Genomic DNA, 57,671 nt, shown 5'->3' with positions numbered 1-57,671 from the left:
ATTCCTCATGATTTTCGATAATACCATTGTGCACCACCACGATATTTTCAGATGAGACATGTGGGTGAGCATTCATTTCACTTGGCGAACCATGAGTTGCCCAGCGGGTATGCGCAATACCGGTACCGCCAACAACAGCACTGTCTTTTATCGCATCAGCTAACGCTTGTACTTTACCAAGACGACGTACACGGCTGAGCTGGTTATCGCTATCGATTACGGCAATACCTGCAGAATCATAACCACGGTATTCAAGGCGTTTTAAGCCTTCAACCAGTATTTCTGCTACATCACGCTGTGCTACTGCACCTACAATCCCACACATAAAATTATCCTTAAATTATACTGGCGCAAATAACATTGACGCCTTTAGCTATTAACGCATTCTTGATTTCAGTGCTAAGGTCACTGTCCGTAATCAAGATATGTATTTTTTGCCACGGCAGTTCCAAATTTGGAATGCGACGGCCAAATTTTTCAGATTCCACCATAACGATGACTTCTCTGGCAACTTCAGCCATGGTTTTACTCAAACCAATTAGCTCGTTGAACGTGGTGGTTCCTCGCTCAATATCGATACCATCAGCACCGATAAATAATTGATCAAAATCGTATGATTTCAGCACTTGTTCAGCGACTTGCCCTTGGAACGACTCAGACGTTGGATCCCAAGTTCCGCCAGTCATCAGTAAGGTTGGTTCACTCTCTAATTCATTTAATTTAGAAGCAACTGCTAAAGAGTTAGTCATCGCCACTAAACCTTTTTTATCACTTAAGTGATTCACCATGGCAGATGTGGTTCTGCCACTGTCTATAACGATACGGTAATGATCTTTTATTAGCTTTGCCGCCGCTTGGCCGATCGCTTCCATTTGCTGAGACAAGTTATCAGTCGGTTGTTCAACTATCTCTTTTGGTAATGAAATAGCACCACCATAGCGCCTAAGAAGTAAGCCGCTATTTTCAAGTGCCGCCAAATCCTTTCGAATCGTAACTTCTGAAGTTTTAAATCGCTTAGCCATGGCATCAACACTGACTTCACCGTGTTGATTTAATTCACTAAGAATAATATGGCGACGCTGTTGCGTGTTTCTTTTAGACATAAATAACCACTAAAGTTTCGAATCGAAAGAATTATAGTTTCAAAAGAAACAAAGTCAAATACTCTCCTAGTTACGCAAACTTTAATTAAAGTGTCTATAGTTGTATCAAAACCTGTTGGTGTTATAGGTACTAATAAAGGTAACCATATGAATTTTAATAGCATAAGAGTGAAATATACCGCGACGTTTTGTGCAATTGCCTTGTTCTTTATCGTACAAGTTCTAATGAGTATTTCTCTGGTTTCTAAAACCAAATCAGGTATGGAGTTATTTGGTGAAACTTTTAATCCAGCAATTTCGGCAGTAATTAACGCTGATCGCGATTTATATCAAGCAAGAGTTGCTGAGTTGCAAGCACTTTATCCTGACGTAAACCCAGAGGGCATTGCTGCGGCCAAAGTTGATCTTGATGAAAATGCCCAACAAGCATTAGATCGCATGAATAAATACAAGCAACTGCTAAAAGCTTACCCTGATATTTTACAGAACCTTAGTGGCTTTGATAGTGCCTATAAAAACTGGCTAGATGAGGTAAACAAAGTTTTCACGCTAGTAGCTTCAGGTAAGATTAACCAAGCGAAAACAGTCAGTGACACCACATCATTACAACGATTTGACGAATTACGAGATTTTTATGACAAAGCGGGAGAAATGGCTGATAAAAAAAGCGCTCACACCAGTGAAGTCACGTTAGATGAAGTAAGCAGCAGCCAGTTTATTTTATTAATCATCAGTATAGTGGTTGTTGGCGCAACCTTGGTTTCTGGCATTATTGCTCCTAAAGCAATGGCTGATGCGCTTGAGCGGCTTTCTGAGAAAATTAGAGATCTTAATTCGGGTGACGGTGACTTAACGAAACGAATAGCTTCTACTCGTAAAGATGAAATAGGTGATGTTGCCCATGAGTTTGATGAATTTATTCAAGGCTTAGCTGACTTAATTCGGTCAATTGCCGAACAATCTACCCAAGTTATTGCAGGCGTAAGTAATTTACATACAGGCGCTCACCAAATAAAAGACACCAGCATGCACCAAGCAGACTCTGTTGAAACAATCGCTACCGCAGTTAATGAAATGTCTTACGCAATCAAAGAAGTTGCTCAGAACGCGCAATTAACCGCTGATGAAGTCAACCATGTTAACGAACTAACCCGAGAAGGAAGTCAGATAACTTCGGAAGCGGTTAACGAAATTCAAAGCCTTTCACAAACGGTTAATCAAGCGACTGAAGTTATCTTAAGGTTGTCAGAAAACTCCAGCAATATTGCCTCAGTGCTTGATGTTATTCGCGGTATTGCTGAGCAAACGAATTTACTGGCATTAAATGCTGCGATTGAGGCAGCGCGCGCTGGCGAACAAGGCCGAGGCTTCGCTGTAGTGGCTGATGAAGTTAGAACCTTAGCCGCTCGTACTCAACAATCTACCGAAGATATTCAAAAAATGATTGAGACATTACAAAAAGGGGTAGATGAAGCAGTTTCTGCTATTAATTTAGGTAACAGCGCCACTCAATCTAGTGTCGAGCTTTCCCAGCAAACACTAGAAGCGTTCGATAAAATATCTAGTGCTTCTAGTCGGGTTATCGATGCTTCAGCGCAAACTGCCACCGCGACAGAAGAGCAAAGTCAGGTTGCTGAAGATGTCAGCAAAAATCTTACGGTGCTCTCTGATCAAACCTCTAGTAACTATAAAATGGCGGAGGATAATGGAGAACAAGCAACTGAGACTATGAATATGGCACAAACATTAAGTAATTCTGTTACTCGTTTTAAATTGGATTAGCCAGTGTTGCACTTTCACTTTTACAATAAGCCAGTGTTTGCACTGGCTTTTTAGGGTTTAACAAGGTAAAACAGCCTCAAACCCTGAAGTTTTAGTGCCAATGTATTATTTTTACCTTGTATCCCTTTTTTCATTAATTTTGCTTTTCGGTTGTCAATCAACTCCCAATATCAGCTCACCTGATGCCATCAAAAAGTTAGTAAAGATGGTCAATGAAAATCCCGAAAATGTCGGTGAAGTTATTAAACAAGCTGAACGAAGTCATCAAGCAATTGAGCAAGATATTCAAACTATTAGCCAGGCTTTTGCAGAGCTTGAAGCATTAATTAATAAACGCTGGGGCAAATCTAATAGTGAACTACCATCAAAGAAAAAGTACGTTAAATACAGTAATGATTATCAGGCCAGAGCGGTCGTCGACTTTGAAGCGGGTACGGTAGTGGTTGAAACCATCGCGCAAAAAAATGCACAAGCTATGTTGCAACAAGCCATTGTCACTACCTTGTTAACCCCTGCTGATCCAAGTAAAACAGATATTTTTTCAAGTGAAGCGCCACGCATAGGTGAAACGCCATTTTTATATGACCAAGTCCTAGATCAAGATCAAAAAGCGATTCGCTATCAATGGCGAGCAAATCGCTATGCTGACTTTTTAATTGCCAACGAATTACAGATACAAACAAACGCGGGGAAAACCATACATCATACGCAATTTAACTTGGTCAAAAATCATCAACAATTAAGAAAACTTCAATACAGTGACTATGTGCTGCGCTCTGCTAAGCAATATGATATTGCTCCCTCATTAATTTATGCAATTATTGAAACTGAAAGCAGCTTTAACCCTTTTGCGGTGAGCCATGCAAATGCCTATGGTTTAATGCAAGTGGTTCCAGCAACTGCTGGTCGAGACGTTTATCAAAAAATTAAAAATGTAGCAGGACAACCAAGTAAACAAACGTTATTTGATGCGCAGAAAAATATCGATATTGGTACCGCTTATTTACACTTACTAGATCAACGCTATTTAAATGCAATTATTAACCAACGTAGTAAACATTATTCGGTAATTTCCGCCTACAATGGTGGTGCAGGAAACGTCTTTAAAACTTTTGATAAGGATAGAAATAGGGCGCTTCGCGATATCAATAAGCTTTCTGAAAAGTCAGTATTTTGGGCACTAACTAATAAGCATCCTAGTAGTGAGTCGCGCTGCTATTTATTGAAAGTAAATGAAAAACAAAGAAAGTATCAGTGATATAAAAAAATATCACTGACACAAACGTTATGGTAAGGATTAGCTTTTCTTTGCTGGTCGCTGCCAACCAGTGATATTACGCTGCTTACCGCGAGCAACGCCTAATTCATTATCAGCAACATCTTTAACAATCACAGAGCCTGCACCCGTGGTTGCCATATTGCCTATGTTAACTGGTGCAACGATCGACGCATTTGAGCCGATAAATGCGCCATCACCAATAATAGTTTTAGATTTATTCACCCCGTCATAATTACAGGTAATAGTACCAGCGCCAATATTAGCCTTTTTACCGATTTCGGCATCACCTAAATACGTTAAATGACCCGCTTTTGAGCCTTCTCCTAACGTTGATTTTTTCATTTCAACGAAGTTGCCAACATGGGCATCACGCTTAAGTTCAGAGCCTGGACGAATGCGGGCAAATGGACCAACAGACGCTAAGTCGCCAATAATTGCGCCTTCGATAATGGTATTTGGTTTAATTTCAGCGCCTTTACCAACTTTACAGTCTTTTAAAATACAGTTTGCACCAATAATCACTTCATCTTCTAACTCAACATCACCTTCAAAAATACAGTTAATGTCGATTTTAACTTCCTGACCAACCAATAAGTTACCACGAATATCAATACGCGCCGGATCACGTAAACTGGCGCCAGCAATCATTAACTCTTCTGCTTGGCGGTATTGGTATGCACGCTCTAGTGCAGCTAGCTGTACGCGATTATTAGCGCCTTCAACCTCGATTTCCGTATCAGGGTGGGCAGTAGTGATTTTTTTGCCTTCAGCATGCGCCATCGCGATGATATCAGTTAAATAATATTCACCTTGGGCATTGTTATTCGAAAGATTCGACAGCCAGCGTTTTAAGTCACCGCCTTTGGCTAGCAATATACCGGTATTACATTCATTAATTGCTAATTGTTCTTTGCTGGCATCTTTTTGTTCGACAATACCGACAACCTTCCCTGATTCACGAATAATCCGGCCGTAGCCAGTAGGATCGGTTAAATGAACCGTTAACAACGCCATACCATCAACTGGTTTAGCCGAAATAAGACGTTCAAGCGTAGATTCTTTGGTTAAAGGTACATCGCCATAAAGCACCAAAATATCTTCATCATCTTTGATAAATTCTTTTGCCATATCAACGGCATGGCCGGTGCCTAATTGTTCTTTTTGCTCAACAAAGGTTAAGTCTTTACCGGTAATTTGAGCTTTTAGCGTGTCGCCACAAAAGCCGTACACTAGATAAATATTTTCGGCATTAACTTGACGGGCAGCATCGATAACATGCTGAACCATAGGTTTATGGGCTACCGAGTGTAATACTTTTGGTAGCGACGAACGCATGCGAGTACCTTTACCCGCGGCGAGAATGACAACAGAAAGAGACATGATTAATCCGTTAAATAATTATTCGTTATTTCACTTAATTGTGGTTATTTTAACGAGCTTTGATGACAATTTATACTAGGGTCTGTTGATCTTTAATTTTAGTCTCGGCTATAGGCTAATTTTTAAGCTGACAAGGCGAACAGAGTGTAATGTAGTTATTCTACATTAACGATTTTCAACGCAGTTAGGTTGAAGATTAGCCATAGCCCTTCGGGTTATTTTGAAAAAGAGCCACTCTTTGTTGCTTAATATGCATTTGGAACAACCAAACTTTATATTAAGCGCCGCGATTGACCGCTTTTTCAAAAACAACAGAGTTATAAACTGAGAGATCAACAAACCCTAATAAAAAAGCGACCGATTACTAAGTAAAGGGTCGCTTTTTTTATCACTAAAACTTAGTGCTAAATCTACTAAGTGGCTATAGCTTCTTCTTGGCTGCTTGAATAACACGTAGTTTGGCAACTGCGCGTGCTAATTCTGCAGCAGCTTCAGCGTAATTAACGTCGTGACCGTGAGCATTTAAGTGCTCTTCTGCACGAGCTTTCGCTTCTTCAGCTGCTTGTTCATCCAAGTCTTCAACGCGAGCAGCGACATCAGCTAACACGGTTACAGAGTTTGGTTGAACTTCTAGCATACCGCCAGAAAGATAAAGCACTTCTTCTTCACCGTGTTGTTTAACGATGCGTGCCATACCAGGTTTTAGTGAGGTCAGTAAAGGTGCGTGACCAGGCATAATACCTAATTCACCTTCACTACCAGTGATTTGTAATGATTCAATACGGCCAGAGAATAACTCTTCTTCCGCACTTACTACATTCAAATGTACAGTCATTGCTGCCATTGTTTGACCTCCTAACATTTAACCGCTAGCGCTAACTAGCGGTTAAGCACCTTACATTGATTTAGCTTTCTCGATTGCTTCTTCGATAGAGCCAACCATGTAGAACGCTTGCTCTGGTAAGTCATCATATTCACCAGCAAGAATACCTTTAAAGCCAGCAATAGTGTCTTTAAGTGGTACATACTTACCAGGTGAACCTGTGAATACTTCTGCAACGAAGAATGGTTGAGATAAGAAACGCTGAATCTTACGAGCACGGTCAACCGTTTGCTTGTCTTCTTCAGATAACTCATCCATACCTAAGATAGCAATGATATCTTTAAGCTCTTTGTAACGTTGTAATGTCGTTTGAACACCACGTGCAATATCATAATGCTCGTTACCAACCACTAATGGGTCAAGTTGACGAGATGATGAATCTAGTGGGTCAATCGCAGGGTAAATACCTTGTGCCGCGATATCACGAGAAAGTACAACTGTTGCATCTAAGTGAGCAAAGGTAGTTGCAGGGCTAGGGTCAGTTAAGTCATCCGCTGGTACGTATACCGCTTGGATTGATGTAATTGAACCTTTCTTAGTAGAGGTAATACGCTCTTGTAAGATACCCATTTCTTCAGCTAGGGTTGGTTGGTAACCTACCGCTGAAGGCATACGACCTAGAAGTGCTGATACTTCAGTACCCGCTAGTGTGTAACGGTAAATGTTATCAACGAAGAAAAGTACGTCACGACCTTCGTCACGGAACTTCTCAGCCATTGTTAAGCCAGTCATCGCAACACGTAAACGGTTACCCGGTGGCTCATTCATCTGACCGTATACAAGCGATACTTTATCAAGTACGTTTGAATCGTTCATTTCATGATAGAAATCGTTACCTTCACGAGTACGCTCACCAACACCAGCGAATACTGAGTAACCACTGTGCTCGATAGCGATGTTACGGATAAGTTCCATCATGTTTACGGTTTTACCAACACCAGCACCACCGAATAAACCTACTTTACCACCTTTAGCGAATGGACATACTAAGTCGATTACTTTGATACCAGTCTCTAACAATTCGTTAGCCGCAGCTTGCTCTTCATATGAAGGTGCTTCACGGTGGATAGACCATCTTTCTTCTTCACCAATTGGGCCAGCTTCATCAATCGGCTCACCCAATACGTTCATAATACGACCCAATGTTGCAGTACCTACTGGAACTTGGATGTTATTACCTGTGTTTTCTACGTTCAGACCACGACGCAAACCGTCTGATGAACCCATAGCGATAGCACGTACTACACCACCACCTAATTGCTGTTGTACTTCAAGTACTAAGCCTGAAAGGTCACCTTCAGTTACTGTTAACGCGTCATATACCTGAGGTACAGCATCTTGTGGGAATTCTACATCCACAACTGCGCCAATGATTTGGACGACTTTACCTGTACTCATGTTTAATCCTCTAATCTGTGCTCTTAAAAAAGAACCTTTGCTTAAACCGCTGCTGCACCTGCACAAATTTCACTCAATTCTTGAGTGATACTTGCTTGACGCGCCTTGTTGTATACCAACTGTAGGTCGTTGATTAGGTCACCTGCGTTATCAGTTGCGGCTTTCATCGCAACCATACGAGCAGCTTGCTCACACGCTAGGTTTTCAACAACACCTTGATACACTTGTGATTCCGTGTAACGAACTAATAATTGATCAAGTAATACTTGAGCATCTGGTTCGTACAAGTAATCCCAACGGTGTTTAATTTCGTCATCGTCAGACTTAGGCAAAGGTAAAAGTTGATCGATTGTCGGCTGCTGAGTCATAGTATTTACAAACTTGTTGTAAACCACGAACAGCTTGTCTATTTCGCCATTGTCATAGGCATCCAACATAACACGTACTGAACCAATTAGGTCAGTTACTGATGGATGATCACCTAGACCAGAAACTTGTGCCGTGACTTTACTGCCCATGTTGTTAAAGAATGCAGTAGCTTTAGAACCCACTACACCAAATTCAACATCAGCACCTTGCTGTTGCCACTTAGCAGCGTCAGCAAGTACTTGCTTAAATAAATTAATATTTAAGCCACCACACAATCCACGGTCAGTGGAGACAACGATATAGCCTACGCGCTTAACTTCACGCTCTTCCAAATATGGATGGCGATATTCTAAGTTACCTCGCGCGATGTGACCGATCACATTTCGCATATTTTCAGCGTATGGACGAGAGGCAGCCATAGCATCTTGCGCTTTACGCATTTTGCTGGCTGCAACCATTTCCATTGCGCTGGTGATTTTCTGCGTATTTTTTACGCTTCCAATCTTCGATTTTATCTCTTTAGCGCCGGACATGACTATTTCTCTCCGAAAAAGTTAACTATTACCAAGTTTGAGTAGACTTGAACGTATCAAGTGCTTTAACCAAACCTGCTTCAATATCTGAGTTATAGTCGCCTTTCTCGTTGATAGTAGCCATCAACTCAGCTTGCTCATTATTGACGTATGATAATAATGCAGCTTCAAAATCAACTACTTTGTTGATAGCTACATCATTTAAGTAGCCTTTCTCAGCAGCGAATAATGATACAGCTGTTTCAGCAACTGATAATGGGCTGAATTGCTTCTGCTTCATTAACTCAGTTACGCGCTGACCGTGCTCTAATTGTGCACGAGTTGCGTCATCAAGGTCAGAAGCAAATTGAGCAAACGCCGCTAATTCAGCGTATTGTGCTAATGCTAAACGGATACCACCACCAAGTTTCTTGATGATCTTAGTTTGTGCAGCACCACCAACACGAGATACAGAAATACCAGCGTTAACCGCAGGACGAATACCTGAGTTAAATAGGTTAGATTCTAAGAAGATCTGACCATCGGTAATTGAGATTACGTTAGTTGGTACGAATGCAGAAACGTCACCAGCTTGAGTTTCAATAATTGGTAATGCCGTTAAAGAACCTGTTTTGCCTTTAACTTCACCGTTAGTGAAACGCTCAACATAAGCTTCGTTTACGCGAGCAGCACGTTCTAATAAACGAGAGTGCAAGTAGAAAACGTCACCTGGGTATGCTTCACGGCCTGGCGGACGACGTAAAAGTAATGAAATTTGACGGTAAGCAACAGCTTGCTTAGACAAATCATCATATACGATTAACGCATCTTCACCGCGGTCACGGAAGTATTCACCCATAGTACAACCAGAGTATGGTGCTAAGTATTGAAGTGCTGCAGCTTCTGATGCAGACGCTACAACAACGATAGTGTTTTGTAATGCGCCGTGCTCTTCTAAGCTACGTACTACGTTAGCAACAGTTGATGCTTTTTGACCAACAGCTACGTAGATTGACTTAATACCAGTGTTTTTCTGGTTAATAATTGCATCTAAAGCGATCGCTGATTTACCAACTTGACGGTCACCAATGATAAGCTCACGCTGACCACGACCAATTGGAATCATTGAGTCGATTGATTTAATACCAGTCTGTACTGGCTCATCAACTGACTTACGATCGATAACACCAGGTGCTACAACTTCGATTGGTGCGAAACCATCGTTGTCGATTGGGCCTTTGCCATCAATAGGCTCACCTAGCGTGTTAACAACGCGGCCTAAAAGACCACGACCTACTGGTACTTCCAAAATACGGCCAGTACCTTTAACTTTTACGCCTTCAGCAAGGTCCGCGTAAGGACCCATAACAACCGCACCTACAGAATCACGTTCTAAGTTCAACGCGATTGCATAGCGATTGCCAGGAAGTTCGATCATCTCACCTTGCATTACATCAGCAAGACCGTGGATGCGAATGATACCGTCTGTTACAGAAACGATAGTACCTTCGTTACGAGCTTCACTAACTACGTCAAACTTTTCAATACGATTCTTGATCAGTTCGGCGATTTCAGTGGAATTCAGTTGCATGCTCTGTTCCCCGTTAAGATTGCATTGTTGTTGCTAAACGGTCCAATTTACCTCTGATTGAACCATCGATTACCATGTCACCTGCTTGAATTACCAAGCCAGACACAATTGTTGCGTCAACAACACAATTAAGCTTCACTTTACGAGCCAAACGCTTTTCAAGCGCGGCGCTAATATTTGATTGTTGGTCTGCCGTTAATTCAATGGCAGACGATACATCCACAGTTACTTCTTTATCAAAATCTGCTTTTAAAGCAGCAAATTGTTCAGCAACTTGAGGTAGCACCAACAGACGTCCGTTTTCAGCCATCACTTTAATTAAGTTTTGACCGTTTTCATTTAGCTGTTCACCGCAAACGCCCAAGAAAATTTCTTTGGCTTGCTCAACTGATGCACCACCAGAAAGGTAGTTAATCATAGTTTCATTTTTAGAAACTTCGGCAGCAAACACTAGCATTTCTAACCAAGTGTCTACCGCTTTTGATTCAACAGCATAGTCGAACGCTGCTTTAGCGTAGGGACGAGCAACCGTTGTCAATTCAGACATAGCTCATTTCCCTCTTAAAGTTCAGCGACTAATTTATCTAAGATGTCGCTATGTGCAGCGGCATCAATTGAACGCTCGAGAATTTTCTCGGCACCTGCAACAGCTAAAGCAGAAACTTGCTTACGTAGCTCTTCAGTTGCACGGTTGCGCTCAGACTCAATTTCTGCATGACCAGAAGCGATGATTTTTTCACGCTCTGCTTGTGCTTTAGCAGCCGCTTCATCAATCATTTGAGCTTCGCGTTTTTTCGCAGCTTCAATGATTTCAGCAGCTTGTGCTTTTGCTTCTTTAAGCTGTGCTGCAGCTTTCTCTTGAGCAAGCTCAAGATCTTTAGCAGCACGGTCAGAAGCAGCTAGACCATCAGCAATAGTTTTTTGACGGTCTTCAATAGCAGCCATAATTGGCGGCCACACAAACTTCATGCAGAAGATTACAAATACGATAAATGCAATAGATTCACCGATAAGGGTTGCATTAATATTCATATTCGTTAGCTCCTAATATCTATTAAATTCGCAGGGTTCGTCGGTATTACTCTTATGCACCAACAGCGAATAATAGGTATAAGCCGATACCAACACCGATCATAGCGATCGCATCGATAAGACCAGCTACGATGAACATTTTAACTTGAAGTTGTGGCGCTAACTCTGGTTGACGAGCAGCTGACTCAAGGAATTTACCACCTAATAGACCAAAACCAATCGCAGTACCTAAAGCACCTAAGCCGATTAGCAATGCAACAGCGATATATAACATATTTATCTCCGATTATTTAAAGTAAGTTATAAAGTTAAAAATTAAAAAACTGTTTTGTGGACATCCTGTCCTAAACCCTTCGGGTTTATTGCTACCTAAGTTTTCTCAGGTAGCTGCCTAACTCAATCCCGAAGAGTTAGTGATCTTCATGCGCCAAGCTTAAATACACGATGGTTAACATCATGAAAATAAACGCTTGAAGCGGAATAACTAATAAGTGGAACGCTGCCCATAGGAAGTGAACCGGCAATTGGAATAAACCAATCGTTGCAATCAAGATAAAGATCAACTCACCAGCGTATAAGTTACCGAACAAACGTAGGGCAAGTGATACCGGACGAGCGATTAGCGTTACCGTTTCCAAAATAAAGTTCACTGGAATAAACGCAGGGTGATTGAAAGGTTGTAACGTTAACTCTTTCGCAAAACCACCTAACCCTTTAATTTTGATTGAATAGTAAATAATAAGCACAAACACACCAATACTTAATGCAAAGGTCATGTTCATGTCAGTAGTAGGAACTGATTTGATGTAAACATCATGCGGATCCATACCAAATGCATGTTGGCCAATTAAACCAGCAATTGTTGGGATCCAGTCAACTGGAATCCAGTCCATTGCGTTCATTAACAAAATCCATACGAAAATTGTTAGTGATAATGGCGCAATTAACGCATTTTTACCGTGGAAGGTTTCTTTAACGCTTTTATCGACAAACTCGACAACCATTTCAACTGCACATTGCATTTTACCTGGTACGCCGGTAGTTGCCTTTTTAGCGACTGAACGGAAAGTTAATAAGAAAACCAAGCCCAAGAAAATAGACCAGCCGAGAGTATCGACATGGAAGGTCCAAAATCCTTCGCCAACTGACCAGTTGGTTAAATGGTGCTTGATATAAGAGCCAGTATCTGCTGCCATCTTGTATCCCAATTATTGTTGATTAAAAGTAAACTTGTACGTTGCGGCGTAGATGATGGGCGTCAACACCGCAATTAAATATGTGCTGAATAATGGCGCTAAAGGCAGCGAGAAAAACTTAAAACTTAAGGCAAATAAAAATGCCGTTAGTACCATTTTCAATTTAGCGCCTTTGAAGAATGAATCCATCACTAACTTCGAGGCGCTAGCTCCCGCATATTTAAATGCGTAAAGAGCAAACACAAAATTAGGGATTATGCCAATACACCCTCCAGCTAACGCTGATAAGGCGTGACTTAACCCCCAACTAAAATAAACTACTGCTGTAGAAACTAAGGTTAGTGTAGATGCTAACATCAATTGCTGCCGCATTAATTGGCGACCAGGCTTTAACAATTGATTCAATTTAACAACCTCTAACGAAAACCTTCGTAAATTCTACGTTTTTTACAAGAAAATATTTCCTGTCAAAAAATCCGTGCAAGTATACTGAATTACCGTTTTATTGCAACAAAATAGGGCGCTGAAAGCCCTTATTTCGTGCAAAAATTTTTATATTTTGTAAAAGGAGGTTATTAAAGGTTTAAATACTATTGATTAGTGTATTTTTGCTAGAATTCCGTCTAATTCTTCTAAATTAGTGTATGAGATCACTAATTTGCCTTTCCCTTTTTTGTTATGATTAATTGACACTTGAGAGCCTAAACGTTCAGACAATTGTTGCTCTAAACTTTCAGTATTCGCGTCTTTTTCTTGAGTTTGTTTTGGTTTTTCTGGCGATTGCACTTTTTTTACTAACGCCTCGGTTTCTCGAACCGTTAATTCTTTGGTAACAACTGCTCGTGCGGTTGTTGTTTGTAAGTCACCTTCTAAAGCTAATAGTGCTCTGGCATGGCCCATTTCAATATCGCCATGCTCAAGTAAGGTTTTTACTTCATCATTTAAATTATTTAAACGCAGTAAATTAGTAACCGTTGTCCGAGATTTACCTACTGCCTCAGCAACTTCTTGATGCGTTAATTCAAATTCAGTCAGTAAACGCTCTAATGCGATGGCTTCTTCCATGGCATTAAGATCTTCACGTTGAATATTTTCAATAAGCGCAATAGCAACGGCGGCTTCGTCTGGCACATCTTTAACCAAACATGGCACTACATCAATCTCAGCAATTTGCGCTGCACGCCAACGACGTTCACCAGCAATAATTTCATAAGAATCAATTGCTAAAGTGCGCACAACTATTGGTTGGATAATACCTTGAGATTTGATTGAGTTAGATAAGTCTTCAAGCGCTTCGGCCGACATATCTTTTCGAGGTTGATATTTACCTGGCTGTAATTGCTCAATTGGCAATTTTCTAAGCTCACCCTTGTTATCACTAGCATTTTCGCTAGCAACTTCGTCGCTTGTACTACGATTGGTATTAGGCGTTGGCGATAATAACGCATCTAAACCACGGCCTAAACCTCGACGCTTTGCAGGGCTCATATCAATCCTTAACTTTTTATCGTTATTATTCAGTAACTTTTTCTTTTTTGGCTGCCAATTTAGCACTTTCTTCACGACGTAATATTTCACCCGCTAATGCTAAATAAGCTTTAGCACCTGTTGATGATTTGTCGTAATACATCACTGGCGCACCAAAACTTGGCGCTTCGGCTAAACGAACATTACGAGGAATAACCGTACGGTATACTTTATCACCAAAATGACGCTTTAATTGCTCGGAAACATCGTTTGCCAACCGATTACGCGGATCGTACATGGTTCGCAAAATTCCCTCAATCTTTAATTCACCATTAATCACTGATGTTAGCTGAGAAATCGTTTCCATTAACGCCGTTAAACCTTCTAGTGCATAGTACTCGCACTGCATTGGTACCAATACAGAGTCAGCCGCAGCCATTGCATTAACGGTCAACATATTAAGTGATGGCGGGCAATCAATAATAATATAATCATATTGATTTTTTATTGGGGCTAAAGCGTTTCGAAGGCGAAGTTCTCTAGCATAAACTTCCATTAGCTTAATTTCAGCAGCAGTTACATCTGCATTGGCAGCAATTAAGTCATATAGGCCAGAAGTTTCTTTACAAACGACTTCTTCAAATGGCTTTTGCTCAACTAAAAGTTCATAACTCGTAGAAACCTCGTCATATTTATCAACACCACTGCCCATAGTGGCATTGCCTTGAGGATCTAAATCTATCAATAAAACTTTACGCTTAGTTGCCGCTAAAGAAGCCGCTAAATTGACTGAGGTTGTTGTTTTACCAACACCACCTTTTTGATTTGCAACCGCAATTATTCTGCCCACAAATGCCTCGAAGCTTAATTATTTTTTTTTAGTTCTATTAAATGGCGTTCACCTGTTAATTCAGGGACGTGTAATTCATGACTTGCTATGAGTTCAATATTGCTAGGTAAAGCGTTTAATTCATCCGCTGGATAAACACCTTTCAATGCGTAAAACTTGCCCGTATCAACCGCTATTAAGTGTTGACACCAAGCCACCATATCTTGCAATGATGAAAAAGCGCGGCTTAATACGCCATCAAATAAATTTTCAGGGGTAAAATCTTCTACGCGTGATTTTAACGGCTCAACATTTTCAAGTTTCAGTTGAAAAACAACTTGACGTAAAAAAGTGATTCGCTTACCTAAGCTATCTAATAATACAAAATTTCGCTCAGGATACAATATGGCTAATGGTATTCCTGGTAAACCAGGGCCAGTACCAACATCAATAAAGCTATTACCTTTTAGATACTTACCAACAACTAAGCTATCTAAAATATGCTTTACCAGCATTTCTTCGGGGTTACGCACCGAAGTAAGGTTATAAGCTTTATTCCACTTGTTCAGCAATTCTACGTATTGAACTAGTTGATCTATTTGTTGCTCGTTAACGTCAATATCAGTTTGGGCAATCAACGCCAATAATTTTTGTTTTAACATTGATAACTACCGTTATGCCGACTTTCTTAATAAGCCATGTTTTTTCAAATAAACCAACAATAAAGAAATTGCGGCTGGTGTAATGCCTGAAATACGTGACGCTTTACCAATTGTTTCAGGGCGCGCATCAGAAAGTTTTGCTACCACTTCATTTGATAAACCGGAAATTTGTTTAAAATCAAAGTCAATCGGGATCAATGTATCTTCATGACGTTTTTTCTTTTCAATTTCGTCAAGTTGGCGATCAATATAACCTTGGTATTTAATTTGGATTGCTACTTGCTCAGCGGCCTGAGTATCTTCAAGTGCCGGACCGAACGACTCAATAGCCATTACTTCACTGTATGTGGTTTCTGGTCGACGAAGAATATCTTCTAATGACGCATCTTTAGTTATTGGTGTTTTGAGCTGTAAGTTAAGTGCTTCAACATCTTTGTGATCTTTTTGCACCCAAACAGACTTTAAACGTTGACGTTCAAGCTCAATATTTTCCATTTTTTCATTGAATCGTGCCCAGCGTTGGTCACACACTAGACCAAGATCGCGACCTTTTTCTGTTAAACGAATATCAGCGTTATCTTCACGTAATAACAAACGATATTCAGCACGAGAGGTGAACATGCGATAAGGTTCTTTAGTACCTAATGTCGCAAGATCATCAATCAATACGCCCATGTATGCTTGATCGCGACCTAAAATCAATTCATCTTTTTCTTGGACACGAAGTGCAGCATTAGTTGCAGCAACTAAACCTTGAGCACCAGCTTCTTCATAACCTGTAGTACCATTAATTTGGCCGGCAAAATACAAGTTATTAATAAATTTACTTTCTAATGTTTGTTTCAGATCGCGAGGATCGAAGAAGTCATACTCGATCGCATATCCCGGACGAGTAATATGCGCATTTTCAAACCCTTTAATAGAGCGTACTAAATTCATTTGCACATCAAATGGTAAACTGGTTGAAATACCATTTGGATAAACTTCATTAGTTGTTAAACCTTCAGGTTCGACAAATATTTGGTGGCTGTTTTTATCAGCGAAGCGCATGATTTTATCTTCAATTGAAGGGCAATAGCGTGGACCAATTCCTTCAATAACACCGGTGTACATTGGTGAGCGATCGAGTCCAGAGCGAATAACATCATGCGTTTGTTCATTGGTATGAGTGATATAACAAGAGATCTGCTGTGGATGATCTTTTTGCGATCCCATAAATGAAAATACTGGCGTAGGTGAATCGCCAGGCTGTTCTTCCATTACAGAAAAATCAAGGCTTCTAGCATCTAAACGAGGAGGTGTACCTGTTTTTAAACGATCCATTCTAAATGGCATATCGCGTAAACTTTTTGCTAAGTTCACCGAAGCAGGATCGCCAGCACGACCGCCTTGATAATTATTTAAACCAATATGAATTTGGCCTGCTAGGAAGGTACCAACTGTTAAAACAACGGTTTTACCTTTAAACTTCAAGCCCATTTGAGTTGAAACACCAACAACTTGATCATTTTCAACAATAAGATCATCACACGGCTGCTGGAATATTGTTAAATTTTCTTGGTTTTCAAGGTAACTACGAACAAAACTTCGATATAGAGCGCGATCTGCTTGGGCACGGGTTGCTCTAACAGCAGGACCTTTACTGGCATTTAGTGTTCTAAACTGGATCGCAGCATGATCTATTGCCGTAGCCATTAGACCACCCAATGCATCTATTTCTTTAACTAAATGACCTTTACCAATACCACCAATAGCTGGATTACAAGACATTTGACCTAACGTATCAATATTATGCGTTAGTAATAAGGTTTTACAGCCCATACGAGCCGCTGCCAAACAGGCTTCTGTTCCTGCATGACCACCACCAACAACAATTACATCAAAAGAGTCTTGATACCACATTTTTATGTACGACCTAAGGTTGAAAAAGGACACGCATTTTAGCACTTTTTTTGGTGGCAGGGGAATGATCATTTTGAGAAAAGATCGTGCGAGGATCGTGTGAAATATTTTTAGATCTATATAGAGATCTTATTATCTTTTATTATTAGTAAATGGATCTTTTGTTGATAAGTGTTTTATCTTGTTGTTATATAACACTTTAATCTCAATATTAGCTTGTGATCAAACTTTGATCATTGGTCGTATAAGCTATGATCAAATAGCTGTTTTATCCACAATGAAGATCTAGTTTATTTCTGTTAACTGGATAATAAGATCTAATTAACTGGCTTATACCTGACTTATTCACAAAAATTATAAAATTTATTTTATATTGTGGATAACGCTTTAATAAGATCAGGATAATTGATCGTGTAACCCCATAATCCAGTCAGATGCTAATTGTTCTGGATCTACATCTTGCGCCATATCGATTGTATATAGCTCTGTCATCTTTTTATATCCTTTTGATATTAAAAGGCTTTCTATGTTTTTTGCGGCAAAACAAAAAGTATCATAATTGCTATCACCAACACCAATGACTAAAAATGGGGTGTGATTAAGATCGTTGTTACTGTCAGTTAACGCATTAACGAACGGTTGTATATTGTCTGGGTAATCACCAGCACCATGAGTGGAAGTGCAGATAAGCCAAGTTTGATCTTGTGACGGAATATCATCAAATTTAGGGTCAAAATGCAGCTGAGTTTGGTAGCCAAGTGCATTTAATTGTTGCTCACATGCTTCGGCAACATATTCGGTTCCGCCTAGCATACTGCCGACAATGATTTGAAATGAGCGCATTAAATTAATCTCTGAGTTATAAATTAGCCTTATATTATCACGGCTAATATAAGGAAAAATATAACGAATAAATCAGTTTAAATGCGCTTACTTAGGGTGTTTTCTAGTATTTTTACGAGTTACTGATTTATTTACCTATGCAAAATGATGAAAATATTTTGCCTAATAGATCATCTGAGCTAAATTCACCGGTAATTTCATTAAGGGCTTGCTGACAGATCCTAAGCTCTTCTGCCAATATTTCTCCGGCAACAAATGACTCTAGTTGAGATAAGCCAACTAATAAGTGTTGATGGGCTGTATCTAGTGCAGCAAGATGCCGTCTACGCGCCATAAAGCCACCTTCAGTACTACCCTGGTAACCCATAATGGTTTTTAAGTGTGATGTCAGGGCATCTACGCCATCACCATTTTTGGCCGATATGGTTATCCTTGGCTCACCATGAAATTCATCTAAACCTGTTTTTGCTCCGCTAATATCCGCTTTATTTCTAACAATTGTTACGCCCATGTTCTCTGGTAATTTAGAGAAAAACTCAGGCCAGAAATCCCTTGGGTGCAGATCATCGTCTCCACTGGAGTCAACCATCAATAAAACACGATCAGCTTTTTCTATTTCGGCCCAAGCGCGTTCAATACCTATTTGTTCCACTTTATCAGGGCTTTCACGTAAACCTGCTGTATCGATAATATGCAGTGGCATACCATCAATATGGATTTGTTCGGTTAATATGTCGCGCGTTGTACCTTCGATATCAGTAACAATTGCCGTATCTTTACCACTTAATGCATTAAGCAAGCTCGATTTTCCCGCGTTAGGTCGCCCAGCAATGACCACGCGCATACCTTCCCGAATGATACTGCCTTGTTTTGCTTGTTTTTGAACAGCTTCCATATCGCTAATAATAGTTTTGAGATCATTAACAACTTTTTGATCGGCGAGAAAGTCTATTTCTTCTTCGGGGAAGTCGATTGCGGCTTCCACATACATGCGTAAGTGGATGATGTCTTCGACTAATTGATTAATAAGCTTTGAAAAATCACCTTGCAGCGAATGCAAGGCGCAGCGTGCTGCTTGTTCAGAGTTTGAATTAATTAAGTCAGCAATCGCTTCAGCTTGGGTTAGATCAAGTTTGTCATTTAAAAATGCTTGTTCTGAAAACTCTCCAGGTTTGGCCATTCTTACACCATCAATGCTGAGTATTTCTTTTAACAGCATATCAAGGATGACCGGCCCGCCATGACCTTGTAACTCTAATACATCTTCACCAGTAAACGAATGCGGGCCTTTAAAATATAAAGCGATGCCTTGATCTAAAGTATTGCCAGATAAATCATTAAAATCTAAATAGTCGGCATAACGAACTTTTGGGCATTTACCCAGAATTTTTTCGGCAACAACAGTAGCTTTGGGGCCTGATATTCGAATGATGCCAACACCGCCTCTTCCTGGTGCTGTGGCTTGTGCGGCAATAGTTTCTGAATTGCTGATAAATGTCATGCTAACGGCTCTAAGTTGAAAAACATGGTTATTATAACGTTTTGTCTTAGATCCAAAAAGAGAAACAAAAAAGGCGGCTAATGCCACCTTTTAAAGTTATTTATCTTTTCATCAAGCGTTAACTAGCTTTGGCCTTTTCTAAGCCACTAAAAATTATCTTCATTTGAATAATAGATATGACATTACTGATAAACCAGTAAAGTACTAAGCCTGATGGGAACCAGAAAAAGAACACGGTGAAGATAACAGGCATATACTGCATCATTTTCTGTTGCATTGGATCTTGGACTGTCATTGGTGTCATTTTCTGCATGATAAACATGCTTATACCCATTAAGATTGGCAGAATATAGTACGGATCTTTTGATGATAAGTCAGTTAACCATAAGCCAAATTCAGCATGACGTAATTCAACACTTTCTAGGAATACCCAGTACAGTGCTAAGAAAATAGGCATCTGAATTAATATCGGTAAACAACCACCAGCAGGGTTCACTTTTTCTTTACGGTAAAGCTCCATCATTGCTTGTGACATCTTTTGGCGATCATCACCAAAGCGCTCTTTTAATTGCGTCATTTTAGGTTGCAGTTCACGCATACGAGCCATTGAGGTGTATTGAGCTTTAGTTAAAGGATACATACCACCTTTAACTAAAATAGTAATAATAATGATCGCGATTCCCCAGTTACCAACAACTGATTGAATAAGCATTAATAACCAATGTAATGGTTGGCTGATCATAAATAAGAAACCGAAATCTACTGTTAGCTCTAGGCCATCAGCGATTTTTTCTAGGTTATCTTGATCTTTAGGACCTACATAAAATACTGCAGAGGTAGTTGCGGTAGTATTAGGATCAATGTTAATTGCTGGAGCTTTAAAACCGATTACAGCGTCACCTGATTGGCTATAACTGGTATATAGTTGGTTGGCTGCATCTTTACTTGGAACCCAAGCAGAAACAAAGTAGTGCTGTAACATTGCAACCCAACCACCTTGGGTGGTTTTGTTTAAGTTGGCATCTTTAATGTCGTCAAAATCGTATTTTTCATAGCGTTCATCGGTGGTTGAATAAGCCGCACCGCGATAAGTTGGAATTAATCCAGAAGAGCTATCAACGTAAGTAGATTGTTTTAATTGACCATACATTTGGACACTAGCAGGTGTGCTCATGTTGTTTTGGATTTGGTAGTCAACATTTACTTCATAGCTATTTGGCTTAAAGGTAAATTGCTTAGTAACAATTAAATTATCAACAGATGTAAATTGTAAACTTACAGTAAGTGGTTGTCCGTCAACCATGGTGTAGTTTGCGCTGTCAGCAGAATATAAAGGACGACCAGCAACCGTTCGATCAATACCGTTTGCACCTGTTAAACCACTTTGGGCAACATATTTCATTTGACCGTCTTGCATTATGGTAAATGGTGTATTGCTACCTTGCTCTGTCTCGTATTGAAGTAGAGTTACTTCAACGATATCACCACCTTGTGGATTAATTTTTAGCGATAGAACATCAGTTTCTACTGAAATTAATTGCTTACTAACTGCTTTGTCTATTGTAGCAGGAGCTTCAGCTTCTGAAGATGCCGGTACAAAATCTTCATCTTGGCTAGGAGTAACGTCAGTGTTTTGGTTGTTAGTAGTCGTTTGTTGCACTGGTAACGGGGCGTGATCAAATTGCCACTGTTGATAGAGCATATAGGTGACTACCAATAAACCAATAAAAAGCATACTGCGTAGGGATTCCATAATGTGTTATTTCTCTTTGGTTATTGGTGGTACGGGATCTTCACCACCCGCATTGAGTGGATGGCATTTTAGTATACGTTTGGCTGCTAACCAACACCCTTTTATAACGCCAAAGCGATTAATTGCTTCAATAGCATAATTTGAACAGGTTGGTTGAAAGCGGCAATTATTACCCAGCAAAGGGCTTAACAGCTTTTGGTAAGTTTTTACGAAAGCAATAGCTATCGTTTTTGGTGTTGAATTATTTTTCGCCATATTTTTACCAACTGTTTATTTATGGTGTCGTTATCTAGATTATCAATACCAGATTTAACCATAACAACAATATCTATATTGGGAAGATCATGTTGATGCAATCTAAAGCTTTCGCGAGTAATACGTTTTATGCGATTTCGTTGAACAGCAAGTTTGACTCGTTTTTTAGCTACAGCAAAGCCTAAACGAGGTTTATTTAAAGAATTATTTGATACAAGAATGGTGAAATGGCTGCTGCCATAACGAGAAGATTTAGAAAAGACTTGTTGAAAGTGACCGGGAGTCAACAAACGTGACTCTCGGTTAAATTCGTAAGTAACCATATTCATTAAGTAACGTGGTTACCTTTCTCTATAGAAGAGAATTAAGCACTAAGCTTAGCACGACCTTTTGCACGACGACGCGCTAAAACGGCACGACCGTTTTTAGTTGCCATACGTGCACGGAATCCGTGGTTGCGCTTACGCTTTAATACAGATGGTTGAAATGTTCTTTTCATTACGCTTATCCGTTCGGTTGTTGTTGCCCTGGCAAAACAGCCGTAGTGAGCACACTGGTCTAAAAAAGAGGCCGAATTTTAAATAGTGCAGCGGCTATTGTCAATATATAGATGTTATTATTTCAGCAAAGATCGTTTTAAGATCGAACTGATCGTATAAATATCCACAAATTAGTCACATGCGCTATCAAAATTCAAACAAAAAAGAATTAAATTTATTTAATATTTATTTGTTATAGCCCAACTTTTTTTAAATTAAATAATTCTAAAAATCTATAGCTACCAAGTGGTACAACGGCATGCTATTTGAAAAGTTAATAAAGTTATTATTTTCTGTTTATTGTAGTTGCATCTGTGGATAACTATATGGATAATTGGATCTTTAATATAATAATTTTACTTTGCCTATCCCAATAAACGCGCACAAATGATCTTCTAATTTAGCGCGATCGATGACGGAAGTATTACGCTGGGAGTTTAAATTGGTTCATTCTTTATGGCAGCGTTGTCTGTCAGTTTTGCAGGAAGAGTTACCTGCGCAACAGTTCAGTATGTGGATTAGACCGCTACAATGTGTAGTTGAAAATAACATAATGACTTTGTACGCACCTAATCGATTTGTACTGGATTGGGTACGAGATAAATATGTCGATCGTATTACTTCGATCGTCGCTTTAGATGAATCAGGGAATCCGCCACTTCTTCGTTTTGATGTTGGCACCAATACAAATATCAATACGGCTGCGAAAGCTCCAGTAGTAACAGAACAACCAGTTACTACTGTCAATAAAGTTAATAGCGAACCCGAAACTAACTTACCTAAAACAACAAATGTTAGAAATAAATATACGTTTGATAATTTCGTTGAGGGTAAATCAAACCAATTAGCACGCGCTGCAGCATCACAAGTTGCTGACAATCCAGGTTCAGCTTATAACCCATTATTTATTTATGGCGGCACGGGCCTAGGTAAAACTCACTTATTGCACGCCGTTGGAAATGGTATTTTATTAAATAATCCAAAAGCAAAAATTGCCTATATGCATTCTGAGCGCTTTGTTCAAGATATGGTTAAAGCGTTGCAAAATAATGCGATAGAAAAATTTAAACAATATTATCGTTCTGTCGATGCATTACTTATTGATGATATTCAATTTTTTGCCAATAAAGAGCGTACACAAGAAGAGTTTTTTCACACTTTTAATGCGCTATTAGAAGGAAACCAACAAATTATTTTAACCAGTGATCGATATCCAAAAGAAATTGAAGGGGTTGAAGATCGGTTAAAGTCTCGTTTTGGTTGGGGATTAACTCTGGCTATTGAACCTCCTGAGCTCGAAACTCGCGTTGCCATTCTTAAAAAGAAAGGACAAGAAAGTAATATTAATCTAGCTGATGAAGTAGCGTTTTTTATTGCTAAACGTTTGCGTTCAAATGTGAGAGAATTAGAGGGTGCATTAAATCGAGTAATTGCTAATGCTAACTTTACTGGACGAGCAATAACCATAGACTTTGTTCGAGAGGCTTTAAGAGATTTATTAGCGTTGCAAGACAAGTTGGTAACCATTGATAATATTCAAAAAACTGTGGCTGAATATTATAAAATTAAGGTTGCTGATTTATTATCTAAACGCAGAAGTCGTTCTGTAGCTAGACCTCGACAAATTGCAATGGCATTATCTAAGGAATTGACTAATCATAGTCTTCCAGAAATAGGTGATGCATTTGGTGGTAGAGACCATACTACCGTGTTGCATGCTTGCCGCAAGGTTGTGGCTTTACGTGAAGAAACGCACGATATAAAAGAAGATTATTCAAATTTAATAAGAACACTGTCGTCCTAAAGGGCAAAAATAAAGCAGGTATTTATAATGAAGTTTTCACTTAACAGGGAATCATTGCTTAAACCATTATTATTGGTTTCTGGCGCTGTAGAACGTAAGAGCACGCTACCGATATTAAGTAATATTCTTTTCGATATTAGTGAGCAATCACTTACGCTAACAGCTACTGATCTTGAATTGGAAATGGTAGCTCATGCGGTTATTGAAAATCATGGTGAAAACGGAAAGTTAACCATTCCTGCTAAAAAGCTTTTAGATATTTGTAAAAGTTTACCAGAAGATTCAATGCTTACTTTTGAAACTAGTGGTGAAACCATCATTATTAGTACCGGCAGAAGTAAATACTCATTATCGACATTACCTGCATCAGACTTCCCAAATATAGAAGAATGGCAAGGTGACGTAGAATTTAAGATTCGAAAAAATGACTTGCTTCGATTGATAGAAAGCACTCACTTTTCTATGGCAAATCAAGATGTTAGGTACTATTTGAACGGTATGTCAGTTGAGACAGAGGGCAATGAAATTCGTTCTGTAGCAACGGATGGCCACCGTCTTGCTATTTGTAAAATCTCAGATTCAGAGTTAAATCTACCAACAAGACAAGTAATAGTACCAAGAAAAGGTATTTTAGAAATTATTCGTTTGCTTGATCCCGTTGACGAAGAAGTGCAAGTGTTTTTAGGTTCGAATCACATTCGCATTATTGACTCAGAGTTTTCATTTACCAGTAAGTTAGTTGATGGACGCTTCCCTGACTATCGAAGAGTATTGCCGAGAAATGGCGACAAAGTGTTAGAAACAGATAAAGAGCTGCTTAGACAAGTGTTATCTCGTGCATCAATTTTGTCTAATGAAAAGTTCAAAGGGGTGCGTTTGAACTTTACTGAAGGTGAGTTAAAAATAACTGCTAATAACCCTGAGCAAGAACAAGCCGAAGAAGTTTTAGAAATCAACTTTCCTTATGATGATTTAGAAATTGGCTTTAATGTTAGTTATGTTCTTGATGTGCTTAATGCTGTTAAAGATAGCGCAGTTAAGTTCACCTTAGCAGATGCCAACAGCAGTGTAGTTATAGAAGGTAGTGAAGTTAGCGAAGCCATATATGTGGTGATGCCTATGCGTTTATAATGAGCATTGTTAACCTTTATCTAAAAAACTTTAGGAATTTATCTGAACAAAAAATTACATTTAATTCCAGTTTGAATTTCATTGTTGGCGATAACGGTAGTGGTAAAAGTAGTATACTAGAGTCCATCTTTTTTTTAGGTCACGGTAAATCATTTCGAACTAATAAAGCAGAAACTGTTTGTCATTTTGAACAAGATGATTTTTTTATTAATATTCGCGATGAACAGCAACATAGCTATGGCTTAAGCAAAAACAAAAAAGATCTTGGTTTTGCTATTAGAAAGAATAGTAAACGAATTAGTCGTCTTTCCGATCTTGCGTCAGAATTTGCTATTCAGATTGTAACTCCAGAAAGTTTTAAATTGTTTTTTGGTGGTGCTAAAGAAAGACGAAAATTTTTGGACTTGGGATTGTTTCACGTGGAACATCAGTTCAAAGAAAAATGGCAAACATTTACTAAGATACATAAACAACGTAATGCTGTAATTAGAAATAGACTTTCTAAAGAGCATTACGACTATTGGACTAAAGAGTTCGTTTATAACTCTATAGAGTTAACTGAACTTAGAAAAAGTTACTGTAAAAGACTAGAAGAAGAGTTAAGGTTTTGGCTGACGACTTTATTACCAGAAGTAGTTGATGATTTAGTAATTAATTTTTATCAAGGTTGGTCTTCAGCTAAACCATTAAATGATGTACTAAGTTCACAAAAGGAAAGGGAGTATCAAATTGGTTACAGTCAATCTGGTGCTCATAAATTTGATTTAAAGTTTTTAATAAACAATAAGCCAATCGAGCTAAAACTATCTCGTGGCCAACAAAAGTTGTTTTTAGTTGCTTTAACTTTTGCTCAGATGAAAATGATCGAAAAAGTTAAGCAAGTAAAAGCAATTTTGCTAGTTGATGATATTGGGGCTGAACTAGATTTAAGTTCAAGAACTAAGTTTAACGAAGCGTTAAATAACCTCTCTTGCCAAATAATGATCACTGCAATAGATGCTGAGGCGTTATCGCCACTTATTAGTACATTTAATAAAAATGAAGATTACACTATGTTTCACGTGGAACATGGTAAAGTTTCGGAAATAAAGAAATAGGCTAAACGCTATGACAGTAGAAAACGAATATGGTTCGGACAGTATTAAAGTCCTGAAAGGTCTCGATGCGGTTCGTAAAAGACCGGGCATGTATATCGGTGATACCGATGATGGCACTGGTTTACACCACATGGTATTTGAAGTTTTAGATAACTCTATTGATGAAGCGTTAGCTGGGCATTGTAATGACATTATCGTTACGATTCATTTAGACGGCTCAGTATCAGTTAAAGATGATGGCCGTGGTATCCCAACTGATATTCATCCTGAAGAGGGGGTTTCTGCTGCTGAAGTTATCATGACAGTTTTACATGCTGGTGGTAAGTTTGGTGGTGAAGACTCTGGTTATAAAGTATCGGGTGGTCTTCATGGTGTAGGTATTTCAGTAGTAAATGCACTGAGTGATAAACTGAAATTAACTATTCGTCGTAATGGTAAAGTACATGAACAAGAATACCATTTAGGTGAACCACAAGCGCCATTAGCTGTTGTTGGTGAAACAACGAGTAAAGGTACTGAAGTACGTTTTTGGCCAAGCCCTGACACTTTCTCAGATGTTACTTTCCATTACGACATCTTGTTAAAGCGTATTCGTGAATTATCATTTTTAAACTCAGGTGTTTCTATCAAGCTTATTGATGAACGTGAGCCAGATAAGAGCGAACACTTTCATTATGAAGGTGGTATTCAAGCGTTTGTTGAATACTTAAATACCAATAAAACACCAGTAAATGAGCAAATCTTTTACTTCGATCTAGAACGTGAAGACGGCATTGTGGTTGAAGTTGCTATGCAATGGAATGATGGTTTCCAAGAGAGTATCTTCTGTTTTACCAATAACATCCCACAAAGGGACGGCGGTACACACTTAAGTGGTTTTAGAGCGGCATTAACCAGAACTTTAAATAGTTACATGGTTAAAGAAGGGCTGAATAAAACTAAAAAAGGCGAAACCAATACCTCTGGTGACGATGCCCGTGAAGGTTTAACCGCTGTAATTTCAGTTAAAGTACCTGATCCAAAATTCTCTTCTCAAACTAAAGATAAATTAGTTTCTTCAGAAGTTAAAACTGCTGTAGAACAAGCAATGGGTGAGAAGCTAGGTGACTATTTATTAGAAAATCCAGGCACTGCAAAAACAATAATCATGAAAATTATTGATGCAGCAAGAGCGCGTGAAGCGGCACGTAAAGCGCGAGAAATGACTCGTCGGAAAGGTGTTTTAGATATTGCTGGCCTACCTGGAAAACTAGCAGACTGCCAAGAAAAAGATCCTGCGTTATCTGAACTATATATTGTGGAGGGTGACTCTGCGGGTGGTTCAGCAAAACAAGGTCGCAACCGTAAGAATCAAGCTATTTTGCCACTAAAAGGTAAAATCCTTAACGTAGAAAAAGCACGTTTTGATAAGATGATTTCATCTGCCGAAGTAGGTACATTAATTACCGCTTTAGGCACGGGTATTGGTCGCGACGAATATAACCCAGAAAAACTACGTTACCATAGTATCATCATCATGACCGATGCTGACGTTGATGGTTCACATATCCGTACGCTGCTTTTAACTTTCTTCTATCGCCAAATGCCAGAGATAATGGAGCGTGGTCATATCTTTATTGCACAGCCTCCACTTTATAAAGTGAAGAAAGGTAAGCAAGAACGTTACATTAAAGATGATGATGCGTTAACAGAATATTTGACAACATTAGCGCTAGAGAATGCCGAGATACATGTTAATGAATCTGCACCGGCAATTTCAGGTGTTGCGTTAGAACAATTAGTTAATCAATTCCGTAAGACCCATGAAACGATTAATCGATTCTCACGTCAAATCCCAGCGGATATTCTTGAAAAATTAATTTACGGTAATGTAATTGAGCCAACTGACTTTAAAGAACAGGCTAAAGTTTCTGAGTGGATGGATAACATTCTGGCTCAGCTAAACAACCAAGCGGGCAATGGTTCTATTTATTCAGCAGATGTGCAACACGATACTGAACGTAATATTTATTATCCTATATTTAATATTCGCCAGCATGGTATTGATAAATCATATCCTTGTAACTATGACTTTATAAACTCCAAAGAATTCTTAGCTATTATGAACTTAAACAAAGCGATTAATGACTTAATGGAAGAAGGAGCTTATGTACAGCGTGGTGAAAAGGTTAAGCCTGTTGCAACTTTCGAAGAAGCATTAACCTGGTTAATGGCAGAATCTAAGCGTGGTCAATATATTCAACGTTATAAAGGATTGGGTGAGATGAACCCTGATCAGTTGTGGGAAACTACTATGGACCCTGAAACTCGTCGTATGTTAAAAGTAACAATTGAAGATGCTATTGCTGCTGATCAATTATTTAACACATTAATGGGTGACCATGTTGAACCACGTCGTGCCTTTATCGAAGATAACGCATTAAAAGTTTCTAACTTAGATGTATAGAAACTAGTGTTTAATAAGTAAAACATATGCCCGGTAATCAAATCGGGCATTTTAATTTAAAGCCACTAATTAAAGTAAATATTCTAATTTTTGGCTATAATGTGCAAATTAGTTAATTCAAAGTAAAATTCATGGCTAACTTTAATATAAATACATTTCAGGGACTGATCTTGCAATTGCAAGATTACTGGTCTCGTCAGGGCTGCGTCATCATACAGCCACTTGATTTAGAGGTTGGAGCAGGTACGTTCCATCCTATGACTTTCTTGCGTGCTGTTGGCCCTGAGCCAATGAGCAGTGCTTATGTTCAACCGTGTCGTCGTCCTACTGATGGTCGCTATGGTGAAAACCCAAACCGTCTACAACATTACTATCAGTTTCAAGTAATGCTAAAGCCGTCTCCTAAGAACATTCAGCAATTATATTTAGATTCATTAACTGAGTTAGGTATTGATACGTTAACCCATGATATACGCTTTGTTGAAGACAACTGGGAATCTCCAACATTAGGTGCGTGGGGCTTAGGTTGGGAAGTTTGGTTAAATGGCATGGAAGTTACGCAATTTACCTATTTCCAGCAAGTAGGTGGCCTAGAGTGTGCACCGGTAACAGGAGAGATTACGTACGGTTTAGAGCGCCTTGCTATGTACATTCAAAACGTTGATAGCATCTATGATTTGGTCTGGACTGACGGCCCTATGGGTAAAGTGCTTTATGGTGATGTCTTCCATCAAAATGAAGTAGAGCAATCAACTTATAATTTTGAACATGCTGACGTTGACGCGCTATTTGCACAATTTGATCAATGCGAAAAAGATAGTCAAAAGCTCATTGAACTAGGCTTACCATTACCAGCATATGAACAAGTAATGAAAGCATCTCATGCCTTTAATTTACTTGATGCTCGTCATGCAATATCAGTTACTGAGCGTCAGCGTTACATTCTACGCGTACGTGCATTATCAAAAGCTTGTGCAGAAGCCTATTATCAGGCTCGTGAAAACTTAGGTTTCCCACTTTGTAAAAACCAATCAACAGAGGAAAGCGCATAATGACTACTAATACTCTGTTGGTGGAATTAGGGACTGAAGAATTACCACCAAAATCATTACAAACTCTCGCAGTGAGCTTTTATGATCAACTTAAGCTGCAACTTGATGGTGCAGGTTTAGCGTATGATGATATGCAATGGTTTGCTTCTCCACGTCGCTTAGCAGTTCAAGTAAGTGGATTAGTTAATGCCCAAGCAGATAAAGAAGTTGAAAAACGCGGTCCATCTGTTTCGGTAGCATTTAATGAAAACGGTGTAGCAACTAAAGCTGCTGAAGGTTGGGCACGCTCTAACGGTATTACTGTAGCCGAAGCACAACGTATTAAAACGGATAAAGGTGAGTGGCTGTTACATCAGGCGATTGAAAAAGGTCAGAATATTAGTGCTTTGATCCCACAAATGATTAATCAAGCTGTGGCTAAGTTACCAATTCCAAAACCAATGCGTTGGGGTAGTGAAAAAACTCAGTTTATTCGCCCTGTGCACACTATTACCGTAATGTATGGCGATCAAATCATTGAAGCAGAAGTGTTAGGTGTGAACGCTAGCAATCTATTACAAGGTCACCGATTCCACCACAGTGGTTTGGTTACGCTTGAACATGCTGATGATTATTTAACAACACTAAAATCAGCGCATGTTATTGCTGACTTTGCTGAGCGTAAGCAAATGATCAGAGCGCAAGTTGAACAAGCGGCTGCTGATATTGATGCTGTTGCCTTATTAGATGAAGAGTTGCTAGAAGAAGTTACTGCACTTGTAGAGTGGCCAATTACTTTAGTGGGTACTTTTGATCAAGATTTCTTAGAAGTACCTGCTGAACCATTAATTTACTCGATGAAAGATCACCAAAAATACTTTCCAGTAAATGATAAATCTGGCGCTTTAACCAATAAGTTTATCTTTGTTACTAATATTGAAAGTAAAGATCCGCAGCAAGTAATTTTTGGTAATGAAAAAGTTATTCGTCCTAGACTTGCAGATGCTGAGTTCTTCTTTAAAACTGATAAAAAACAAACGCTTGAATCTCGTTTATTAAGCTTAGAATCAGTGCTTTTCCAAAAACAATTAGGCACCTTAAAAGATAAGTCTGAGCGAATTGCAGAATTAAGCAGCTTTATTGCAAAACAACTTAATGAAAGCCATGAAGATGCATTTAGAGCGGGCTTATTAAGTAAAACTGACTTGATGTCGGAAATGGTCCTAGAATTCCCTCAAGTACAAGGTACTATGGGTAAATACTATGCTCGCCATGATGGTGAATCGGAAGCTATTGCTCAAGCATTAGAAGACCAATATAAACCGCGTTTTGCTGGCGATGCTTTACCTGAAGCCAATATCGGCTGCGCTGTGGCAATTGCTGATAAAATTGACTCACTAGTCGGTATTTTTGGTATCGGTCAAGCACCTAAAGGCGATAAAGACCCATTTGCTTTACGTCGCGCAGCTATCGGCTTAATCCGCATTATTATTGAAAAACAATTAGTGTTAGACATTGCAGAATTAATTGAGCACAGCAAAACTTTATTTGGCGACAAGTTAACTAATGACAATGTAACTACAGACGTTATTGAATTTGTTATGGCACGCTTTAGAGCTTACTTTGAAGAGCAGGGTATCAGTGTTGACGTAATTCAAGCGGTACAGGCGAATCAACCTACAGCGCCGCTTGATTTTAAACAACGAGTTGCTGCGGTTGCACACTTTAAAACGTTAGATGCTTCTGAAACGCTAGCGGCGGCTAATAAGCGTGTGGGTAATATTCTTGCTAAGTTTGAAGGGCAGTTATTAGCTTCGGTTAATGGTAGTTTATTAACAGAGGATGCTGAAATTGCCTTAGCAAATGCATTTGACGCTGTTAAACAAACCATTACGCAAGCAACTGAAAATAAAGACTATCAAACGGTATTAACTACGTTAGCAACGATAAAAACTGAAATTGATAACTTCTTTGAACATGTCATGGTAATGGCTGACGATGAAGCAATTAAAGTAAATCGTTTAACCTTGTTAAATGATATTCGCAATAGCTTCTTGATTGTCGCAGATATATCTTTACTTCAATAGCTAGCAATAACACAAGTACAAATGAAAAAGGAGGCTTAGCCTCCTTTTTTTATAATGTAAAAATACTGTTTGTTTTCTTGTGTCTGTTGCAGCAACTCGTGTTCCATAAATCGACAAAAACTTGGAATATCTCGCGTTGTTGACGGATCGTCGGCAATAATTAACAAGGTTTCCCCAGTTGCCATACTTCTAATTTGTTTCCTGACCATCATCACCGGCTCTGGGCATCGAAGACCTAGCGCGTCTAGGGTGTAATTGGTTGGCGTTTTAATTATTTCACTCATGTGTTAATAGATAATAATGCTTTGCGGAGATCCTATCGCACAATTTAGTAGTGATAAAGTCAGGTTTGTACTTGCAATACGTAACTGAGCGTGAATAATTCTAGATACCCCAATAAAAATGGTTGTTTGGTTGAATGGTATTTTTTTCCCGCGCTTTCTTGTTAGTTTGTATTTTCATTTTTTGGACTATTAGTCATCTTGCGATTGCTGATACGAATGTTCAGCGCGATACCTTTCTCAAAGCAGAAAAAAACGTTTGGCAACCTGATTCACCAACCTATCAGGCATTGTATAAGCAGTTACATTTTTATCCGCTGCAACCGTATTTAGATCTAAGAAGGTTGAAAGACAAAATTCGTCTTTCTGACGCAGAAGAAATAGATAGCTTTTTAACTCAATATAAAGACACTCCGCTTGATTGGCCACTAAGAAAAAAGTGGCTGTACTATTTAGCCAAGCGTCACCAAAAAGCATTATTTTTAAAATTCTATGCCAGCAATAATGACGTAGTGTTAAATTGTACCCATATGCTTTATCAGCTTGATGCTGGTATGCCAGAGCAGACAATTTTACCGCAAGTAACGAAATACTGGGTGGTAGGTAAATCTCAAGATAAGGTGTGTGATCCGCTGTTTAAAAAATGGAGTGATGCCGGATATCGAACACCTGATGTCATTTGGCAGCGTTTATCATTAGCAGCAGATGGCGGCAAGCATACGTTAATCCCATATTTAACCAGCTTATTACCGAAAGAGCAGCAGTATTTAGGTAAGCTTTGGCATAAAGTCAGACGTGATCCTGCATACATCATCAAACTTTCAAGATTTAGTCAGTTTGATGAAAAAGAAACCGAAATCGTGACCTATGGCTTAAAAAGGTTAATTTGGCGAGATCCCGATCGAGCATTAACAATATATCACCAAGCTAAGCAGAAGTTCCCATTTAGTCAGTCACAACAGGACTATCTAACGGGTAGGTTTGCCTTAGCGCTAGCCAGTAAACAACATGACAAAGCCGCTGATTGGTTAGCACAGGTCGATAATGAACAACTGGACAATAATTTAGTACAGTGGAAATTAGCCAACGCGTTAAAAACGGAAGACTGGTCAAAAATCAAAGCATCATTATCAACCATGCCAGCACACACCAAAGAAAGCACGCAATGGCAATATTGGTATGGTCGTACATTAATCGAATTGGGAGATAACACTCTAGGTACTGACTTGCTCACTCAAGTAGCAAATGAGCGCCATTATTATGGTTTTCTGGCAGCAAACCAACTAGCGTTGCCAATCAACCTGAATAATAAGCCGCTAGCGGTTAATGAAGAGCAAAAACAAAAATTACTGGTTAACCCCGCAGCGAAACGCGCATTTGAATTGTTTCATATTGAGCGCTTTCATCAAGCACGATTAGAGTGGAATTATTGGCTGACTCAACTTTCAAGCTCAGACAAATTAGTGGCATCAGCAATTGCTTACGAACAAGGCTGGTTTGATCGACCAATATTCACTTTGGCGGCTCAAGGCTATTTAGATGAAGTCGATATGAGGTTTCCAATGGCCTATCGCGATGACATTATTAATTATGCAGATAAACATAAGATTGAGCCAAGCTGGGCATTCGCTATTGCCAGAAGAGAAAGTTCCTTCATGCGTGATGCCCACTCGTCTGCAGGTGCTCGAGGCTTGATGCAAATTATGCCGCAAACAGCGAAACAATTAGCCAAGCGCTCTATATCCAATCATTATTTATTAGACGCGCAAAATAATATTAATTTAGGAACCAAATATCTTAAAAAGCTGCTCGATAGCAATAATGGCAATAAAATTTTAGCAACAGCTTCATACAATGCTGGCCCATATCGAGTAAAGCAGTGGCTAACTCGCTTCGATAAATTGCCAGCAGATATATGGATAGAAACTATTCCATTTAAAGAAACACGCGATTATGTGAAAAGTGTTTTGGCTTATCAGCAAATTTATCAACACAAATTGAATTCATCCGCAGAATCACCATTTACCGAACTAGTTGCGATGGATATCAGTGAATAATGGGTGGATACGGTAGTGACTGCCACGAAAAAACGATAAAATAGCTGAATCTGATTTCAACGATACTCGTTGACTTACGACCCAAAGAGAATTTTTATGACAAGCTTAGCTAGTTTATATCCTGCCCATATCAATGAATTACAAATTCGCGCAAAAAATGTGTTAACGCGTGAAAACTTAGAAGGTTTGGTAATTCATTCAGGGAAAGAACTGAAAATATTTTTAGATGACAACTCTTATCCGTTTAAAGTGAATCCGCACTTCAAACATTGGCTGCCGTTGACTGATGTCACAAACAGCTGGTTGATCATCAATGGTGTCGATAAACCAACGTTAATTTACTATCAGCCAGTCGACTTTTGGCACAAAGTTGTCGAGTTAAAAACCGATTATTGGAATGAGTTTTTTGATATTAAAATTCTAACGAACTCAGCCGATGTTGATAGCTTATTACCTTACGACAAAGCAAAACTGGCTTACATTGGTGAGCATATTGAAGTAGCGAAAGCACTTGGTTTTGAACAAATTAATCCAGAAGGTGCGCTTAACTATTTGCATTTCCATCGTGCCTATAAAACACCATACGAACACGAATGTATGCGTTTATCAAATGCTAAAGCGGTTAAAGGGCACAATGCGGCAAAAGCGGCGTTTTTAGCTGGCGAAAGCGAATTTGAAATTCAACGCGCATATTTACAAGCTGTTTCACATACCAACAGTGAAACGCCATATGGCAATATTGTTGCGTTAAATAAAAATACCTCAATATTACATTACACCGCCCTAGAGCGTGAAAAGCCTGCTCAGCATCGCTCATTTTTGATTGATGCCGGTGCAAATTTTCATGGCTATGCTTCTGATATCACTAGAACCTATGCCTTTGAACAGAATGATTTTGCCGCATTAATCGCTCGAATGGATCAGCTAATGTTAACTGCGGTTGATGGCTTAAAACCGGGTAAAAGCTATGTTGATTTACATATCGAAACTTACGCAGAAATTGCTAAAGTATTAACAGAGTTTAATATCATTAATGCCACTGCTGAATCTGCAGTAGAAACTGGCATAGTTTCTACCTTCTTCCCACATGGTTTAGGTCATCACTTAGGGTTGCAGGTACACGATGTTGGTGGCTATATGGCTGATGAACGCGGTACGCATATTAACTCCCCCAAAGAGCATCCGTTCTTACGTACCTCTCGCGTGGTTGAGGCTGATCAAGTATTTACTATAGAACCTGGTTTGTATTTTATTGATTCATTGCTGGCCGATTTAAAACAAAGTGAGCATGGTAATATGGTTAATTGGGCAACCGTTGAACAATTTAAGCCTTTTGGTGGTATTCGTATTGAAGACAATATCATTGTTCATAAGTCACATAATGAAAATATGACCAGAGACAATCAATTAGCTTAATGGCAAGTTATGATATTGGGGCTAATGAAATAATGCATGAAACGACTGTAAATCGCAGTCGTTTCCTTTGTTATCTGTTTCCTTGTTTATCCTACCAAGATTTAAAATCTCGGCTCATAGAGCTTCAACAACAGCACCCTAACGCTAACCATCATTGCTACGCTTTTGTTAGTGGCGCGCCGCAAGATAGCCAAAAGTATGGTTTTTCAGATGATGGTGAACCAAGTGGCACAGCAGGAAGACCAATGCTTGCTGTACTTCAAGGCAGTGGTGTTGGGCAAGTTGCCGCCATTGTTGTTCGATATTTCGGTGGCGTAAAATTAGGTACAGGTGGTTTGCAACGCGCTTATGGTGGCGCTGTAAGAGAGGCATTACCGTATTTAGCAACAGAAGTTAAGGTGCCAACCACCACCAAAATAATTGAGTGTGAATATCCACAAATTGCCGATATTCAGCACTTGGTTAAACAGACCTGTAGTGAAATAAACGAAGAACAATATCAAGAAAAAGTTAAATTTGTATTGGCTATCCCTGACGATCAACTTAAACTATTTGAACAACAATTACTTACCTTGTCTTGTGGGACGTTAACCTTAGTAAGTCCAGCACAAGCACAAGTAAACTCGGGCTCAAAGAAACCGTAGTGCAATATAGAAATATCATTCGAATTTTAGGGCTATTAGTGGCGTTACTTAGTGTCACTATGTTACCGCCAGCAATAGTCTCGCTGATCTATCGCGATGGTGGTGGTGTTCCGTTTCTAATGGCATTTCTTTGGTGTTTGGCTTTCGGTATTTCTTTTTGGTATCCCAACCGAGACGAGAAAGGTGACTTAAGAGCGCGCGAAGGATTTCTAATCGTTGTGCTGTTTTGGACAGTATTAGCAAGCTTCTCTGCCATTCCATTAATGCTGTTGGAAAACCCGAGTTTATCTATTACCGACTCATTCTTTGAGTCGTTTTCTGGCTTAACAACAACCGGTGCGACCATACTTACCCATATTGACAGCTTGCCTCATGCGGTACTGTTTTACCGTCAACAGTTGCAGTGGATCGGTGGTATGGGGATTATTGTTTTAGCTGTGGCGGTTTTACCTATGTTAGGTATTGGTGGAATGCAGCTTTATCGAGCTGAAACGCCAGGGCCAGTTAAAGATTCTAAAATGACGCCTCGAATTGCTGATACCGCCAAGCATTTGTGGTACATCTACTTGGCATTAACCATTGCTTGCGCTTTTAGTTATTGGCTGGCGGGCATGACACCATTTGATGCTATTTGTCATTCGTTTTCAACTATTGCAATAGGTGGGTTTTCTACACACGATGCCAGTATCGGCTATTTTAATAGCCCCATGGTTAACTTAGTTTGTGTGGTGTTTCTAATTATCGCCGGCGTTAATTTTGCATTGCATCATGCTGCACTGCAGAGTAGATCATTGCGTAGTTATCTATTTGATCCAGAATTTAGAATTTTCATTATTATTCAATTAGTGCTGACACTGATTTGTTTTACCGTATTAATGACATCGGGAACCTACACCGACGCAGATAGGGCGTTAGATCAAGCATTGTTTCAGTCGGTATCTATTAGCACCACTGCGGGCTTTGCTACGACTTCATTTGCCGATTGGCCAACGTTACTGCCGATATTACTGATCTTTTCCAGCTTTATAGGTGGCTGTGCTGGTAGTACCGGTGGCGGTATGAAAGTTGTGCGTATTATCTTGCTGTACCTGCAAGGGATACGCGAGCTTAATAAATTAGTTCACCCTAAAGCGGTATTTACTATCAAACTAGGGAAAAAAGCGTTGCCTAATCGTGTGGTTGAAGCGGTTTGGGGTTTTTTCTCGGCCTATGCAGCAGTATTTGTAATTTGTATGTTGCTGTTGTTAGCGGCAGGTATGGACGATATCAGTGCCTTTACGGCGGTTGCAGCGTGTATGAATAATTTAGGTCCAGGCTTAGGCGAAGTGGCAGCAAACTTTGCTTCAATTAATGATTTTAGTAAGTGGGTATTAGTATTAGCTATGCTATTTGGTCGATTAGAAATATTCACTTTACTGGTGTTATTTACGCCAGCATTCTGGCGTAAATAAGGTTTTGTTTAGCTAAAAGTTAACGGTTAAAGTTAAGCCGTTAAAAGTAAATTACGCCGACTTGGAAAAGTTTTTCAACATCAGAAATATACTTTTTATTCACTAAGAATAAAATAACGTGATCATCTTCAGATATCACCGTATCGGAATGAGCGATAATTACTTCGTCACCCCTGACGATAGCGCCAATGGTGGTCCCTGGTGGCAATTTAATATCTCTAATTTCGCGGCCAACAACCTTAGATGAACTTTCATCGCCCTTAGCGACAATTTCTATGGCCTCTGCTGCGCCGCCACGTAAACTGTAAACATTTTTAATTGTACCTTTACGTACATGGGTTAATAGGGCTGAGATAGTGGCGTGTTGTGGTGATATGGCAATATCTATGGTGCTGCCATGTACTAAATCTACATAAGCATCACGTTGGATCAGTACCATGGTTTTCCGTACGCCCAATTTCTTCGCTAGCAATGACGACATAATATTTGCTTCATCATCATTTGTTACTGCTATAAACACGTCGAATTGGTCGATATGTTCTTCAAGCAATAACTCTTGATCAGATGAATCACCGGTAAAAATTAACGTATCATCAAGCTCTTGAGCTAATTGTTGTGCTCGCTCTGGTGAATGTTCGATAAGTTTAACTTGGTGATTTTTTTCTAATTTCTTGGCAAGACCCGCGCCGATATTGCCACCACCCGCAATAACTATGCGATTATAGGCTGGTTCAAGTTTTTGTAATTCGTTCATTACCGCGCGGATATGTACAGTGGCGGCGATAAAGAATACTTCATCATCGGCTTCTATTACTGTGGTGCCGAGCGGGCGAATAGGGCGACCATTTCGGTAAATTGCAGCTACTCGCGTATCAACATTTGGAATATGTTCTTTTAGCGTAGAAAGGGCGTGACCAACTAACAGGCCGCCATAATAGGCTTTAACCGCTACAAGACTCACTTTACCGTCAGCAAATTCTAACACTTGTAAAGCACCTGGGTAGTCAATCAGGTGAATTATATCGCGGGTAACCAATTGTTCTGGCGCAATTACGTGATCAACAGGAATATGATCTTTGTTAAATAATTCACGTTTATGTTCAACAATTTGCGATGAGCGAATACGGGCAACTTTTTTGGGCGTACTAAATAAGGTGTAGGCAATTTGGCAGGCAATCATATTGGTGGCATCATCATTGGTCACGGCAATTACCATGTCCGCATCATCTGCGCCAGCTTTAGCAAGCACATCAGGATGGCAACCTTGACCAGTTACTACTTGTAGATCAAGCTTATCCTGCAATTCTTGTAAGGTGTCGTTATTGGTATCTATGATGGTAATGTCATTATTTTCGCCAACTAGATTTTCAGCTAGCGTACCACCAACTTGTCCTGCACCAACTATTATTATTTTCATATTTTATGTTAATTTCACTACGCGGATTATCGCCTTGTGTGATTATTTTTATAGAGCTTTTAGCAGCTTAGCATAATAAAAGCCGTCCATATCATCTTCACCTGGTAAAATTTGCCAGCCAATCTTACCCTGATATTCAGGTAAGTCGATTAGGCTAGCACTAGGCTCTTCGGCTATAAATTGCGATATTTGCTCTGCGTTTTCTTCAGGTAATACGCTGCATGTAGCGTATAGCAAAGTACCACCAGGCTTAAGTAATGACCACATCTTTTTCAAAATCTCGGCCTGTAAGATAACTAGCGCGTCAATATCCTGTGATTTTCTAAGCCACTTAATATCCGGGTGCCGTCTAATAACACCAGTGGCAGAGCAAGGCGCATCTAGCAGTATGCGATCAAATTGTGAACCGTCCCACCATTGTTCTGGTGCCGTGGCATCGGCAACTTGTAATTTTGCTTTAACGCCAATTCTATCAAGGTTTTCTTGAACGCGTTTTAGTCGGCTTTCTTCAATATCTATCGCTGTTAATGATGCGATATTGGGCGACATTTCTAAAATATGGCAGGTTTTACCGCCTGGGGCGGCGCAGCAATCTAGCACGATATCACCAGCTTGGCAGTCGAGTAACCGGGCCGACTGTTGGGCGGCAGCATCTTGTATTGAGGCCATACCTTTAGCGAAGTTTGGTAACTTATCTACATCAACCGCATTAACTAGCCTAATGGCGCCGGTTTTTTCTTGTTGTGCATCAACCTCTATCGGGGTGTTAGCAAGCAGCGCTAAATAGTCATCTGAAGAGCTTTGAGCTTGATTTACTCGCAGCCACATTGGTGGACGTTGCATATTGGCGTTCAATATTTGTTGCCATTGTTGTGGATAGGTGCTTTGCAACTTTTTAATAAACCAGCCTGGGTGATTATGGCTAATCGCTAGGCTAGTATTTTCTGGTAAATCAGGATCACGCTGGTAACTACGCAAAATGGCATTTACTAAGTTCTTTAAGAACTTTAATTTAATCGAACTAGTCGCAGCAACGGTTTCACTAACCGCGGCATGATCAGGAATACGAGTGTATTTAAGTTGGTAAATACCCACTAACAACAAAAAGTGACATACACGTTGCTTGCCTTTAAGAGGCTTTTCCATTAACTGCTGAATATGGCATTCTAGCTCTGGTAGATAGCGTAACACACCGTAACAAAGCTCTTGCAACAAGCCTTTATCTTTACCCTCTACTTTTGCTGCGTATTTTGGCAATTCTTCAGATAAGCTTCGGCCTTTATCAACAACACCAAAACAAATTTGTGCGGCTAGCCCTCGTAAATTTACTGACATATAAAACCTGTAATAGGGTTGCCCGGTAAAAACCATTCTGCACGGCCATTAAGAATGTCTTTAACCGGTAGTGGCTTTTTGCCTGGTAGTTGCAGCACTTCAATTAAAATGGCGTTCTCTGTTGTTGCAACTAAAACACCAGACTTGTCTGCCGAAATAATTTGTCCAGCGTTAAATCCTGAGATCTCTTGTTCAACCACTTTGAGCTGGTGAACTTTTAATGTCACCACCTCACCATTTTTTTGGCAAAAGTTAATTTGAGTACCGGGCCAAGGGGTAAATGCTCGTTGTTTTAAGTCAATGACGCGAGCACTTTGTTGCCAGTTGATTTCAGCTTCCGCTTTATCAAGTTTGCTGGCATAAGTTGCGAGCTCGTTATTTTGCGGTTCGCGAGGGTAATTACCTGTTGCCATTAACGATAACGTATCGATAAGCGCTTTTGGGCCAAGTTTAGCTAATTTTTCGTAAAGGCTGGCGCTAGTATCTGATGGCAAAATAGGGCAACTGGCTTTTAAAATCATATCGCCGGTATCTAAACCTTCGTCCATTTGCATTATGGTTACACCCGTTTCAGCATCGCCAGCTTCAAGTGAGCGCTGGATTGGTGCTGCGCCTCGCCATTTCGGCAATAACGAGCCATGAACATTGATACAACCTAAGCGTGGTGCATCCAATATCGCTTTTGGCAGTAATAAACCGTATGCAACCACAACCATAACATCAGCATTTAGTGCTTTAAGTGTTTCTTGGTCTGCAAGCTCTTTAAAGCTCTTTGGTTGCAACACTGGAATATCGTGCGCCAAGGCAAGAGTTTTCGTGGCACACGCGGTCAGCTTTTTACCTCTGCCTGCCGGTTTATCTGGCGGGCAGTAGGTGGCAATTACTTTGTGTTCACTGTCGATTAATGCTTGAAGATGTTTTGCTGCAAAATCCGGCGTGCCGGCAAAAATAATATTTAATGGACTAGTCAAGGGGATTCCTTTGGTTATGCTTTTGCAGCTTGGCGAGCTTCTTTTTCTAATTTAGATTGAATACGCTTACGTTTCAGCGGAGATAAGTAATCAACAAATAATACGCCAGCTAAGTGATCCAGTTCGTGCTGAATACAAATGCTCAGTAATTCATCAGCATCACGGGTAAATTCATTACCATCACGATCAAGTGCTTTAACCGTTACCGTTTCGTGGCGAGTTACTTTGGCATAACAACCCGGCACAGATAAACAGCCCTCTTCATTGATAAAGGTTTGTTCACTCTTTTTAATAATTTCTGGATTAATTAGCGTGATCGGATCACTTTTGTCTTCTGTGGTATCCATGACTACAATACGTTTATGGATATCAACTTGAGTCGCTGCTAAGCCGACCCCATTTTCGTCGTACATGGTTTCAAACATGTCATCGACAATTTGGCGAATGTCATCATTCACTTCGGTTACTTCTTCGGCTTTGGTACGTAATCTTTCATCAGGAAAGCGTAAAACAGTTAAAACGGTCATAATTTTTACAAATAAATAGCGATAATTTATAGAGAATGTTATGTTTCAATTTTAGCCATTAAATAACATTAATAATAGTGGTTTAAAATTTTTGTATAAAAATGGACAAGAGTAGCATGTTAAAAAAAATTATACTCTCAGCGACATTCTTCACTTTGCCTTGGCTTTCATTTGCTGATGAATTGCAAATTAATGATGGGGCTCCGCAAACTTACATAGTTGAAGAAGGCGATACGCTATGGGACATTTCCTCTTTATTTCTTAAGCAACCTTGGCTTTGGCCTAAGTTATGGCGCTTAAACCCAGAAATAAATAACCCACATTTAATTTACCCTGGTGATGTACTTAGATTGGTACTTGACGAAAGTGGTGAACCGCAATTAATTGTTGAGCAAGCACCTATGGTGGAAGAAACTAATGAAGTTATTCCTGCGCCAGTTGTTCGTGAAAAGCCAACATTAAAATTATCGCCTAAGCTTCGCAAGCAAGTGAAAACATCGCCAATAGCTACTTTGCCATTACAAGTGATTGCACCATACATTAAGTACGATCATTTATTATCACAAACTCAACTTGATGAGTTGCCACATGTTGTTGGTAGTGATGAAGGTTATAAGTCGAGCTTAGATCACTTCAAAGTGTATGTTAATGATGATCTAGTTTTAGGTAAGTCATACGCGATTTACCATATTGATGAAGAAATTATTGATCCGGAAACTGACGAGTCACTAGGCTTTAATGTCAAGCTTACTGGTACTGCTCAGGCTATTCGCAACGGCAATATTGCTAATAAACGCCCAGGAACATTATTAGTTAACTCGGCGAATCGCGAAATTCGCTCAGGTGATTTGGTAATGCCGATTAATGATGGTCAATTGTTACCGTCTTTCTATACCATGCAACAAGCTGACCCTTCGCTTCGAGGTGTCATTGTTAAGTCATCAAGTGATGGTCGTGAGTTTGGTAAGCTGGAAGTGGTAATGATCAACCGCGGTGAAAGTGACGGCGTTAAATTGGGTGATATATTAACCATTGGTCGTAAGAGCCCATCTGTTGTTGAAACGAAAGATGGCCCGCAATACACCGAAAGCGCTTCTCGTTGGGCAAGAATGTCTGCGGAAAGTGATGCCGCATACGATATGCCTGAAGAAGATATTGGTCAGATTATGGTATTTAAGGTCTATGACAATGCGGCTATGGCATTGATTATGAAAACTTCTAAACCAGCAAGGTTAAACGATATCGTTTCAGCACCATAAAAACTAAATAATTGAAAATAAAGGCATATCAACTATAACTATAGTGATGTGCCTTTTTTATTGCCTGCGTCTTAGGGAGAAGAGCTATGGTCAAGGAACTAGTTCAATTATGGTTGGCATTAAAGTTTGTACCTAGGTTAGCGATAAAGCGTAAGTTAGCTTTAGTACAAGCTTATGGTTTGCCTCAACTTTTTCAACTTTCTCAGTCGCAACTGGCTTCAACAGGTTTAAATGAAGCACAAATGCTTGCCATCACTCAGCCTAACTGGCAATACATCGATCAAGTGATTAACCAATCAAAACAAGTTGGTAGCGAACTTATCTACTATGGTCATAGTCGCTATCCTAAATTAGTGGCTGAACTTTATGACCCACCATTAGTATTATGGGTCAAAGGCGATTCTTCATTACTTAATGAACCTCAAATAGCCATGGTTGGTAGTAGAGCAGCCTCTTATTCTGGTCGCGAATTTGCGCGGCAATTGGCTTTTGAATTATCTCAGGCTTTAGTCATCACCAGCGGTATGGCTTTAGGCATTGATGCTGCATGTCATCAAGGAGCGTTAGCCGCTTCTGGTAAAACTATTGCGGTAGTTGGCACAGGTATCGATACCGTTTATCCATCACGTCACAAGCAACTAGCCAAAAGTATTGTTGATAAAGGAGGGTTGATTGTTAGTGAGTTTATGCCCGGAACTGTAGCTAAACCGGGACATTTTCCGCGGCGTAATCGAATTATTAGTGGGTTAAGTTTGGGCACGGTTGTCGTAGAGGCAGAAATTAAAAGTGGCTCATTAGTAACAGCGCGCTGTGCGCTAGAGCAAGATAGAGAAGTATTTGCTGTTCCTGGTTCGCCACTTAACCCTATGGCTATTGGCTGTAATGAACTAATTAAGCAGGGGGCTAAATTAATTAATTCAGCGGCCGACATAATGGAAGAGCTGAACTTTTTTCCTGTTTCTAACTCTACAGCTAAGGAGGACGAAAAAATTGAAAAAAGTGATAAACAGGGCTTGTTAAACGATTCATTGTTAGCTAGTGTGGGATATGAAATCACTCCCGTAGATATGGTGGTTTCTCGGAGTAAACTTCCTACAGACGAAGTGTTAACCCGGCTAACAATGCTTGAGCTAAGAGGTCTGGTATCTGCGGTACCTGGAGGCTATTTAAGATTACATAGGGGGTAATATGTTCGATATTCTTATGTACCTTTTTGAGAATTATATTCACTCAGAAGCCGAAATCATGGTTGATCACGACGAGCTCACCGATGAACTCACAAGGGCAGGATTTCATCAAGATGAAATCTATAAAGCATTAAGCTGGTTAGAAAAGTTAGCTGATCTCCAGCACAACGATGAACATCCGTATTTAACGCGGGTTTCTGGCACATCCACACGTGTTTATACCGCACAGGAGATTCAACGCTTAGACACAGAATGCCGAGGCTTTCTACTGTTTCTTGAGCAAGTGAATTTACTGGATATTACCACCCGTGAAATGGTGATAGATCGAGTGATGGAGTTAGATACTAAAGACTTCTATTTGGATGATTTAAAATGGGTAGTACTAATGGTATTGTTTAATGTACCAGGTAAAGAAAGTGCTTACTCTCAAATGGAAGATTTAATCTTCGATGAAGTTCCAGAAGGGCCGCTACATTAGCGGCTTTTTTAATTTATTATTCAACTTCTTTCTATGGCGACAAATATGGCATAATGTCGGCATTATCCACTGCTAAAGTTAATCTATGTCTCACGCAGACGATCCGTTATTTAAACTACATGAACATGCTTTAGAGCAAGCCTATGGCGTTTGCCCTGAGTGTGGTTCTGAGCTACAAATTAAACGTGGTAAATCGGGGGCGTTTATTGGCTGTGCCAATTATCCAAGTTGTCAGTATACGCGGGCGGTAGTTGAACATGAAAAAGTTGAAGACAGAATACTACCAGGTACAGTGTGTCCTGAATGTGGTCATGAATTAGCGGTGAAGCAGGGACGTTATGGCATGTTTATTGGCTGTAGCAATTTTCCCGAGTGCCATCATATTGAGCATGATAAAAACACTGAAAGTGAACAAGGTTCAGTGGCGTGTCCATCCTGCAAGTCAGGTGAGTTAACGGCAAAAACTACCCGCCATGGTAAAACCTTTTATCCGTGTAGCAATTATCCGAAATGCAAATATGCGGTTAATCACCAACCAGTAGCTGGCGAGTGTGAAAAGTGTGGTTTTTCTTTATTGTTGAAGCGACAAATGGCGGCGGGCGAAAAATTACAATGTGCTGATAAAAAGTGTGGCCACTTCCAATCAGCACAGTAATGAAGAATTAGTTCTTTATGACTAACCCATTAGCATATTGCTGAATATCCGCAAAAGCTGCACTTGGCAGTAAATTAGCGACTTCAGCTAAGCGCTCAGTTAACGCACTAAAACTATCTGCAGAAACATTGATATGCCCCATTTTTCGACCAGCGCGTTTGCCTTTACCATACCAGTGCAAGGTAACACTTGGCACTGCTAGGATCTCATTTGGTACTGTATCTTCACCTAAAATATTGATCATTGCTGTAGGGCGAACTAGCGCACCACTACCTAACGGCAAGCCTGCTACTGCTCGAATATGATTTTCAAATTGACTCGTATCAGCACCTTGTTGAGTCCAGTGACCTGAATTGTGCACGCGCGGTGCAATCTCATTAACCAACAGCTGATCACCAACTTGGAAAAATTCAATTGCTAAAATGCCAACGTAATCTAAGGCATCTGCCACTTTATTAAACATTTGCTGCGCTTGTGCTTGCAACGCATTATCACTATTTAATGCCACTGAAACCGTTAGTACACCGTCGGTGTGATGGTTTTCTGTTAGTGGGTAAACGCTGATATTGCCTTGGCTATCGCGCGCACCTACTAAAGACACTTCTCGATCAAACCCGACCATTTGTTCGGCGACAACGGCATGTTTTACGCCTTTAGCACCACCATCGAAGAATGCTTCGATATCGGTCCAAATGTCATCTGCTTGCGCTTTATCTTTTAATCGCCACTGACCTTTACCATCGTATCCGGCAAGGGCACTTTTTAAGATAAGTGGCAGTTCAAGCGCGTTTAATGCTTGATCAAAGTCTTGTTTGGTTTCAATAATCTTGTGTTTAGCATTGGCTACGCCGGCTTCCTCAAGCAAGGTTTTTTCTAAGCGGCGATCGCCACCAGTTTTAATTGCCTGAGCGGAAGGCTTTAATTTACCTGAAGCTTCACATTGTGCTAATACATCGTGGGCGATATGTTCAAATTCTGCGGTAATAACATCAGCAAACTCAATACCTGAAGTTAATTCACCATAGCTTACATCACTATTTAGTGGATCAACAACAGTATTAGAGCCAACATCATAGGCTCTAATGGTAATATTTAGTGGTTTAGTTGCTAGTGCCATCATTCTGGCTAACTGGCCTGCACCCAATACAAGAACATTCATTGTGATATTACTCAGCTGGGTTAGGGTTACTTAAAATGGTTGCTGTTTGCTCGGCACGGAATTTTTCCACTGCCGACATAACCGTTTCATCATGAGTACCAATAATTTGTGCCGCTAATAAACCTGAGTTAGCCGCACCAGCATTACCAATGGCTAATGTGCCGACAGCAATACCTTTTGGCATTTGCACAATGGATAATAATGAATCTTGGCCGCTAAGTGCTTTTGATTGCACTGGTACACCTAGCACCGGCAAGCTAGTGTAAGCTGCGGTCATACCTGGTAAGTGGGCAGCACCGCCGGCACCTGCAATAATTACTTTGAAACCTCTATCTTTAGCACTTTCAGCATATTCAGCTAATAAATGAGGCGTACGATGTGCCGAAACCACTTTGGTTTCATATGGAACACCGAAAAGATCTAACATGTCTGCTGCGTGTTTCATTGTTGGCCAATCAGATTTTGACCCCATAATGATGCCTACTTTCATTGTAAAAGTGCCTTATAAATAAAATGAGAGGGTGGAAGTTCTACACGACCAATTTATAGGCTCGGCATTATACCTATGTTTGTGTCGATACGGAATGTTCACTGGCTAAATTATGGCTATGCAAATGTATTCACCCAAAGCTAGGGTCTTAGACTAAAGGAGAATATAAATTTTTTAAAATCTCGCTAAGCTTGATGGCATTAGACAGTTGATGCTTTTAAGCCTGAATGTGAGGTAGCTATGAATATTTATCAACAAGGGTTAGACCAATGCCGTGCTAATGCTCAGCCGTTAACTCCGGTCACTTTTTTAACTCGTACCGCTGAAGTTTTTCCTGATCGTGTCGCGGTCATACATGGCGAGCAAAAAACAACCTATCGTCAGTTGCAAGTTAATGTAAATCGTTTTGCCAGTGCCTTAATCAAACGAGGTGTTAAACCAGGCGATACTGTCACCATCATTGCCGCCAATATTCCAGCCTATATTGAGGCGCATTATGCGGTACCGCTCACTGGCGCGGTATTGAACTCATTAAACACCCGCTTAGATCCACAAGCATTGGCGTTTATTTTGGATCATGGTGAATGTGACGTCTTGTTAGTAGATTCTGCCTTTGCTTCAACCATGCGCACTGCATTGGCATTATCAAGTAGGCAACCATTAGTTATTGATATTTTTGATCCGCAAAGCGGCGAAACTCAGGGTATAGGTACTATTGATTACCAAACATTACTCAGTGAAGGTGATGACGAATTAGAACAACACTTTATTACTGATGAATGGCAGGCGCTGGCATTAAATTATACGTCAGGTACTACAGGTAACCCGAAAGGCGTGGTTTATTCTCATCGTGGCGCTTACTTAAATGCCATCGGTAATACCCTTATTTGGCCAATGCCAAAGCCACCAGTGTATTTATGGACGTTGCCGATGTTTCATTGTAATGGTTGGTGTTTTCCTTGGACGATAGCGGCCGTTGGTGGTACGCAGGTGTGCCTGCGACAAGTAGAAGTTACAGCCATTGTTGAAGCGATGAGAAATCATCAAGTTAGTCATTTTTGCGGTGCGCCTATTGTACTGAATATGATACTTAACGCTGAAGAGTCGCTTTTGCAGCAAATTCCTCGTGGCATTAAAGCAATGACTGCTGGCGCTCCACCACCTGCAGCAGTGATTAAAGGTATGGAAGCACTAGGTTTTGATATTACCCAAACTTACGGATTAACTGAAGTTTATGGTCCATGTGTAGTCAGTGAATGGAAGTCGGAATGGGATAGCAAAGACAGTGACGAACGTGCGGCACTTAAGGCGCGTCAGGGTGTACGTTATCCAACGCAAGAATCTGTCGATGTCTTAAACCCGGAAACTATGCGTCCGGTGCCAGCGGATGCCGAAACTATTGGTGAAATTATGTTTCGTGGTAATACCACCATGAAAGGTTACTTGAAAAATGAAACCGCGACCGAGTCAGCTTTTGCTAAAGGTTGGTTCCACTCGGGTGATTTAGCGGTGAAACACCCTGATGGTTTTATTGAAATTCGAGATCGCTCTAAAGATATTATTATTTCTGGTGGTGAGAATATTTCTTCTGTTGAAGTTGAAGGGGTGCTTTATAAACATCCGGCCATTTTGGAAGCCGCAGTGGTGGCACGCGCTGATGAAAAGTGGGGCGAAACACCCTGTGCCTTTGTTACGGTCAAAGACGGCTATGTGCTAAGTGAACGCGAGGTCATTGATTTTTGTCGAGACAATATGGCGAACTTTAAAGCGCCGCGCAGCGTGGTATTTAGTGAATTACCTAAAACCTCTACCGGTAAAATACAAAAATTTGTATTAAGAGAGAAAGTCAGATCCTTGTTCGGCTAAGTATATTCTTAATCGACAACTCGCTATACTATGGCTCATTTTTTAACGAGTGAGTCATAGTACTAAATGAATACTGCAGTCGATGTTTATGCTCAAGGTGGATTAATTGCCTATCCAACTGAAGCTGTATTCGGATTAGGGTGCGATCCTGACAATGAGCAAGCGGTAATGAAATTATTGGCGTTAAAACAGCGACCAATAGAAAAAGGTTTAATTTTATTAGCCAGTAATTACTCTCAATTATTACCCTATATTGACGATAGTAAAATTCCTCAAGATAAGCGCCATGCGGTATTATCACACTGGCCAGATGGTATTACTCAAGTGTTACCTTGTTTGCCAACCACGCCTAAATGGTTAACCGGCCAATTTTCTACCCTAGCGGTTAGAGTCACTAGTCAGCCTGACGTTGTTGCTTTATGTAAACAACTTAATAAGCCGATTGTCTCAACCAGTGCTAACTTAACTGGTCACCCTCCTGCAACTACTTGGCAGCAGGTGGAAACCGAGCTAGGAGACAAGGTTGATTGCATTATTAAAGGCAATACCTTAGGTTTTTCACAGCCATCGACCATTATTGATGGCTTAACTGGAGAAGTTTTTCGCACATGAGTCAAGTTAACATTGAAACCGTTGTCGCATTCCTTAAAGACTTACAAGATAACATTTGTCAGGCATTGGAGCAGGCAGATGGTACTGGTAAATTTATTGAAGATAATTGGACCAGAGCAGAGGGCGGTGGTGGCCGCAGCCGTGTTTTAACCAACGGTGATGTCATTGAACAAGGCGGTGTTAACTTTTCATTAGTTTCTGGCGATAAACTACCGCCTTCAGCAACCGCGCATCGTCCTGAACTTGTTGGTCGCACTTGGCAGGCCTGCGGCGTATCGCTAGTGATTCACCCGAAAAACCCTTATATTCCAACATCTCATGCGAATGTTCGTTTTTTTATTGCTGAAAAAGAAGGGGAAGCGCCGGTATGGTGGTTTGGTGGCGGCTTTGATTTAACACCATTTTATCCTAATGATGACGATATTCAGCACTGGCATCAAACAGCACAAACCTTATGCCAGCCGTTTGGCGAAACTGTTTATGATGAACATAAAAAATGGTGTGATGAATATTTTTATCTGAAACATCGTAATGAAACCCGGGGTGTTGGTGGCTTATTCTTTGATGATTTAAATAGCTGGGGCTTTGATAAGTCATTCGATTATATCAAAGCGGTTGGTCAAGGATTTATTGATGCCTATGTGCCGATCATCGAACAACGTAAAGCGACGCCATACGGTGAACGTCAGCGCCAATTCCAACTTTATCGTCGTGGTCGTTACGTAGAGTTCAATCTGGTGTTCGATCGCGGCACTTTGTTTGGCCTACAAAGCGGTGGTAGAACCGAATCTATTTTAATGTCGATGCCACCATTAGCACGCTGGGAATACAACTATAAGCCAGAAGCTGGTAGTGAAGAAGCTCAGTTAGCTAATTATCTTATGCCGCGTGATTGGTTAAACGCGTAGGCTATTGGTTTGGTAGGCAAGAGTAAAATATGAGTAGAGAAACGCCATTGGGCCATATTCAACGATTTGGCCCAGCTATTATTAATAGCTGGCGCGGTTTTGTCGCAGCCTATCGTTATGAAATTGCATTTCGCCAATATACTTGGCTAAGCGTATTACTTATTCCATTGGCGCTGTATATAGCAGACTCATTAATAGAGTTTGCTATATTGGTTTCTGGGCTGTTTCTTATTTTAATTGCAGAGCTATTAAATACTGCGGTTGAGGCTGTGGTCGATAGAATTGGTCCTGAATACCATGAGCTTAGTGGTCGAGCGAAAGATTTAGGCTCTGCCGCCGTAACCACAGCCATTATCTACTTATTGCTGGTGTGGATTTATAAGCTGTACGAAATTTTTACTGCGGTTAATCATTAGCAGTTTCTACACAGTTACGGCCGTTAGCTTTTGCTTGATAAAGTGCGGCATCAGCGCGCTTAAACCAGCTGTTGCCAGAATGCCCCGTTTTAGGAGATTTAGCCAAACCAGCGGAAATAGTGACCGATTCATTTTTCAGAATGCTATTCGATGCAATTAGCTGGCATAAATTGTTGGTAAAAGATTCAGCGTCCTCTACTGACGTGTTGTGAAGAATAATTAAAAACTCTTCACCACCTATTCGATAAAGCCCATCACTTTTGCGTAAACGCTCACTAACCAATTTCGTAATATGAATTAATACTTTGTCACCGACTTTATGGCCGTGCTTATCGTTAATCGCTTTAAAATTATCGATATCGAAAATAACTAACACATGGTTTTTGCACTCATCCTGTTTGTCGGCAATTAGCTTATCGAAATATTCATCAAAGGCTCGACGGTTTTTGACTTTAGTCAGTGGATCGGTAATCGCTTGATTAACTAACTCTTGCTGATGTCTAAGCCATTGGTAACCAAAAGCGAAAGAACAAGCGCCAGTAGTGAGATAGGTAAATATCATGGTCATTAATTCAAAGCGGGTCATTTGATCGTACATAAGCAACGTCATTACTGCGATGGCTATTAAGGTAACGCGAGCCGCGATAAATGGTGTTGTTAGGTAAAAAATCAGTGGAATCGCAGGGTAAAGCCAAACATTCTGCGCCTTACCTTTGAGATAAACACTTAATAGCACCGCGGCAAAAACAAAGACGCTCATTGCTTTACGGGCAAATTCAACATGACGATTCGCATAAACATTTAAACTTAAAGAGATCAGCAACACTGAAGCGGTAATATCAAAAATACCTATTATCCAATCTGCTTGTATGATGCGATATAAGCCGAAGGGCACTAAAACAATCGCTATCGTCAGCGATAAAGTGATGAGTACTTGTTCCTGAACAGGACGGTTCTTTAGCATACTTTTCGTCGAGTATTTTCTTTAAATATAACAATATTATTGGCAATTGCGAATCAACGCAGGCAGATATTAGCAGTGCCTTACAAGTCAATTTACTCGTTTTTTATTGATTTAGATCACGCTTTGTACGGGTAGTAATTGTTTAAAACCGTAATCAATTTGTTATTTGAGGTAAATCAACTTTTCATAGGATTGTTCGCTATATGATGTCGGCAAATACTAAAGGGGATACTCTCATGAAAAAAAATTTACTGACATTAGCGGTTTTATCAACATTATCTTTGGGCGCTGTGGCGCAAAATTATCAGGCTGGCGACATTGTGGTGCGTGGTGGTTACACTATGGTGGATCCAGATAGCGGCAAATCAGGTGTTAAAGTCGATGCGTTAGGCGGTGATACGCCGTTATCTATTTCTGTCGATGATAATGCACAACTAGGTTTAAACTTTGTTTATTTCTTTGACAGCAACTGGGCGGTAGAAGTACTAGCAGCAACGCCTTTTAAACATGATGTTAAAATTCATGATCCTGAAGGAATTTCAGAAGGCCTTTTTGGTGTTGATGTTGACGGTGCCACGTTAGCAGAAGTAACTCATTTACCACCAACAGTAAGTGCAGTTTATTATTTTGATACTGGTTCTGCATTTAAGCCATATGTTGGTGCTGGTTTAAACTACACTATCTTTTTCGATGAATCGTTTAAGTCTGCACCTAAAAGCTTAGGCTTTAACGACTTATCATTAGACGGATCTTTCGGTTTCGCCTTACAAGTTGGCGCTGATTTTGAAATTAATGATAAGTGGCATGTTAATGCATCAGCTCGCTACATTGATATTGGTACCGATGCAACATTCAAAATTGGTGATATTAAAGGTTCTGCAAGCGTTGATGTTGACCCTATGGTTTACTCAATCATGTTAGGTTACAAGTTTTAAATAACTTTCCTTTACACATATTCTACTAAGGCTAGTGACGAGAGTTACTAGCCTTTTCTTTAGGCTTTAATTTGAGCCAATCAGGCAACTTTTATTCGGTACGAATCGTTCTTGATGCTGTTCTGCTGTTGTTAAAATAGCGACATAATTATTTCTATAATTACTGTACCAAACTATCTTATTCTCGCTTGCTAGTTGTAAAGTCTGGAAATCGTCCTTCGTCTGTATTGATAAGTGCAAGTCATTGGCTGATATTTTATCGCCACACTTTTTCGGCATAATTAGTTGGTCTTTATCAAAATATAAAAACGCATGTGAAAATTGTGGTAGCGCAATAATGCTTGCCTGTTGCTGATTCGCCACGTTAGCAATGTCTTGCAGCATGGCAGTAATATCACGTTCGGCGAGTGTATTTTGATATTTTCTTGGGGTGGTGTAGCCAAAATCAATCAACCTAACCGCCAAAATTATAACGAGCAGGTACTCTAACACTAGCCTTGAAAGCTTAACCTTAGCTTGAATCCGCGCATAACAAAGCCTGATTAAATACAGCAGGGTAGCTAAGGCAGCAAGTATAAGTAGGTATGTTAAAGAACCTGAAAGTGTTGCTGTCACTACTAGATAAATAATGGCGACAGTAGATAAGCTCAAAAACACTATCGGTAAATAGTAAACAATTATCTTTATCGCTAACTGAATATGGCGATGGTCGTTTTTTTCGTTTACATAAAACAGGTCAATTTGGCTGACCGCCATGGTCGCCAAAATAAAAATAGCCGGAAACATTGGTAAGTAATATCGCACGTTACTGTCGCCGAGCAGAATGTAAGGAACGAGATTTACTAAAGAAATAAGCGCCAAAAAGCTGAAGCGCTCTCCGTAATATTGGCTAAGTTGCTGGCGAAATTTCTTAATTAATAACAACGCCAATGGCAATGTAGCAGGGAGTAATGAAACTAGCACTTCAAATGGGTAACTGATACTACTAAATAAATAATTAACAAAGCTTCCCTCATGTTGGCGCAAAGCTACTTGCTCTGATGTTTGTTTAACAAACGCATAAACACCATATTCCGCGATAATAGGGCCAATCCAAGTGGCAATGGATAATAGGATGATCGCTATCGCTAGGTAAATTCCGCTGATAAATGGCGTCTTAACTTGTTTTTGATAGATTAACCAACTGGCAATAGATAATACGTAAAATAGCAATGCCGCTTCGCGTTTACATAAATAGGCTAGACCAATAAATACTGCAGAAATTAACCAAGCTTGTTTATATCTTTGGCATTGGTAATTACAGAACCAGCTAAAGATAGCGAGGTTAACTAGTAAGGTAAAGGTGATATCAATTTCTGCTAGCGTAGCTTTTCGCACCATAGCCGGTGAAAGTGCGAGTAGCACAGCCAATAGCAATAAGCTTTTTGTCGACCACCAGTTACGGGTTAAGTAACAAATGGTGGCCACCAGTATCGCCAAAGATATTACCGAAACAATGCGAGCATTAAATTCATTAACCTGCCCTGCATCCATCCCGCTAGCGAGCATGATTAGCCAATTAAATAGCGGAGGCTTGGCCGTATAAAGTTCACCACCTATGGTTGGTATTAAGAAGTTGCCATTATTAAGCAACTCTATGGCGACAATCGCGCGGCGAGTCTCTTCATTAATTAATGGAATTAAGTCGAGCTGTGGTAAATACCACAGACAAAACAATAGGTAAAAGCCCGCAGTTAGCAATAATTTTTGTGATATAGACAGCTGGCTGTCATCGCTAGAAAACCCAAGGTTTAACATAAGTGATTAATTTTATCGGATAATTTTAATTACCATGAGAACTAGTATGATATTTTTATGCCGACAAATAAATGAAAAAGATAATGTTTATCAGCTAATTGCTAAAACCTTAATGATTAATCATATGTTGAGCTAGCTGGCCAAATGCTTGCTGTAAATGGTGTTTTAAAGCTTGGTCTTTAACTGTACTATCTAACGCATTATTCATGCATAGCATCCAAAGTTGTGCCTGTTTTGAGGTTACAGTGACATGCATATGGCGCTGCCTTAGCCTTGGATGACCATACTTTTGTTCAAATAGCGGCGGCCCACCCATCCAGCCTGATAAATATTCAAAGAATTTTTCTCGAATTTCATCTAGCGGCTGCTTATGTATTGCTAATAGCTCTTGTAAATGAATATTGCTTTCCATTTCATCATAAAATGCGTTTGCTAAAGTGCGGGTTCCAGCTTCGCCACCAATTAAATTATAAAGAGTTGTACTAGTTGATTCGTTTTCAGTCTTGTCAGTGGACGAAAAAAGCTTTTTAATGCCAAACAAAGTAATGCCTATTCAATAGTAGAGAGTTAAAGTAATGGATAAATACGCCGTATTTGGACACCCGATTTCACAATCAAAGTCGCCATTTATCCATCAACAGTTTGCAATACAAACACATCAAGATCTTGAGTATACCGCGATTGAACCGGCGCTGGATAATTTTCACCAGCAAATAACTGAGTTTATTAAAGCCGGCGGTAAAGGCTGTAATGTCACTATGCCATTTAAAGGCGAGGCATTTGAGATTGCAGATCATATCAGTGAACGTGCGCAATTAGCACAAGCGGTAAATACGCTTACTTTTAATGATGACGGCACTATATCGGCAGACAACACTGATGGTGCTGGTTTAGTAAAAGATTTAATTGCTAATGGTGCACCATTAACGAAACGTATTTTATTAATTGGTGCAGGGGGCGCAGCAAGAGGGGTGATTAAACCACTATTGGATAAAGCGCCTAATCAGCTCGTTGTAACAAATCGCTCTTTTGATAAAGCGTTAGCACTACAAACTACCTTTAGAGAATTTGGCCATATTGAAGCTGTGCCTTTAACTGAACTTGAACATTTAACAGCTTTTGATCTGGTAATTAATTCCACTTCAACAAGCTTATCTGGGGAGTTACCACCAGTACCTCAGTCAATATTTGCTGAAAATGGCTTTGCTTACGATATGGTCTATCAAAATAAGCCAACCATTTTTCTTGCATGGGCAAAGCAATTAGGTTGCAGTAAAACAGTTGATGGCTTAGGTATGTTAGTGGGGCAAGCAGCTGAAAGCTTTTATCTGTGGCGAAATGTTAAACCTGATCAAGCACAAGTATTAGCTATGCTTCGTAATATGTTGAGAAACCACTAATGAACCAAGCCATTTTATTTAATGATGATTTAAGCTTTGATCAAACTAGTGACTGCTGGCGGATGTCAGGATTGGTTGCTGGTCAGCAAATTTTTATCTATTTTCATTCGCTTTCATTAAGTCGTTTAACCGAGGTCGACAATTGTACTAAATATGATTTAGAGGAAATTGTCGAGCTCTGGTTAGAGGACAATGAATTAGAAGGCAATGAACTTCATATTCAAATGAAACAATAATGGTTAACTATTGGCTTCATTAATATAGTCGTTTTTAAGTTCAACATAGTTAATCGCAGATTTCGCTAAAAATTTGAGTTCTGCTTCTTTTAATGGTCTAGCTTGTTTAGCTGGGTTGCCAACATATAAATAACCGCTTTCTAGTGTTTTGTTTGGTGGTATAAGTGTGCCGGCACCGATAAAGACATCATCCTTTACTACCGCACCATCCATAATAATGGCACCCATTCCTACTAAAATGCGATTACCTAAGGTGCAACCATGCAACATACATTTATGTCCAATCGTAACATCAAAGCCAATTATCAAAGGGTAACCATCAGGATTTGCCTCTGATTTACGAGTAACGTGTAGTACGGTTCCGTCTTGAACATTAGTGCGCTCCCCAATCGTAATCGTATTAACGTCACCACGCGCAGCAACTAATGGCCATATACTTACATCATTACCTAAAGTGACATCGCCTACGATTACTGAAGTCTGATCAATATAACAATCGCTACCAATTTTTGGAGCAATACCTTTATAGGTTCTACATGCCTTATTCATAGATAAAAGTGCCTTTAATTTCTAACTAATGGAAATAATAACAAAAATTATACTTATAGTGAGCTAATCACTGACCAAATCTAGTAGATATAGACAAATAATCGCTAGCCATCAAATAATGACTAATAAGGTCATTTAGTTAAGTTTTAGTAAGCTTTGTTAATATGTTGTTCAATAAATACGTGGTTTGTATGAAAATCCAGCGTTTAAACAAAAATATTAAAATTATTTAAAAAAGGTGTTGACGCGGGATAAAAAATCCCTAAAATGCGCATCCACTTCCCAGGGAGACTTGAGAATGCTGTTTTGAACAGTTTAGTGTTAACGATTTAGCATTAAACGGGTCAGATAAGTTTGAAAAACTTTTTAAAACTTTTTTCAAAAACTTGTTGACATCGAAACAGGGGTGAGTAGAATACGCATCCGCTCTGACAGGGAATGACCTGAAAGAGAATAAGCGGTCTAGCAACGAATGAGATTGATAGCCCGCGCCGAACAACGCGTTCATCCACTTTTTATAAGTGAAGCGGTTCGGCATACCTACTTCGGTAGGCATCTTTAACAATTAGTTATCATGCAATTTGTGTGGACATTCACATGATGTTGATTTTACAAATAAGCTACTTCGGTAGCCAAAATTAACTCAGTGAAGTTCATGCAAAAAAAATACTTTTTTAAGTTTTATTTTGTACAGAATTCATTGAGCCGAGACGCTCTTTTATAAGAGATGTCTCAACAAACGATTTTAATTGAAGAGTTTGATCATGGCTCAGATTGAACGCTGGCGGC

Annotated in this window: 56 protein-coding genes (1 of these 56 running past the window's edge); 23 read left to right on the top strand and 33 right to left on the bottom strand. The window is 39.8% G+C overall.

Features of this window, described 5'->3' with window-relative positions; genetic code table 11:
• Together glmS and ACOB82_RS07480 are read right to left on the bottom strand one after the other, a co-directional pair.
• Nucleotides 1-325, bottom strand: the 5' portion of a protein-coding gene (gene glmS, locus ACOB82_RS07485; protein WP_448212340.1) for a glutamine--fructose-6-phosphate transaminase (isomerizing). The gene continues 1,508 nt to the left of window position 1, outside the view; 325 of the gene's 1,833 nt are visible here — the first part of the coding sequence; the start codon lies at nucleotides 323-325; its stop codon lies beyond the left edge, outside the window.
• A 10-nt stretch (nucleotides 326-335) separates the two neighbouring features.
• A complete protein-coding gene (locus ACOB82_RS07480; RefSeq protein WP_448212338.1) occupies nucleotides 336-1,103 on the bottom strand; it encodes a DeoR/GlpR family DNA-binding transcription regulator in 768 nt (255 codons plus the stop codon).
• 147 nt (nucleotides 1,104-1,250) lie between these two features.
• On the opposite strand from ACOB82_RS07480, the gene ACOB82_RS07475 reads away from it, so the two are divergent.
• Complete coding sequence (locus tag ACOB82_RS07475; protein WP_448212337.1) at nucleotides 1,251-2,885, top strand: methyl-accepting chemotaxis protein; 1,635 nt, start codon at nucleotides 1,251-1,253, stop codon at nucleotides 2,883-2,885.
• A 205-nt stretch (nucleotides 2,886-3,090) separates the two neighbouring features.
• A complete protein-coding gene (locus tag ACOB82_RS07470; RefSeq protein ID WP_448212336.1) occupies nucleotides 3,091-4,143 on the top strand; it encodes a murein transglycosylase domain-containing protein in 1,053 nt (350 codons plus the stop codon).
• Between the two features lie 39 nt (nucleotides 4,144-4,182).
• On the opposite strand, the gene glmU is transcribed toward ACOB82_RS07470, so the two are convergent.
• The 20 genes from glmU to rpmH all read right to left on the bottom strand — a co-directional run bounded on the left by glmU (nucleotide 4,183) and on the right by rpmH (nucleotide 22,236).
• Nucleotides 4,183-5,544, bottom strand: coding sequence for a bifunctional UDP-N-acetylglucosamine diphosphorylase/glucosamine-1-phosphate N-acetyltransferase GlmU (gene glmU, locus ACOB82_RS07465; RefSeq protein WP_448212335.1), 1,362 nt, complete (start codon nucleotides 5,542-5,544; stop codon nucleotides 4,183-4,185).
• A 421-nt stretch (nucleotides 5,545-5,965) separates the two neighbouring features.
• Complete coding sequence (locus ACOB82_RS07460) at nucleotides 5,966-6,388, bottom strand: F0F1 ATP synthase subunit epsilon (RefSeq protein WP_448212334.1); 423 nt, start codon at nucleotides 6,386-6,388, stop codon at nucleotides 5,966-5,968.
• Nucleotides 6,389-6,439: 51 nt separating this feature from the next.
• Nucleotides 6,440-7,825, bottom strand: a complete 1,386-nt coding sequence (atpD, locus tag ACOB82_RS07455) for a F0F1 ATP synthase subunit beta (RefSeq protein WP_448212333.1) — start codon at nucleotides 7,823-7,825, stop codon at nucleotides 6,440-6,442.
• A gap of 41 nt (nucleotides 7,826-7,866) precedes the next feature.
• Nucleotides 7,867-8,727, bottom strand: a complete 861-nt coding sequence (gene atpG, locus ACOB82_RS07450; RefSeq protein ID WP_448212332.1) for a F0F1 ATP synthase subunit gamma — start codon at nucleotides 8,725-8,727, stop codon at nucleotides 7,867-7,869.
• Nucleotides 8,728-8,755: 28 nt separating this feature from the next.
• Entirely contained in the window at nucleotides 8,756-10,297 is a 1,542-nt protein-coding gene (gene atpA / locus ACOB82_RS07445; RefSeq protein WP_448212331.1) for a F0F1 ATP synthase subunit alpha, read from the bottom strand.
• A gap of 13 nt (nucleotides 10,298-10,310) precedes the next feature.
• The gene (gene atpH, locus ACOB82_RS07440; protein WP_448212330.1) at nucleotides 10,311-10,844 is read right to left on the bottom strand and encodes a F0F1 ATP synthase subunit delta; all 534 of its coding nucleotides are present in this window, start codon (nucleotides 10,842-10,844) and stop codon (nucleotides 10,311-10,313) included.
• A gap of 14 nt (nucleotides 10,845-10,858) precedes the next feature.
• Nucleotides 10,859-11,329, bottom strand: coding sequence for a F0F1 ATP synthase subunit B (gene atpF / locus ACOB82_RS07435; protein ID WP_448212329.1), 471 nt, complete (start codon nucleotides 11,327-11,329; stop codon nucleotides 10,859-10,861).
• A gap of 52 nt (nucleotides 11,330-11,381) precedes the next feature.
• Entirely contained in the window at nucleotides 11,382-11,603 is a 222-nt protein-coding gene (atpE, locus tag ACOB82_RS07430; protein ID WP_089153031.1) for a F0F1 ATP synthase subunit C, read from the bottom strand.
• 136 nt (nucleotides 11,604-11,739) lie between these two features.
• Nucleotides 11,740-12,525 (bottom strand): F0F1 ATP synthase subunit A, encoded by a 786-nt coding sequence (gene atpB / locus ACOB82_RS07425; protein WP_448212328.1) that lies wholly within the window; start codon nucleotides 12,523-12,525, stop codon nucleotides 11,740-11,742.
• 12 nt (nucleotides 12,526-12,537) lie between these two features.
• On the bottom strand, nucleotides 12,538-12,930 hold the full coding sequence (locus ACOB82_RS07420) for an ATP synthase subunit I (protein ID WP_448212327.1): 393 nt from the start codon (nucleotides 12,928-12,930) through the stop codon (nucleotides 12,538-12,540).
• A 192-nt stretch (nucleotides 12,931-13,122) separates the two neighbouring features.
• The gene (locus tag ACOB82_RS07415; protein ID WP_448212326.1) at nucleotides 13,123-14,013 is read right to left on the bottom strand and encodes a ParB/RepB/Spo0J family partition protein; all 891 of its coding nucleotides are present in this window, start codon (nucleotides 14,011-14,013) and stop codon (nucleotides 13,123-13,125) included.
• 25 nt (nucleotides 14,014-14,038) lie between these two features.
• On the bottom strand, nucleotides 14,039-14,842 hold the full coding sequence (locus ACOB82_RS07410; RefSeq protein ID WP_448212325.1) for a ParA family protein: 804 nt from the start codon (nucleotides 14,840-14,842) through the stop codon (nucleotides 14,039-14,041).
• 14 nt (nucleotides 14,843-14,856) lie between these two features.
• The gene (gene rsmG, locus ACOB82_RS07405; RefSeq protein WP_448212324.1) at nucleotides 14,857-15,483 is read right to left on the bottom strand and encodes a 16S rRNA (guanine(527)-N(7))-methyltransferase RsmG; all 627 of its coding nucleotides are present in this window, start codon (nucleotides 15,481-15,483) and stop codon (nucleotides 14,857-14,859) included.
• A 12-nt stretch (nucleotides 15,484-15,495) separates the two neighbouring features.
• Nucleotides 15,496-17,385 carry a tRNA uridine-5-carboxymethylaminomethyl(34) synthesis enzyme MnmG gene (gene mnmG, locus ACOB82_RS07400; protein ID WP_448212323.1) on the bottom strand — a complete coding sequence of 630 codons (1,890 nt, stop codon included), beginning with the start codon at nucleotides 17,383-17,385 and terminating at the stop codon, nucleotides 15,496-15,498.
• Nucleotides 17,386-17,781: 396 nt separating this feature from the next.
• Nucleotides 17,782-18,228 (bottom strand): FMN-binding protein MioC, encoded by a 447-nt coding sequence (gene mioC / locus ACOB82_RS07395; RefSeq protein WP_448212322.1) that lies wholly within the window; start codon nucleotides 18,226-18,228, stop codon nucleotides 17,782-17,784.
• Between the two features lie 127 nt (nucleotides 18,229-18,355).
• On the bottom strand, nucleotides 18,356-19,729 hold the full coding sequence (mnmE, locus tag ACOB82_RS07390; RefSeq protein WP_448212321.1) for a tRNA uridine-5-carboxymethylaminomethyl(34) synthesis GTPase MnmE: 1,374 nt from the start codon (nucleotides 19,727-19,729) through the stop codon (nucleotides 18,356-18,358).
• Nucleotides 19,730-19,847: 118 nt separating this feature from the next.
• Complete coding sequence (gene yidC / locus ACOB82_RS07385) at nucleotides 19,848-21,482, bottom strand: membrane protein insertase YidC (protein ID WP_448212320.1); 1,635 nt, start codon at nucleotides 21,480-21,482, stop codon at nucleotides 19,848-19,850.
• A gap of 6 nt (nucleotides 21,483-21,488) precedes the next feature.
• A complete protein-coding gene (gene yidD, locus ACOB82_RS07380) occupies nucleotides 21,489-21,737 on the bottom strand; it encodes a membrane protein insertion efficiency factor YidD (RefSeq protein WP_448212319.1) in 249 nt (82 codons plus the stop codon).
• The gene (gene rnpA / locus ACOB82_RS07375) at nucleotides 21,704-22,060 is read right to left on the bottom strand and encodes a ribonuclease P protein component (RefSeq protein WP_448212445.1); all 357 of its coding nucleotides are present in this window, start codon (nucleotides 22,058-22,060) and stop codon (nucleotides 21,704-21,706) included. The genes yidD and rnpA overlap by 34 nt, the downstream gene beginning before the upstream one ends.
• 41 nt (nucleotides 22,061-22,101) lie before the next feature.
• The gene (gene rpmH / locus ACOB82_RS07370) at nucleotides 22,102-22,236 is read right to left on the bottom strand and encodes a 50S ribosomal protein L34 (RefSeq protein ID WP_116002236.1); all 135 of its coding nucleotides are present in this window, start codon (nucleotides 22,234-22,236) and stop codon (nucleotides 22,102-22,104) included.
• Nucleotides 22,237-22,718: 482 nt separating this feature from the next.
• Here rpmH and dnaA point away from each other — a divergent pair, with 482 nt between their 5' ends.
• From dnaA to glyS, 6 genes are all read left to right on the top strand, one after another.
• Nucleotides 22,719-24,080 (top strand): chromosomal replication initiator protein DnaA, encoded by a 1,362-nt coding sequence (gene dnaA / locus ACOB82_RS07365; RefSeq protein ID WP_448212444.1) that lies wholly within the window; start codon nucleotides 22,719-22,721, stop codon nucleotides 24,078-24,080.
• Between the two features lie 27 nt (nucleotides 24,081-24,107).
• Nucleotides 24,108-25,211 (top strand): DNA polymerase III subunit beta, encoded by a 1,104-nt coding sequence (gene dnaN, locus ACOB82_RS07360; protein ID WP_448212318.1) that lies wholly within the window; start codon nucleotides 24,108-24,110, stop codon nucleotides 25,209-25,211.
• Nucleotides 25,211-26,308: a DNA replication/repair protein RecF gene (recF, locus tag ACOB82_RS07355; protein ID WP_448212317.1), complete on the top strand. Its 1,098-nt coding sequence runs from the start codon at nucleotides 25,211-25,213 to the stop codon at nucleotides 26,306-26,308. Before dnaN ends, recF begins: the two co-directional genes overlap by 1 nt.
• Before the next feature lie 10 nt (nucleotides 26,309-26,318).
• On the top strand, nucleotides 26,319-28,754 hold the full coding sequence (gyrB, locus tag ACOB82_RS07350) for a DNA topoisomerase (ATP-hydrolyzing) subunit B (RefSeq protein ID WP_448212316.1): 2,436 nt from the start codon (nucleotides 26,319-26,321) through the stop codon (nucleotides 28,752-28,754).
• 131 nt (nucleotides 28,755-28,885) lie between these two features.
• A complete protein-coding gene (gene glyQ, locus ACOB82_RS07345) occupies nucleotides 28,886-29,806 on the top strand; it encodes a glycine--tRNA ligase subunit alpha (RefSeq protein ID WP_448212315.1) in 921 nt (306 codons plus the stop codon).
• Nucleotides 29,806-31,872 carry a glycine--tRNA ligase subunit beta gene (gene glyS / locus ACOB82_RS07340; RefSeq protein ID WP_448212314.1) on the top strand — a complete coding sequence of 689 codons (2,067 nt, stop codon included), beginning with the start codon at nucleotides 29,806-29,808 and terminating at the stop codon, nucleotides 31,870-31,872. Before glyQ ends, glyS begins: the two co-directional genes overlap by 1 nt.
• A 35-nt stretch (nucleotides 31,873-31,907) precedes the next feature.
• Here the strand turns inward: glyS and tusA are convergent, their stop codons facing one another.
• Nucleotides 31,908-32,156: a sulfurtransferase TusA gene (gene tusA, locus ACOB82_RS07335; protein ID WP_448212313.1), complete on the bottom strand. Its 249-nt coding sequence runs from the start codon at nucleotides 32,154-32,156 to the stop codon at nucleotides 31,908-31,910.
• 134 nt (nucleotides 32,157-32,290) lie between these two features.
• Between tusA and ACOB82_RS07330 the strand changes: the two genes are divergently transcribed.
• From ACOB82_RS07330 to ACOB82_RS07315, 4 genes are all read left to right on the top strand, one after another.
• Entirely contained in the window at nucleotides 32,291-34,210 is a 1,920-nt protein-coding gene (locus ACOB82_RS07330) for a transglycosylase SLT domain-containing protein (RefSeq protein WP_448212312.1), read from the top strand.
• A gap of 96 nt (nucleotides 34,211-34,306) precedes the next feature.
• Entirely contained in the window at nucleotides 34,307-35,626 is a 1,320-nt protein-coding gene (gene pepQ, locus ACOB82_RS07325) for a Xaa-Pro dipeptidase (RefSeq protein WP_448212311.1), read from the top strand.
• A complete protein-coding gene (locus ACOB82_RS07320) occupies nucleotides 35,626-36,270 on the top strand; it encodes a YigZ family protein (RefSeq protein WP_448212310.1) in 645 nt (214 codons plus the stop codon). The genes pepQ and ACOB82_RS07320 overlap by 1 nt, the downstream gene beginning before the upstream one ends.
• Entirely contained in the window at nucleotides 36,270-37,721 is a 1,452-nt protein-coding gene (locus ACOB82_RS07315; protein WP_448212309.1) for a TrkH family potassium uptake protein, read from the top strand. Before ACOB82_RS07320 ends, ACOB82_RS07315 begins: the two co-directional genes overlap by 1 nt.
• A 40-nt stretch (nucleotides 37,722-37,761) precedes the next feature.
• On the opposite strand, the gene trkA is transcribed toward ACOB82_RS07315, so the two are convergent.
• Genes trkA through def form a run of 4 tightly spaced genes read right to left on the bottom strand, consistent with a single transcriptional unit; the run spans nucleotide 37,762 to nucleotide 41,971 of the window.
• Nucleotides 37,762-39,138: a Trk system potassium transporter TrkA gene (trkA, locus tag ACOB82_RS07310; RefSeq protein ID WP_448212308.1), complete on the bottom strand. Its 1,377-nt coding sequence runs from the start codon at nucleotides 39,136-39,138 to the stop codon at nucleotides 37,762-37,764.
• A gap of 48 nt (nucleotides 39,139-39,186) precedes the next feature.
• On the bottom strand, nucleotides 39,187-40,473 hold the full coding sequence (gene rsmB, locus ACOB82_RS07305; RefSeq protein ID WP_448212307.1) for a 16S rRNA (cytosine(967)-C(5))-methyltransferase RsmB: 1,287 nt from the start codon (nucleotides 40,471-40,473) through the stop codon (nucleotides 39,187-39,189).
• Entirely contained in the window at nucleotides 40,464-41,444 is a 981-nt protein-coding gene (gene fmt, locus ACOB82_RS07300; RefSeq protein ID WP_448212306.1) for a methionyl-tRNA formyltransferase, read from the bottom strand. The genes rsmB and fmt overlap by 10 nt, the downstream gene beginning before the upstream one ends.
• A 14-nt stretch (nucleotides 41,445-41,458) precedes the next feature.
• A complete protein-coding gene (gene def / locus ACOB82_RS07295) occupies nucleotides 41,459-41,971 on the bottom strand; it encodes a peptide deformylase (RefSeq protein WP_448212305.1) in 513 nt (170 codons plus the stop codon).
• Nucleotides 41,972-42,087: 116 nt separating this feature from the next.
• On the opposite strand from def, the gene ACOB82_RS07290 reads away from it, so the two are divergent.
• From ACOB82_RS07290 to ACOB82_RS07275, 4 genes are all read left to right on the top strand, one after another.
• Nucleotides 42,088-43,230: a LysM peptidoglycan-binding domain-containing protein gene (locus ACOB82_RS07290; protein ID WP_448212304.1), complete on the top strand. Its 1,143-nt coding sequence runs from the start codon at nucleotides 42,088-42,090 to the stop codon at nucleotides 43,228-43,230.
• An 86-nt stretch (nucleotides 43,231-43,316) separates the two neighbouring features.
• Nucleotides 43,317-44,417: a DNA-processing protein DprA gene (gene dprA, locus ACOB82_RS07285; protein WP_448212303.1), complete on the top strand. Its 1,101-nt coding sequence runs from the start codon at nucleotides 43,317-43,319 to the stop codon at nucleotides 44,415-44,417.
• A 1-nt stretch (nucleotide 44,418) separates the two neighbouring features.
• The gene (locus tag ACOB82_RS07280) at nucleotides 44,419-44,895 is read left to right on the top strand and encodes a DUF494 family protein (protein ID WP_448212302.1); all 477 of its coding nucleotides are present in this window, start codon (nucleotides 44,419-44,421) and stop codon (nucleotides 44,893-44,895) included.
• A gap of 85 nt (nucleotides 44,896-44,980) precedes the next feature.
• Nucleotides 44,981-45,550 carry a DNA topoisomerase family protein gene (locus ACOB82_RS07275; protein WP_448212301.1) on the top strand — a complete coding sequence of 190 codons (570 nt, stop codon included), beginning with the start codon at nucleotides 44,981-44,983 and terminating at the stop codon, nucleotides 45,548-45,550.
• A gap of 7 nt (nucleotides 45,551-45,557) precedes the next feature.
• Here the strand turns inward: ACOB82_RS07275 and ACOB82_RS07270 are convergent, their stop codons facing one another.
• Both ACOB82_RS07270 and purE read right to left on the bottom strand, forming a co-directional pair.
• Nucleotides 45,558-46,709 (bottom strand): 5-(carboxyamino)imidazole ribonucleotide synthase, encoded by a 1,152-nt coding sequence (locus ACOB82_RS07270; protein WP_448212300.1) that lies wholly within the window; start codon nucleotides 46,707-46,709, stop codon nucleotides 45,558-45,560.
• A 7-nt stretch (nucleotides 46,710-46,716) separates the two neighbouring features.
• On the bottom strand, nucleotides 46,717-47,199 hold the full coding sequence (gene purE / locus ACOB82_RS07265; protein WP_448212299.1) for a 5-(carboxyamino)imidazole ribonucleotide mutase: 483 nt from the start codon (nucleotides 47,197-47,199) through the stop codon (nucleotides 46,717-46,719).
• 240 nt (nucleotides 47,200-47,439) lie between these two features.
• Between purE and ACOB82_RS07260 the strand changes: the two genes are divergently transcribed.
• From ACOB82_RS07260 to ACOB82_RS07245, 4 genes are all read left to right on the top strand, one after another.
• Nucleotides 47,440-49,065 (top strand): acyl-CoA synthetase, encoded by a 1,626-nt coding sequence (locus tag ACOB82_RS07260; protein WP_448212298.1) that lies wholly within the window; start codon nucleotides 47,440-47,442, stop codon nucleotides 49,063-49,065.
• Between the two features lie 66 nt (nucleotides 49,066-49,131).
• A complete protein-coding gene (locus ACOB82_RS07255) occupies nucleotides 49,132-49,677 on the top strand; it encodes an L-threonylcarbamoyladenylate synthase (RefSeq protein ID WP_448212297.1) in 546 nt (181 codons plus the stop codon).
• Nucleotides 49,674-50,585, top strand: a complete 912-nt coding sequence (hemF, locus tag ACOB82_RS07250) for an oxygen-dependent coproporphyrinogen oxidase (RefSeq protein WP_448212296.1) — start codon at nucleotides 49,674-49,676, stop codon at nucleotides 50,583-50,585. Before ACOB82_RS07255 ends, hemF begins: the two co-directional genes overlap by 4 nt.
• A 29-nt stretch (nucleotides 50,586-50,614) precedes the next feature.
• Entirely contained in the window at nucleotides 50,615-51,001 is a 387-nt protein-coding gene (locus ACOB82_RS07245; protein ID WP_448212295.1) for a diacylglycerol kinase, read from the top strand.
• On the opposite strand, the gene ACOB82_RS07240 is transcribed toward ACOB82_RS07245, so the two are convergent.
• The gene (locus ACOB82_RS07240; protein ID WP_448212294.1) at nucleotides 50,991-51,965 is read right to left on the bottom strand and encodes a GGDEF domain-containing protein; all 975 of its coding nucleotides are present in this window, start codon (nucleotides 51,963-51,965) and stop codon (nucleotides 50,991-50,993) included. The genes ACOB82_RS07245 and ACOB82_RS07240 overlap by 11 nt on opposite strands.
• 236 nt (nucleotides 51,966-52,201) lie before the next feature.
• On the opposite strand from ACOB82_RS07240, the gene ACOB82_RS07235 reads away from it, so the two are divergent.
• A complete protein-coding gene (locus ACOB82_RS07235) occupies nucleotides 52,202-52,900 on the top strand; it encodes an OmpW/AlkL family protein (protein ID WP_448212293.1) in 699 nt (232 codons plus the stop codon).
• Nucleotides 52,901-52,966: 66 nt separating this feature from the next.
• Here ACOB82_RS07235 and ACOB82_RS07230 read toward each other — a convergent pair whose 3' ends face one another.
• A complete protein-coding gene (locus ACOB82_RS07230) occupies nucleotides 52,967-54,697 on the bottom strand; it encodes an ArnT family glycosyltransferase (protein WP_448212292.1) in 1,731 nt (576 codons plus the stop codon).
• A 109-nt stretch (nucleotides 54,698-54,806) separates the two neighbouring features.
• Entirely contained in the window at nucleotides 54,807-55,238 is a 432-nt protein-coding gene (locus ACOB82_RS07225; RefSeq protein WP_448212291.1) for a group II truncated hemoglobin, read from the bottom strand.
• A gap of 34 nt (nucleotides 55,239-55,272) precedes the next feature.
• Between ACOB82_RS07225 and aroE the strand changes: the two genes are divergently transcribed.
• A complete protein-coding gene (gene aroE / locus ACOB82_RS07220) occupies nucleotides 55,273-56,097 on the top strand; it encodes a shikimate dehydrogenase (RefSeq protein ID WP_448212290.1) in 825 nt (274 codons plus the stop codon).
• On the top strand, nucleotides 56,097-56,333 hold the full coding sequence (locus ACOB82_RS07215) for a hypothetical protein (RefSeq protein WP_448212289.1): 237 nt from the start codon (nucleotides 56,097-56,099) through the stop codon (nucleotides 56,331-56,333). Before aroE ends, ACOB82_RS07215 begins: the two co-directional genes overlap by 1 nt.
• A 3-nt stretch (nucleotides 56,334-56,336) precedes the next feature.
• Here ACOB82_RS07215 and ACOB82_RS07210 read toward each other — a convergent pair whose 3' ends face one another.
• A complete protein-coding gene (locus ACOB82_RS07210) occupies nucleotides 56,337-56,882 on the bottom strand; it encodes a gamma carbonic anhydrase family protein (protein WP_448212288.1) in 546 nt (181 codons plus the stop codon).
• Between the last annotated feature and the right edge of the window lie 789 nt (nucleotides 56,883-57,671).

The sequence above is a fragment of the Colwellia sp. MEBiC06753 genome, assembly GCF_053470325.1.
Note: the sequence above shows the minus strand (reverse complement) of the source record. Positions and strands in the feature narration are given on the sequence as shown.

What these genes read in the sequence shown, in the direction of transcription:
- ACOB82_RS07480 (WP_448212338.1), bottom strand. Translation starts at nt 1,103, where the DNA reads ATGTCTAAAAGAAACACGCAACAGCGTCGCCATATTATTCTTAGTGAA.
- ACOB82_RS07475 (WP_448212337.1), top strand. Translation starts at nt 1,251, where the DNA reads ATGAATTTTAATAGCATAAGAGTGAAATATACCGCGACGTTTTGTGCA.
- ACOB82_RS07470 (WP_448212336.1), top strand. Translation starts at nt 3,091, where the DNA reads ATGGTCAATGAAAATCCCGAAAATGTCGGTGAAGTTATTAAACAAGCT.
- glmU (WP_448212335.1), bottom strand. Translation starts at nt 5,544, where the DNA reads ATGTCTCTTTCTGTTGTCATTCTCGCCGCGGGTAAAGGTACTCGCATG.
- ACOB82_RS07460 (WP_448212334.1), bottom strand. Translation starts at nt 6,388, where the DNA reads ATGGCAGCAATGACTGTACATTTGAATGTAGTAAGTGCGGAAGAAGAG.
- atpD (WP_448212333.1), bottom strand. Translation starts at nt 7,825, where the DNA reads ATGAGTACAGGTAAAGTCGTCCAAATCATTGGCGCAGTTGTGGATGTA.
- atpG (WP_448212332.1), bottom strand. Translation starts at nt 8,727, where the DNA reads ATGTCCGGCGCTAAAGAGATAAAATCGAAGATTGGAAGCGTAAAAAAT.
- atpA (WP_448212331.1), bottom strand. Translation starts at nt 10,297, where the DNA reads ATGCAACTGAATTCCACTGAAATCGCCGAACTGATCAAGAATCGTATT.
- atpH (WP_448212330.1), bottom strand. Translation starts at nt 10,844, where the DNA reads ATGTCTGAATTGACAACGGTTGCTCGTCCCTACGCTAAAGCAGCGTTC.
- atpF (WP_448212329.1), bottom strand. Translation starts at nt 11,329, where the DNA reads ATGAATATTAATGCAACCCTTATCGGTGAATCTATTGCATTTATCGTA.
- atpE (WP_089153031.1), bottom strand. Translation starts at nt 11,603, where the DNA reads ATGTTATATATCGCTGTTGCATTGCTAATCGGCTTAGGTGCTTTAGGT.
- atpB (WP_448212328.1), bottom strand. Translation starts at nt 12,525, where the DNA reads ATGGCAGCAGATACTGGCTCTTATATCAAGCACCATTTAACCAACTGG.
- ACOB82_RS07415 (WP_448212326.1), bottom strand. Translation starts at nt 14,013, where the DNA reads ATGAGCCCTGCAAAGCGTCGAGGTTTAGGCCGTGGTTTAGATGCGTTA.
- rsmG (WP_448212324.1), bottom strand. Translation starts at nt 15,483, where the DNA reads ATGTTAAAACAAAAATTATTGGCGTTGATTGCCCAAACTGATATTGAC.
- mnmG (WP_448212323.1), bottom strand. Translation starts at nt 17,385, where the DNA reads ATGTGGTATCAAGACTCTTTTGATGTAATTGTTGTTGGTGGTGGTCAT.
- mioC (WP_448212322.1), bottom strand. Translation starts at nt 18,228, where the DNA reads ATGCGCTCATTTCAAATCATTGTCGGCAGTATGCTAGGCGGAACCGAA.
- mnmE (WP_448212321.1), bottom strand. Translation starts at nt 19,729, where the DNA reads ATGACATTTATCAGCAATTCAGAAACTATTGCCGCACAAGCCACAGCA.
- yidC (WP_448212320.1), bottom strand. Translation starts at nt 21,482, where the DNA reads ATGGAATCCCTACGCAGTATGCTTTTTATTGGTTTATTGGTAGTCACC.
- yidD (WP_448212319.1), bottom strand. Translation starts at nt 21,737, where the DNA reads ATGGCGAAAAATAATTCAACACCAAAAACGATAGCTATTGCTTTCGTA.
- rnpA (WP_448212445.1), bottom strand. Translation starts at nt 22,060, where the DNA reads ATGGTTACTTACGAATTTAACCGAGAGTCACGTTTGTTGACTCCCGGT.
- rpmH (WP_116002236.1), bottom strand. Translation starts at nt 22,236, where the DNA reads ATGAAAAGAACATTTCAACCATCTGTATTAAAGCGTAAGCGCAACCAC.
- dnaN (WP_448212318.1), top strand. Translation starts at nt 24,108, where the DNA reads ATGAAGTTTTCACTTAACAGGGAATCATTGCTTAAACCATTATTATTG.
- recF (WP_448212317.1), top strand. Translation starts at nt 25,211, where the DNA reads ATGAGCATTGTTAACCTTTATCTAAAAAACTTTAGGAATTTATCTGAA.
- gyrB (WP_448212316.1), top strand. Translation starts at nt 26,319, where the DNA reads ATGACAGTAGAAAACGAATATGGTTCGGACAGTATTAAAGTCCTGAAA.
- glyQ (WP_448212315.1), top strand. Translation starts at nt 28,886, where the DNA reads ATGGCTAACTTTAATATAAATACATTTCAGGGACTGATCTTGCAATTG.
- glyS (WP_448212314.1), top strand. Translation starts at nt 29,806, where the DNA reads ATGACTACTAATACTCTGTTGGTGGAATTAGGGACTGAAGAATTACCA.
- tusA (WP_448212313.1), bottom strand. Translation starts at nt 32,156, where the DNA reads ATGAGTGAAATAATTAAAACGCCAACCAATTACACCCTAGACGCGCTA.
- ACOB82_RS07330 (WP_448212312.1), top strand. Translation starts at nt 32,291, where the DNA reads ATGGTATTTTTTTCCCGCGCTTTCTTGTTAGTTTGTATTTTCATTTTT.
- pepQ (WP_448212311.1), top strand. Translation starts at nt 34,307, where the DNA reads ATGACAAGCTTAGCTAGTTTATATCCTGCCCATATCAATGAATTACAA.
- ACOB82_RS07320 (WP_448212310.1), top strand. Translation starts at nt 35,626, where the DNA reads ATGGCAAGTTATGATATTGGGGCTAATGAAATAATGCATGAAACGACT.
- trkA (WP_448212308.1), bottom strand. Translation starts at nt 39,138, where the DNA reads ATGAAAATAATAATAGTTGGTGCAGGACAAGTTGGTGGTACGCTAGCT.
- rsmB (WP_448212307.1), bottom strand. Translation starts at nt 40,473, where the DNA reads ATGTCAGTAAATTTACGAGGGCTAGCCGCACAAATTTGTTTTGGTGTT.
- def (WP_448212305.1), bottom strand. Translation starts at nt 41,971, where the DNA reads ATGACCGTTTTAACTGTTTTACGCTTTCCTGATGAAAGATTACGTACC.
- ACOB82_RS07290 (WP_448212304.1), top strand. Translation starts at nt 42,088, where the DNA reads ATGTTAAAAAAAATTATACTCTCAGCGACATTCTTCACTTTGCCTTGG.
- dprA (WP_448212303.1), top strand. Translation starts at nt 43,317, where the DNA reads ATGGTCAAGGAACTAGTTCAATTATGGTTGGCATTAAAGTTTGTACCT.
- ACOB82_RS07280 (WP_448212302.1), top strand. Translation starts at nt 44,419, where the DNA reads ATGTTCGATATTCTTATGTACCTTTTTGAGAATTATATTCACTCAGAA.
- ACOB82_RS07275 (WP_448212301.1), top strand. Translation starts at nt 44,981, where the DNA reads ATGTCTCACGCAGACGATCCGTTATTTAAACTACATGAACATGCTTTA.
- ACOB82_RS07270 (WP_448212300.1), bottom strand. Translation starts at nt 46,709, where the DNA reads ATGAATGTTCTTGTATTGGGTGCAGGCCAGTTAGCCAGAATGATGGCA.
- purE (WP_448212299.1), bottom strand. Translation starts at nt 47,199, where the DNA reads ATGAAAGTAGGCATCATTATGGGGTCAAAATCTGATTGGCCAACAATG.
- ACOB82_RS07260 (WP_448212298.1), top strand. Translation starts at nt 47,440, where the DNA reads ATGAATATTTATCAACAAGGGTTAGACCAATGCCGTGCTAATGCTCAG.
- ACOB82_RS07255 (WP_448212297.1), top strand. Translation starts at nt 49,132, where the DNA reads ATGAATACTGCAGTCGATGTTTATGCTCAAGGTGGATTAATTGCCTAT.
- hemF (WP_448212296.1), top strand. Translation starts at nt 49,674, where the DNA reads ATGAGTCAAGTTAACATTGAAACCGTTGTCGCATTCCTTAAAGACTTA.
- ACOB82_RS07245 (WP_448212295.1), top strand. Translation starts at nt 50,615, where the DNA reads ATGAGTAGAGAAACGCCATTGGGCCATATTCAACGATTTGGCCCAGCT.
- ACOB82_RS07240 (WP_448212294.1), bottom strand. Translation starts at nt 51,965, where the DNA reads ATGCTAAAGAACCGTCCTGTTCAGGAACAAGTACTCATCACTTTATCG.
- ACOB82_RS07235 (WP_448212293.1), top strand. Translation starts at nt 52,202, where the DNA reads ATGAAAAAAAATTTACTGACATTAGCGGTTTTATCAACATTATCTTTG.
- ACOB82_RS07230 (WP_448212292.1), bottom strand. Translation starts at nt 54,697, where the DNA reads ATGTTAAACCTTGGGTTTTCTAGCGATGACAGCCAGCTGTCTATATCA.
- aroE (WP_448212290.1), top strand. Translation starts at nt 55,273, where the DNA reads ATGGATAAATACGCCGTATTTGGACACCCGATTTCACAATCAAAGTCG.
- ACOB82_RS07215 (WP_448212289.1), top strand. Translation starts at nt 56,097, where the DNA reads ATGAACCAAGCCATTTTATTTAATGATGATTTAAGCTTTGATCAAACT.
- ACOB82_RS07210 (WP_448212288.1), bottom strand. Translation starts at nt 56,882, where the DNA reads ATGAATAAGGCATGTAGAACCTATAAAGGTATTGCTCCAAAAATTGGT.